Genomic DNA, 57,671 nt, shown 5'->3' on the forward strand with positions numbered 1-57,671 from the left:
CCGACTCCCAGTGCGCCTCCATCGCCGCGACCTTGATCGGTTGGTGTTCGCGCACGTTCAAACCGTGCAGGTCGCCGACGAAGACCTGCGCCGGCACGGTGATCGCGGCGAAGATCACCGCCGCTTTGAGCATGCGCTTGCCGGCTTCGACGTGCACACCGCGCAGCAGATACGACGCGGCGACGCCGCCGATCACGAAGCAGGTGGTGATGAAGGCCGCCAGCACCATGTGGGCGAGGCGGTACGGGAACGAGGGGTTGAAGACGATCGCCCACCAGCTGTCGGGTTCGAACACGCCTTCGACGATCTTGTAGCCGGCCGGCGTCTGCATCCAGCTGTTGGCCGAGATGATCCAGAACGTCGAAATCAGCGTGCCCAGCGCGACCATGCAGGTGGCGAGGAAATGCATGCGTTCCTTGACCCGGCTCCAGCCGAACAGCATCACGCCGAGGAAGGTCGCTTCGAGGAAGAACGCGGTCAGCACCTCGTAGGACAGCAGCGGGCCGAGGATGTTGCCGGCCTGTTCGCTGAGCACCGCCCAGTTGGTGCCGAACTGGAAGCTCATGACGATGCCCGAGACCACGCCCATGCCGAACGACACGGCGAAGACCTTGGTCCAGAAGAAATACAGATCGCGCCAGAGCGTGTCGCGGGTGCGCAGCCAACGCCATTCGACGAAGGCCAGCCAACTGGCCAGGCCGATGGTGAAGGCCGGGAACAGGATGTGGAACGAGATCACGAAGCCGAACTGGATACGCGACAGCAGCAGGGCGTCCACGTGTATTGCCTCCACGGCGCCATACAGTGCGCCGGCCTGTTCATCTTGCGCCGCAGCGTGGGCGCGGTAAACGCGGATTACGGCGATTTCGTCGAATCACATAAACCGCAAAGACGTGATCGCGACGTGTTGATGCGATCCGGGTACGGCGGCGCTGGCCACTGGCGACCGCGGCAAGAGCGCGTTGCCTCAAGGCCTCGATGAGATCGCGAACGCGCCTGCCGGGCCCGGGACTGCATCACGAAACCGCCCGAATCCGGCCGGCCTCGTGCGACAAAATGCGACACGCGGCCATGACGGACGCGTGGCCCCTGCGAAGGGCGATCCGCGCCGGTGCGGCGACGCGAACGGCAATCTTTGCCGGCGCGGCGACGCGCCGGGGCCGGTTTCGGCAAAGCCGGCGAGCGGGCTCGGACAAGCCGCGAGAACGGGCCCGCCACGCCGCCGCCGATTCATCGGCCGCGACCCTCGCCGGAGCCGGCGATCATAGGCCTGGGCATGACCAACGGCCGGCCCGTCGGACGCTATCCGGCTGCTACCCTGCGCGGACTTTTGTCCCAGAGCCCGCTCGATGCGCCTTTCCTTCGTCACGCTCGCCGCGCTGCCTTGCGCGCTGTTCGCCTCCGCCGCCTTCGCCCAGGCCGCCGCGCCGCTGACCCTGGCCGACACCATGGCCAACCCGGACTGGATCGGAGCCCCGGTCGAACGCGCCTGGTGGAGTTGGGACGGCCAGCGCGTGCAGTACCAGCTCAAGCGCGACGACTCGATTATCCGCGACACCTGGCAGGTCGGCGTCGCCGGCGGCACCCCGCTGCGGCTCGACGGCGCCGCGCGCAACGATCTCGACGGCGCCAATCCGGCCTACGACGCCCAGCGCACGCGCATGGCCTTCGTGCGTAACGGCGACATCTTCGTGCGCGACCTGCGCAGCGGCGCGCTGACCCAGGTCACTCGCAGCAACGACACCGAGTCGCGGCCGCAGTGGAGCCGCGACGGCAACCTGGTATTCCGCGTCGACAACCAGTGGTACCAGTGGCGTGCCGGCCAGGGCCTCAGCCAGGCCGCCCAGGTCCGTGCCGAGAACGACCCGGCCAAGGCGCCGAAAACCGACGACCTGCGCGAACGCCAGCTCGCCATGCTGCAGACCCTGCGCGAGGACCGCGCCCAGCGCGAAGCCGCGCGCGAGCAGGACGACGCCTGGCGCCGCAGCGACGGCAGCCGCGCGCCGAAGCCGACCTATCTCGGCGACGACGTCGAGATCGTCGACAGCGCGCTGTCGCCCGATGCGCGCTGGCTGCTCGTCGTCACCCAGGCCAAGAAGGGCGATGCCGGCGCCGCCGGCAAGATGCCCAAGTACGTGACCGAGTCGGGCTACGAGGAATTCGAGGAAGTGCGCACCCGAGTCGGCCGCAACGAACCGCTGCCGCAGAAGCTGTGGCTGGTCGACGTCACCAACGCCAAGGCCAGCGAACTCAAGTTCGGCGGCCTGCCCGGCATCGGCGAGGACCCGCTCGCGGCGCTGCGCAAGGCCGCCAAGAAGGACCCGCTGAAGGGCGAGCGCCCGGTCCGCATCGAGACCGACGGCGACGGCAGCGGCGTCTCGATCCGCTGGAGCGACGACGGCCGTCAGGCCGCGGTGCTGGTGCGCGCGATCGACAACAAGGACCGCTGGCTGGCCTCGGTCGACCTCGGCAAGGCCGCGCTGCAGCCCCGCCACCGCCTCAGCGATGCGGCCTGGATCGGCTGGAACTTCAACGATTTCGGCTGGCTGTCCGACACCGGCAAGGGCGACGACGACCTGTGGCTGCTGTCGGAACAGAGCGGCTACTCGCACCTGTACGTCGCCAGCGGCGGCGGCGCGCCGCGCGCGATCACCTCCGGCCGCTGGGAAGTCTCCGAGCCGGAATTGAGCGCCGACGGCAAGACCTTCTTCTTCCTGTGCAACCGCAAGTGGCCCGGCGACTACGAAGTCTGCGCGGTCGACCGCAACGGCGGCGCGGTGCGCGAAGTGACCGCGCTCGACGGCGTCGAAAACTTCATGCTCTCGCCCGACGGCCGCAAGGTGCTGGTGCGCCATTCCGACAGCTACACCCCGCCGCAGCTCGCCGTGGTCGACAGCAGCGGCGAGAACACCGTCGCCCTGACCGACACCCGCAAGCCGGGCTTCCGCGAACGCGAATGGATCCAGCCCGAGTACGTGCAGGTGCCGTCCAAGCATGGCGCCGGCACCGTCTGGGGCAAATTCTACGGGCCGAAGAATTACGAGCCGGGCAAGAAGTACCCGATCGTGATGTTCGTGCACGGCGCCGGCTACCTGCAGAACGTCAGCGCGCGCTACCCGAACTACTTCCGCGAGCAGATGTTCCACAACCTGCTGGTCCAGGAAGGCTATGTCGTGCTCGATCTCGACTACCGCGCCTCCGAAGGCTACGGCCGCGACTGGCGCACAGCGATCTACCGGCAGATGGGCCACCCGGAACTCGAGGATTATCTGGACGGCCTGGAATGGCTGGTCGCCAACAAGCAGGGCGACCGCGACCGCGCCGGCATCTACGGCGGCTCCTACGGCGGCTTCATGACCTTCATGGCCCTGTTCCGCGAACCCGGCACCTTCAAGGCCGGCGCCGCACTGCGCCCGGTCGCCGACTGGTCGCAGTACAACCACGAATACACCTCGAACATCCTCAACACCCCCGAGCTCGACCCGGAGGCCTACAAGAAGTCCTCGCCGATCGAATACGCCAGCGGCCTCAAGGATCACCTGCTGATCGCCCACGGCATGATCGACGACAACGTGTTCTTCAAGGACTCGGTGATGCTGAGCCAGCGCCTGATCGAGCTGCGCAAGGACAAGTGGGAACTCGCGCCCTACCCGATGGAGCGCCACAGCTTCGTGCGCGCCGACTCGTGGTACGACGAGTACCGCCGCATCCACGAGCTGTTCAATCGCACGTTGAAGTAGCGTGGCCGGCGCGGGTCGTCGCCACGACCCGCGCCCGCGCCGGCGGCCGCATCCGACCGTCACGGCCAATGGCCGGCTCGCAGCCTCGGGCAATCTGTCCAAGGCTCATCGCGCCCGGGCCCACTACAATGGGCCCATGAACGACTTCGACCGCGTACGCGAGTATCTCTCCGGCCTGCAGGACCGCCTGTGCGCCGCCATCGAACAAGCCGACGGCGGCGCGCGCTTCGCCGAGGACCTGTGGCAACGCGCCGAGGGCGGCGGCGGACGCACCCGCATCCTGCGCGGCGGCAAGGTCTTCGAGCAGGCCGGGATCGGCTTCTCCGACGTCTCCGGCACCACCCTGCCGCCGTCGGCGACCGCGGCGCGTCCCGAGCTCGCCGGCGCCTCGTGGCGCGCGGTCGGGGTGTCGCTGGTGTTCCACCCGCACAACCCCTATCTGCCGACCACCCACGCCAACGTGCGCCACTTCCGCGCCATGCGCGACGGCGAGACCGTGGCCTGGTGGTTCGGCGGGGGTTTCGACCTGACCCCGTTCTATCCCTTCGACGAAGACGTGCGCCACTGGCATCGCACCGCACGCGAACTGTGCGAGCCGTTCGGCGGCGACGAACGCTATCAGGCGCACAAGCGCTGGTGCGACGAGTATTTCTTTCTCAAGCACCGCAACGAGACCCGCGGCGTCGGCGGCTTGTTCTTCGACGACCTGCATGGCGACTTCGAACGCGACTTCGCCTATCAGCGCGCCGTCGGCGACGGTTTCCTCGACGCCTACCTGCCGCTGGTCGAACGCCGCAAGGACATGGCCTACGGCGAGCGCGAGCGGCAGTTCCAGCTGTATCGCCGCGGCCGCTACGTCGAATTCAACCTGGTGTTCGACCGCGGCACCTTGTTCGGCCTGCAGTCGGGCGGACGCACCGAGTCGATCCTGATGAGCCTGCCGCCGCTGGTGCGTTGGGAATACGGCTACACGCCGGAAGCCGAGAGCGACGAAGCGCGGCTGGCCGCGTATCTGGTGCCGCGCGATTGGCTTGGGAGCGAGGAGTAAGCGCAAAGGAGTGAGGAGCGAGTAAAACCGCCGCACTCTCGCCTCTACCAACTACTCACAACTGGTTACTCGTTCCTCGCTTCAAAATCGTGATGTGGCCGTTGGTCTCCAGCATCGCCACCGCGATGTCGTCGATCTGCGCGCAATCGTTCTCGCGCATCGCCTTGTCGAAATCCGCGCGGCTGACCAGTTCGCGGCGCAGCACGTCGCGGAACACGTGGCCGTCGCGCGCGAGCACCACCGGCACGCCTTCGAGCACGCGCTCGATGCGGTCGTTGCGCGAGGCGATATAGCCCACGCCCCAGTTCAACAGCATCAAGGTCGCCGCCAGGATCAGGCCGCCGCCGACCGAGGTGTCGGTGCCGAGCAAGGCGTTCTGCACGGCATTGCCGAGCAACACGATCAGCAGCATGTCGAACGAGGTGAACTGGCCCATCGTGCGTTTGCCCGACAGCCGGATCATGGCCAGCAAGACGAAATAGACGATGCAGGCGCGCACCAGGTATTGCCACCAGGGCATCGACAGATCGAAGGCGTCGGTCATGAACTCGGCTCCGGCAAGGCGAGGCCCGATTGTGGCCCGACCGGCCGTGCATCGGGCGTCATAGCCGGCGACAGGGCGCGACGGCCGGCGCGAATCCGCACTTGTTGATCATGATTCGCATTTGCATCCTGGAGACGAGGACCGCAGAATGCGCAGGCTTCGCCCGCCCGGGGTTCTCCAGCCAGCGCGAAGCCTTCCCTATCCAGCGTCCGCCTGCGCCGTTCCGGCCGCAGGCGTTTGCGCGCCTATCCGAAGGAACGCCGCCTCATGTCCGCTCCGTCTTCGCGTCTGCTGTCCGGTCTGGCCCTGTTGGCCTGCGCCCCGCTCGCCCATGCCGCCGAGAGCGGCGACGCGGCGCGCACCCTGGACTCGATCACCGTCGTCGCCGAACGCGAGCCGGGCAATTTCGATCTCGATCGCGGCGAGATCGAGCTGAGCCAAGCCTCCGACCTCAGCGACCTGTTGTCGAACGAATCCGGTGTCGCCGTCGGCGGCGGCTCGCCGGTCGCGCAGAAGATCTACGTGCGCGGCTTCGAAGACACCATGCTCAACGTCACCATCGACGGCGCACAGGAACCGGCCGAGTTGTATCACCACCAGACCCGGGTGCAGATCGAGCCGGAGTTCATCAAGTCGATCGAACTCGATGCCGGCGCCGGTGCGGCCACCAGCGGCGCCGGCGCGCTGACCGGCGCGTTGCGCGTGCGCACCCGCGACGCCTTCGACCTGCTGCGCCCCGGCCAGGACGCGGGCTTCCTGGTCAAGGCCGCGGCCGGCCTCAACGGCGGCAACAGCTACAAGGGCGTGCTGGCCGGCTACGGCCGCCTGTCCGACGGGCTCGGCGTGCTTGCCACCTACGTCTATCAGGACGGCGGCGATTACGACGACGGCCACGGCGACCGGGTCAAGCCGACCGCCTACCGGCACGAACGCGCCCAGTTCAAGCTCAGCGGCCTGTTCGATGCGCACAGCTTCGACCTGTCAGCCGAACACCTCGACGACACCGGCACGTTTTACGAACGCCCGCACATGACCAACTTCAGCGGTCGTTTCGTCCTGTCGGATCACCAGATGCGCCGCGACACGGTGTCCTACGAGCACCGTTACGACCCCGACAGCGACGCACTGAACCTGCGCCTCAACGCCTACCGCACCCGCAGCGAATACCAGAACCGCCGCAACACCACCGGCCTGCTCTACAGCGCCGGCGAACAGACCAGCACCGGCCTGGACCTGCGCAACACCGCGCTGTGGCAGTCGTTATCGCTGACCTACGGCCTGGACTACCGCAGCGACCGCCTGCATGCGCGCCAGCAGGCCACGCCGCCGCCGTTCTGGGGCCGCACCGAACAGACCGCGCGCGTGTTCGGCGCCTACGCCCAGGGCGACTGGGACGTGTCGCCGCAATGGAAGCTCTCGGCCGGTCTGCGTTACGACGATTACCGCCACAGGGGCGTGTCCGGCGTCAGCGCCGGCGCCGCCAACGACGCAGACAAGCTCAGCCCGAACCTGTCGATCGCGTGGACGCCGATCGAGCCGTTGACCTTCCGCCTGGCCTATTCGGAAGCCTTCCGCGGCGTGACCATCCGCGAAGCCTTCTTCAGCGCGCTCTACACCCACCGCGGCGATCTCGAAGGCGAACGCGCCGACAACCTCGAATTCGGCGTGTCCTGGGAGCGCAACGGTTACTTCGCCCGCGCCACCGCCTTCCGCCAGAACATCGAGCACTACATCTCGGCGGTGTATTCGGGCCAGGCCGCCTGGGGCTATTGGGAGAATATCGGCGACGCCAAGGTCGAAGGCTACGAGGCCGAGATCGGCAAGCGCTGGCAGCGCATGGGCGTGAGCGTCGGCGTGTGGCAGTCGGACAACAGCTTCGAGGACCGCCCGCTCAACGATGCGGACCTCGGCCTGGGCACCAGTATCGGCCGCACCTGGACCGCGCGCTACGACTGGCAGCCCGTGTCCGGACAGGCCGACTACGCGGTGCGCGCGCGCCTGGTCGAGGACGAACGCAACAGCATCGCCGCCGATGCGCCCGACAAGCCGGGCTACGCCGTGGTCGACCTGATGGCGAACTGGAATCTGCTCGGCGACGATCGCCTGAAACTCGGCGCGGCGGTCAACAATCTGTTCGATCGTTTTTATTACGACCACGGCACTTACGGTTATCAGGCCGGTTCGAAAAGTTATATCGGTTTCCCGTCGCCGGGTCGCGAACTGTCGTTGTCGCTGACGTATCGATTCTGAAGATGCATCGATTCCGAGGCGGCGCGCTGCATACGCATCGGTGATTAATAGCGCAGATAGCGACGACGCCCGGCGTCGCCCGCGAAACGCAGGCCTGGCCTACGTTAAGCGTGTTCAGTAAACTTTCTGTCGCGCAAATAAAAAGCCCCGCAGGCAGGGGGGGCCGGCGGGGCTGGTGGAGCGTGACCTGGGGAGGGGTCGTTCGCTCCGGGGGATCACTCCAGGGGAGGGAGAGATCAGCGACAGACGTTGCATCTGTCGCGACCTATATGACCATCCCGCACATGGATAGTTCGTGAAGATGGGAGTTAATAAATTGTTGGATTCAGGACTGATTCATTAAACCAATTCCAGCAAAATCAATGGTTTCCGCATAATCAATGCGCTTCGTCCCAATTAATTCCGACCCCGCTGTCGACGACCAACGGCACCCTCAGGCTGGCCGCCCCCGCCATCCGGCGTGAAGCCTCGCCGACCAGGGTATCGACGAAATCGGCTTCGACCTCGAATACCAGTTCGTCGTGCACCTGCAGGATCATCTTCGCGCGGGAGGCATGCGACGCCAACCAGGCGTCGATGTCGATCATCGCGCGCTTGATGATGTCGGCCGCGGTGCCCTGCATCGGCGCATTGATCGCCGCGCGTTCGGCGCCCGCGCGCAAGCCCTGGTTGGTGGCCTTGATGTTCTCCAGATACAGGCGCCGACCGAACACCGTCTCGACGTAGCCGCGATCGCGCGCATCCTGGCGGGTGCGCTCCATGAAGTCGCGCACGCCGGGATAGCGGCTGAAATACAGGGCGATGTAATCCTGCGCTTCGCCGCGGCCGATGCCGAGCTGGCGCGCCAGACCGAACGCGCTCATGCCGTACATCAGGCCGAAGTTGATCGCCTTGGCGGCGCGGCGTTCGTTGCCGCTGACCTCGTCGAGCGATTTCTTGCCGAACACTTCGGCCGCGGTCGCGCGGTGCACGTCGGCGCCGGACTCGAACGCGCGCACCAGGCCGACGTCCTCGGACAGGTGCGCCATGATGCGCAGCTCGATCTGCGAATAGTCGCAGGCGACCAGGCGCCGGCCTTCGGGCGCGACGAAGGCGCGGCGGATGCGGCGGCCGTCGTCGGTGCGGATCGGGATGTTCTGCAGGTTCGGGTCGCTCGACGCCAGGCGCCCGGTCGCGGCGCCGGCCTGGTGATAACTGGTGTGCACGCGCCCGGTGTCCGGGTTGACCATCTCCGACAGCTTGTCGGTGTAGGTGCTGCGCAGTTTCGCCAGGCCGCGGTATTCGAGGATCACACGCGGCAGCTCGTGCTGGTCGGCGATCGCTTCGAGCGCCTCTTCGTTCGTGCTCGGCTGCCCGGTCGGCGTCTTCACCAGCACCGGCAGCTTCAACTCGTCGAACAACAAGGCCTGCAACTGCTTCGGCGAATCCAGGTTGAAGGTGCGCCCGGCCAGCTCGGTGGCCTTGATCTGCGCGTCGAGCATGCGCTTGCCGAGGTCCTGCGATTGCCGGCGCAGTTCGTCGCCGTCGATCATCACGCCGTTGGCCTCGATGCGTTCGAGCACCGGCACCAGCGGCATTTCGATTTCGCGGTAGACGCGTTCGAGCTCCGGTTCGGCGGCGAGGCGCGCGCCGAGCACGCGGTGCAGACGCAGAGTCACGTCGGCGTCCTCGGCGGCATAGCGGGTGGCGTCGTCGATGGCGACCTGCGAGAACGCGATCGCCTTGGCGCCCTTGCCGGCGACGTCGGCATATTTGATGGTGTCGTAGCCGAGGTAACGCTTGGCCAGCGAATCCATGTCGTGGCGGCTGGCGGTGGCGTTGTAGACGAAGCTCTCGAGCATGGTGTCGTCGGCATAGCCGAGCAGGTCGATGCCGTGCCGGCGCAGGATGTGCAGGTCGTACTTGCCGTGCTGGCCGAGCTTGCGCCGCGCCGGATCGGTCAGCACCGGCCGCAGCGCCTCGAGCACCGCGGCGCGCTCGAGCTGGGCCGGCGCGCCGGGGTAGTCGTGGCCGAGCGGGATGTAGACCGCGCGGCCGGTTTCGGTGGCGAAGCTCAGGCCGACCAGGTTGGCGCGCATCGGGTCGAGCGAATCGGTTTCGCTGTCGAAGGCGAACTCGTCGGCCGACTGCAGGGCCGCGATCAGCGCGTCGAGCTGCGCTTGGGTGGTCACCGCCTCGTACTCGCCCTTGGCCGACAGGGCCGCGTCCGGGGTTTCCGCGCTCGCCGAGGCGCGCGCGTGGCCCGCCGCGGTCGCGCGCAAGCCGGCGCGGTCGGCGGCGAGTTCGTTGGCGGCCGCATTGGCGCCGCCTTCGAGCTCGCGCAGCGCCTGCTTGAAGCCGTAACGCGCATACAAGGTGCGCAGCGCCTCGGCATCGCGCTCGCGCAGGGCCAGCTGCTCGGGGCTGCGGTCGAGTGCGACGTCGGTCTTGATCGTGGTCAGCTGGCGGTTGAGCGGCAGACGGCCGAGCGCGGCGCGTAGGTTGTCGCCGATCTTGCCCTTGATATCGCCGGCGTGGGCGATGACGTTTTCCAGGGTGCCGTACTCGCCGAGCCACTTGGCCGCGGTCTTGGGCCCGCATTTGTCGACGCCGGGGACGTTGTCGACGCTGTCGCCCATCAGCGAGAGCAGGTCGATGATCTGGTTGGGCTGCACGCCGAACTTGGCGAACACCGCCTCGTCCGAATCCATGCGGCTGCCGCTCATGGTGTTGACCAGGGACACGCCCGGGCGCACCAGTTGGGCGAAGTCCTTGTCGCCGGTCGAGATGGTCACGTCGATGCCTGCGTTCGCGGCCTGCAGCGCCAGCGTGCCGATCACGTCGTCGGCCTCGACCCCGTCGACGCGCAGGATCGGCAGGCCCAGCGCTTCGACGATCGCGCACATCGGCAGCACCTGAGCGCGCAGGTCGTCCGGCATCGGCGGGCGGTTGGCCTTGTACTGCGGGTCGAGGTCGTCGCGGAAAGTCTTACCCGGCGCGTCGACGACGAAGGCCACGTAGTCGGGCCGTTCGTTCAAGGTCGAGCGCAGCATGTTGACCACGCCGAACAATGCGCCGGTGGGTTCGCCGGCGTCGTTGCTCAGCGGCGGCAGCGCATGGAAGGCGCGGTAGAGGTAGCTGGAACCATCGATCAGGACGAGTCTTTTCATGCCGGCGATTCTACGCTGCCCCATCGCCGGGGCTGCGACCGTGACCGCGGATGCAGCGGCTTAACGGGCGCGCAGCGTATGCTGTCGGCCTGAGACACGGAGAACCGCCATGCGCGCCCCCACCGCCTCGCCGGCCCGCAAAGCCGCCGGCCTGCTCGTCCCTTCCCTGATCGCCATCCTGCTCGCCGCCTGCGCCACGACCGGGGGCGCCAACGACGACCCGACCGCCGCCCTGCAGGGGGCCGATGTCCGCACCCGCACCGTCGAGAACGGCGACGTGATCGAGGAATACCGCATCGCCGGACAGCTGCGCGCGGTCAAGGTCACCCCCGCCCGCGGCCCGACCTATTACCTGGTCGACAACGACGGCGACGGCCGCCTCGACACCAGCAAGGGCGAAGGCACGGTCTCGCCGGTGTACTACAAGCTCTTCAGTTGGTGACCGGCTGAGGAGCGAGTGGCGAGGAGTGAGCAAAGCCTCGTCTCCATCCTCAGCGGTCCTTCCAACCTGCGCCGAGGCGTGGGGAATGCGCGCACTTCTCACTCCACACCCCTAACTTCTCACTTCTCGCCCCCCGAACTTATGGATATCCGAACCATCGTCGGAGACACCGAGCTTCGCGCCGTCTGGCCGCTGGTCTCGCAACTGCGCCCGCACTTCGACGAGGCCGGCTTCGTCGCCCAGATGCACCGCCAGATCGCCGAGGGCTGTCGCGCCACGGTGCTCTACGACGAACAGGGCGTGCCGCGCGCGTTCGCCTGTTGGCGAGTGATGGAGATGCTCGCGGTCGGGCTGCACGTCTACGTCGACGACCTGATCACCGACCAGGCCGTGCGCAGCCGCGGCTACGGCAAGGCGATGCTGGACTGGCTCAAGGCCGAGGCCAAGCGCCTGGGCTGCGCGCGCCTGCAACTGGATTCCGGCACCCACCGCCAGGACGCGCATGCGTTCTACCTGCGCGAGCGGCTGCGCATCGAGGCCTTTCATTTCGGCGTCAAGCTGGATTGAACCCAGCCTGCACGAAATATGGGGGCGGCGACGCTGCCTTTTCGACTGCGGCCCGTGAAGTTGCACAGAGGTTTAGGCGGCAACGAGGCTGCCCTGCCAACGCTGCCGCGAAATTCTGCCCCCTTTGAAGAAGGGGGCGGACGCCCGGCGCAATCCGCTTGACCGATGCGAGTCGTAGCGCGGGGGATTTGCTTGGGCGACGCTGACTGTTCGAGTCCGCGAGCGAAAGCAAATCCCCCTGCCCCCCTTTTGCAAAGGGGGGACGGCGTGGGAGATCTCGAAGGGGAATAGCATGAGGGTGGAATCTTAGCGGCCGTTTCCGGCTGAGCCTGCGGCGGTATCGGCCGCCGCTTTGTTGCGATAGCGCTCGAACCACTCCAGGGTGTTGAGCACCTGCGCCAAGGTCTCGCTCGGGCGCGCACCGATGCCGTGCGACGCCCCGGGGATGCGGATCATCGCGCTGTCGACGCGACGCAGCTTCAGCGCCGTGTAGTACTGCTCGGTCTCGGAGATCGGCGTGCGGTAGTCGTTCTCGCCGGTGATCAGCATGGTCGGGGTGACGACCTTGCCGACGTGGGCCAGCGGCGACAGCCTCCAGTACAACTCCTGCGCCTCCCACGGCCCGCTCGGGAACCAGTGCTGGGTGACGTAGGACGGCCCGTCCGAGGTCAGGGCGAAGCTGGTCCAGTTGATCACCGGCTTGGCGACCACGGCGGCGCGGAAACGGTCGGTGTGGCCGACGATCCACGCGGTCAGCACGCCGCCGCCGGAACCGCCGGTCACGAACAACTGCTGCGGGTCGACATAGCCCTTGGCGATGGTCGCATCGACCGCGCTCATCAGGTCGTCGTAGTCGTGGCTCGGATAATTCTGGTGGATGTGGTCGGCGAAGGCCTGGCCGTAGCTGGTGCTGCCGCGCGGGTTGACGTACAGCACGACGTAACCGGCGGCGGCATACAGTTGGGTTTCGACGGCGAAGCGCGGGCCGTAGTTCTGATAGGGGCCGCCGTGGATCTCCAGCAGCAGCGGATAGCGCTTGCCCGGCTGGAACTGCGGCGGCTTGACGATCCAGCCCTGCACATCGAGCCCGTCGGCCGAAGACTTCGTCCACAAGGTCTCGACCTCGCCCAGACGCTTGCGCGCCAGCGAGTCGGCATTGAGCTCGGTCAGCACGCGTGGCTTGGCGCCGCGTTCGACCACCGCCACGTCGGCCATGCGCGCGGCGGTGCCGTGGGTGTAGGCGACGCGGCCGGCGGCGACCGAGAAACTGCCGCCGGGATAGGGCCGTCCGACCGCCGTGCCGCCGACCTCGCCGGTCACCGGTTCGACCTTGCCGCCGCTCGCGGCGATCCAACCCAGGTGGCTGACACCGTCGCGGTCGTAACCGAAGTAAAGCCCGCGGCCGTTGCGGTCCCATTGCGGGCTTTCGATGTCGTAGTCGAAGCCCTCGGTCAAAGCGCGCGAAACGCCGCTGTCGAGATCGAGCACATACAGATGCGCGATCTGATAACTGCGCTTGCGGTCGTCGTAGCCGAGGTAGGCGATCTTGCGCCCGTCCGGCGACAACACCGGCGCGCGGTCGGGGCCCTTGCGGTCGGTCAGCGCGACCGCGGCGCCGGTGGCGACGTCGACGCGGTAGATCTCGCTCTCGATCGGGTGGTACTCGTAATCGTCGCGGTGATTGGACTCGACGAACAGCGAGCGGCCGTCGTGGCTCCAGGCCAGGGTCGAACCGTGCTGGAAATCGCCCTGGGTGACCTGGCGCGGCGTGCCGCCGTCGGCCGGCATCACGAACACGTGTTCGTAGCCGGGCTTGAGGTAACCGGCGCCGTCGGCGCGGTAGTTCATCTTGTCGATGAGCTTGACGTCCTCGGCCCACTCCGCGCCCTTGGGCTTGGCCGGCAACTTCGCCAGCGGCGTAGTGTCGGCGGCGACGTGCATGGTGAAGGCCAGCCAGCGCCCGTCCGGCGACCAGGTCAAACCGCTCGGGCCTTCGCTCAGGCGGCTGATCGGCGATTGCTGGCCGCTGTCCATCCAGCGCACCCAGAGCTGGGTCGAACCGTCGCGATCGGACACCCAGGCGATGCGATCGCCCGACGGCGACCACACCGCGGCGCCGTCGCTGGCCGCGCCGCTGGTCAGCGGCCGCTGCTGGCCGCTGCCGGCATCGACCAGCCACAGATTGCTGCGGCGGCGGTCCTTCATCCGGTCGAAGAACTTGCGCTGATAGACGATGCGGCGCCCGTCCGGCGACAGCGCGGGTTGATCGGCCCACTCCAGATCGAACAGATCGGTCGGTTGCAGATTGCGCGGGTCAGCGTGCAGGTCGGCGGCGGTAGCCGGCAGCGCGCCGACGGCAAGCGCGGCGGCAAGGACGAAACGCAAGGACATCGGCGGGCCCCTTTCGATAGACGAATGAACCGCAGCCTAGGCCGGCATCGCGGCCGCCTCCCAGTGTCGTTGGTCGTGTCCGCCGGGCTCTGCGTCGCAAGACCAACGGCAGGCGAGGAATCGGCGGCGAGCTGCTAGGGTGAGCGCCGTGTCCACAGGGGTGGCGACACTCAGGGAAGATGTCGATGGCTCGCGAATCCGCGCTGCGTTCGTTGTTGTCCCGTTGGTGCTCATATCGTTGGTGGCTGGCCGGCGCCTGCGCCGTCGCGTTGTGCGCCTGCGGCGAACCCGCCGCCGACGTCTCGCGACCACTCAGCTACGACCGCCTCGGCGTGCACATGAGCATCCCCGGCAACTGGAGCATGGCCGAGGACAAGCGCGTCGACGCCGTCCACTACATGATCGTGGAGAGCCCGGGCGCGGCGATGTTCGTCGCCATCGTGCAGGCCGACACGACCGCGGAACTGGAAGACTTCGCCCGCGACTTCTCCGCCGAGGCCGACAAGGCGACACCGTCGGTAATGAATGGACACAGCCGCTTCGACCGCTCTGCCTTCGCCGAGGGCACGATCCGCGAGCACTACACGCTGAGCCTGGGCGGGGTTAAAGTTCCGCACCGGCGCGAGTACCGCAAGATCACCGGCGCCCACCGCACCGCGTTCCTGATCACCCAGAGCGCCGACGAAGATCTGCCGCAGACCCAGCCCGGCTTCGACCTGCTGCTGAAATCGTTCAAGCTCGCCGACGCGCCACGCGCGGCCCCAGGCGACGCCACGCGCTGAAGCGGCGCTAGACGAAGCGATACCAGGCCGACGATCGCCGACCGGATGCCGTCGCGAGAGCACTCCCCCTGCCCCCTCTTCTAAGGGGGGAACAGTGCTGCGGAGATTGCGGTCAGCGACTGGATGCGCGCTTCGCCAGCGCGCGCGAGCCGTCGACGATGCCGCGCACGACGAACAGCATCACCGCCGGGATCAGGCAATGCAGGCCGACCCAGCCGTAGTTGAACAGCAGATTCATCCACAGGCCGGAATGGGCGTGATCGTTCGAGTAGACGATCAAGACCGGTAGCGGCGCCAGAAAGACGCACTTCGCCAGGGCCGCCGCGACCGACTTCAGACGCTCCGGCATCAGAGCCGCAGGCGCCAGACACAGTAGGCCGATGAAATCCGACACGCCCAGCCAAGTAGGCAGGAACTGCGCCCAGTCCGGTCGGATCGAGACCTTGGAGAACAGATAGATGTCGCGGAATACGAACACCGCGATCGACAGCGCCGACAGGCTCAGCAGAAATCCGACCGTGTTTCTTTTCATCGTGCACTCCATTGCTTGAGCGTTGGTTCGATGGACGGTGGCTTTGAACCGTCATCCCCGCATCCGAACTGTACGCCCTGGCCGGGGCGCAAAGACTTCGGAGTCATTCGGCGGAAAACCCTGGATCCCCGCCTTCGCGGGGATGACGATCTGAAGGAATCGCGGCGATCTTGCCTGCCGTCATCCCCGCGAAGGCGGGGATCCAGAGACTTCAGAGTAATGCCTCGGTGAAGCCCTGGGTATTCGGCTGCGCCGAAACGAAGACTCCGGGCCGGCAACTCATCGTGGGGATGCGGCCTGAGAGAGTCTCGCTTCTTTATTGGCGCGTCGAACGTTTAGCTAGAGTGGCTGCAGGTTCGCATAGGCCAACACCAGCCACTTGCTGCCGGCGTCGTCGAAGTTGACCTGCACCCGCGCATGCGTGCCGGTGCCTTCGTAGTCGGTCACCGTGCCGGTGCCGAAGTTGGCATGGCGCACCTGCGAGCCGAGCTTGACCGGCGGCGCCTCGATCGCGGCATGGCCGTAGTCGGCACGGCGCGGGCCGGCGCCGTACACCGGACGCGACACCTGCACCTTCGGCCGCACTTCGTTGAGCAGGGCCGGCGGAATCTCGCGCAGGAAGCGCGAGGGCACCCCGAACATGTCCATGCCGTGGATACGCCGGGTCTCGGCATAGCTGAGCACCAGCTTCTCGCGTGCACGGGTGATGCCGACATAGGCCAGGCGGCGCTCTTCCTCCAAGCGGCCGGACTCCTCGGTCGAACGCCCGCTCGGGAACAGGCCTTCTTCCAGGCCGCCGAGGAACACCAACGGAAACTCCAGGCCCTTGGCGCTGTGCAGGGTCATCAACTGCACGCCGTCCTCGCCGGCCTGGGCCTGGCCTTCGCCGGCCTCTAGCGCGGCGTAGCTGAGGAAAGCGATCAGCTCCGGCATCGCCGCGGCTTCGTCTTCGTCGGTGCGGGTGAAGCGCGAGGCCACCGAGACCAGTTCGTCGAGGTTGTCGGTGCGCGAATCGAGCTGGCCGCGCGATTCGTTGGCGTAGTGCTCGCGCAGACCCGAACGCTGCAGGATGTGATCGATCTTCTCCGGCAGCGGCATCTCGACCACATCGCTTTCGAGCGTGTCGATCAACAGCGCGAACCCGGCCAGGGCGTTGCGGGCGCGCGCGGCGAGCCCGTTCTCCTGCGAGATCCGCCGCGCCGCCTCCCACAGCGAGACCGCATCGGCGCGGGCGCGCTTGCGCACCTCGTCGAGGGTGCGCTCGCCGATGCCGCGGGTCGGCGTGTTGACCGCGCGCTCGAACGCCGCGTCGTCGGCGCGGTTGGCGATCATGCGCAGATAAGCCAGGGTGTCCTTGATCTCGGCGCGCTCGAAGAAACGCTGGCCGCCGTAGACCCGGTACGGCACTTGTTCGGACAGCAGGGCCTCTTCGTAGGCACGCGATTGCGCGTTGCTGCGGTAGAGCACGGCGACGTCGCCGTAGCTGCCGCCGTCGCGCACCCACTGGCGCAGGCGCTCGACCACGAAGCGCGCCTCGTCCATCTCGTTGTAGGCCGCGTACAGGTCGATCGCTTCGCCGTGGCCGGTATCGGTCCACAGCTTCTTGCCGAGGCGGTCGGGGTTGTGGGCGATGACCGCGTTGGCGGCGTCGAGGATGTTGGCGCTGGAGCGGTAATTCTGTTCCAGACGGATGGTGCTGGCGCCGGGGAAATCGCGCAGGAAGCGCTGCACGTTCTCGACCTTGGCGCCGCGCCAGCCGTAAATGGCCTGGTCGTCGTCGCCGACCACGAACACGCGGCCGGAGTCGCCGGCGAGCACCCGCACGAAGGCGTACTGGATCGCGTTGGTGTCCTGGAACTCGTCGACCAGAATCTCGCGGAAGCGGTTGCGGTAATGCGCGAGCAGCGCGGCGTTGTCGCGCAGCAGTTCGTGCGCGCGCAGCAGCAGTTCGGCGAAGTCGACCAGGCCGGCGCGTTCGCAGCGCTCCTGGTAGGCCTCGTAGCAACGCAGCATCACATCGGCCCACTCGTCGCCGGCCGGCTGGATGTTGCGCGGCCGCCGGCCTTCGTCCTTCTGGGCGTTGATCCACCACACGATCTGGCGCGGCGGGAAGCGGGTCTCGTCGAGCTCCAGCGCCTGCACCACGCGCTTGACCAAGCGCAGTTGGTCGTCGCTGTCGAGCACCTGGAAGCCTTCCGGCAGTTTGGCCTCCTGCCAATGCAGGCGCAGCAGGCGGTGGGCCAGGCCGTGGAAGGTGCCGATCCACATGCCGCGCGCGCCGTGGCGCAACTGCGCATCGACGCGGCCGCGCATTTCGCCGGCGGCCTTGTTGGTGAAGGTCACTGCGAGGATGCCGTGGGTCGGCACGCCGAAGACTTCGTTGATCCAGGCGATGCGGTGGGTCAGCACGCGGGTCTTGCCGCTGCCGGCGCCGGCGAGCACGAGGTAATGGCCGGGAGGTGCCGAAACGGCTTCGCGCTGGGCGGGATTGAGTGCGTCGAGCAAATGCGATACGTCCATGCCGGCTATTGTAGCTGCGATGGATTCGGGAACCTTCGCAGCGCATCGCGTTCCAATGCAGGCCATGGCCGCCCGCCTGCCGTCGTTGCCGACCCTGCTCGTCTGCGCCCTGCTCGCCTGTGGGGCGGGCGCGGCGCCGGCCGTTGCCCAAGACCAAGACGTTGCTCAAGACAATGAACGGGTGATCCGCGTCGGCGATACGCGCCTGCGGGTGATCGTCGAGGGCGTAGCCGACCGCGAGCGCGTCGACGAGCTTCAGCGCTGGCTCGCCGAATGCGCCGACGCCGCCCTGACCGCCTACGGCCGCCTGCCGCTGCGAGAGGCCAAAGTGCTGATCCGGCAAAGTCGCGGCACGGGTCGAGGCAGCCCCGGCCAGAGCGGCCGCCGCGGCGATCCCAGCCCGGTGCCCTGGGGCCAGACCCGGCGCGACGACGGTGTCTCGGTGCTGCTGTACGTGCGCCCGGACGCCGGCATCGACGAGCTGCGCGACGACTGGACCGCCGTGCACGAGCTCTCGCACCTGTTCCATCCTTATCTCGGCGAAGACGGCCGCTGGCTCGCCGAGGGCTTGGCGAGCTATTACCAGAACGTGTTGCGCGCACGCGCCGGCCAGCTCGACGGCGACGAGGCCTGGCGCCGGCTCGATGCCGGCTTCGCGCGCGGCCGCAACAGCGGTGCCGGCATGCCGCTCGGCGAGATCGGCTGGAGCCGCGCCAGCACCATGCGCATCTATTGGGGCGGGGCGATGTTCTGGCTCGAAGCCGACCTGGCGCTGCGGCGCGAACGCCGCCTCGACCTGGATACGGTGCTGTCGCGCTATTCGCGCTGCTGCCTGGGCAGCGACAGCGAAGCCACACCGGAGGAATTCATCGCCGAACTCGACCGGCTCGGCGGCGGCAAGGTGTTCACGGCGCTGTTCCGCCGTTATGCGGCGATGCGCGAGTTCCCGCCGACGCAGAACGCGTATCGCGCCCTCGGGCTGGACAAACAGGACGGCCGCCTGCGTTTTTCCGATCGCGCCGACGCCGTGCGGCTGCGGCGCGCGATCATGCAACCGCGCGCGGCCGCCGCGCGCTGAGCGGACGGCCGCGTCGTCGCCGGGCTCAGTGCGCGGACTTGCCCGGCTTCTGCACCGTGGTGCTCATCAGCTTGTCGGTCCAGGCGATGCCGATCGCCGAGACGATGAACAGGAAATGGATCAGCGCCTGCCACATCACGCCTTCGGAGGTCAGGTCCGAGCAACGCGCGGTCGCGTTGGCCACGCCGTTGGCGGTCGCGAGCGCGGCGGCCTGCGCGGCTGCGAAGGCTTCGGGCGTGCCGCACAAGGGCAGGCCGAGGCTGCCGGCACCGATGAAGGTCTTGAGCAGATGGATCGAGGAGATGCCGATGATCGCCATCGCCAACTTGACCTTGAGCACGCTCGCATTGACGTGGCTCAGCCATTCCGGCTGGTCGGGATGGCCTTCCAGGCGCAGGCGCGAGACGAAGGTCTCGTAGCCGCCGACGATCACCATCACCAGCAGGTTGGAGATCATCACCACGTCGATCAGGCCTAGCACGATCAGCATGATCCCCTGCTCGGTCAGCGTCGCCGCGTCGTGGACCAGGTGGATCAGTTCCTTGACGAACTGGAAGACGTACACGCCCTGGGCGACGATCAGGCCCAGGTAAAGCGGCAGCTGCAGCCAGCGCGAGCTGAAGATCAGCGCCGGCAGGGGATTGAGTCGGTTGCTCTTTGGATCGGTCATGCGAAGCCCGTAACTGAAGCGATATAGGGCCCAAGAGTAGCCGGGCGCGGATGACGCCGCCACGTCGGGCCGGCCCGAGGGTTCAGCTGCAGCGGGCGCAGGCCTGGCTGCGACTGGGCGCGGCCGGCACACGCCATTCCATCGGCAAGGCCGCCGCGGCCGCGGGGCCACGCTTACACTGCGGCCTTTCGACGCGGAGTTGCCGATGATCGACCTTTATTACTGGCCGACCCCGAACGGCCACAAGATCACCCTGTTCCTGGAAGAGGCCCAGCAGGCCGGGGCCGGGCTCGACTATGCGATCAAGCCGGTCGACATCGGCGCCGGCGACCAGTTCAAGCCCGAGTTCCTGCGCATCTCGCCGAACAACCGCATGCCGGCGATCGTCGACCATGCCCCGGCGGATGGCGGCGCGCCGATCAGCGTGTTCGAGTCCGGCGCGATCTTGCAGTATCTGGCGGCCAAGACCGGTTTGTTCCTGCCCCAGGACCTGCGCGGCCGGGTCGAAGTGGAGGAATGGCTGTTCTGGCAGGTCGGCGGCTACGGCCCCATGCTGGGCCAGAACCATCACTTCAACCGCTACGCGCCGGAAAAAGTGCCCTACGCGATCGACCGCTACCAGCGCGAGACCGAGCGCCTGTACGGCGTGCTCGACCGGCGCCTGGCCGGGCGCGAATTCGTCGCCGCCGATACACTCAGCATCGCCGATTTCGCCTGTTACCCCTGGACCCGCGAGCACGAATGGCATTACGTCGACCTGAGCCGTTATCCGAATGTGCAGCGCTGGCACGACGCGCTGTCGTCGCGGCCGGCGTTCGGGCGCGTCTACGAGATGGGCAAGGCCTACCGTGCCGACCGTACGATGACCGACGAGATGCGCCGCCATCTGTTCGGCACGCCGGCCCCCATCACCTGATGCCTCGCCGTCGAGGCCACGCTCCGGAACCATCGCCCGCATGAACAACCGCCTGCCCCGCCGCCTCGCTTTCTGCCTGCTCGCCATGTCGATCATCGCCACGCCCAGCTTCGCCCTCGCCGCCACGCCCGATGCCGCGCACAGCGTGCCGGCGCCGGGCCAGCTGACCCTGGAAGCCCTGACCGGCGATGCGCCCTTGTCGGGGCCGAGCCTGGTCAAGCCGAAGATCGCGCCCGACGGCAGCAAGGTCGGCTTCCTGCGCGGCAAGCAGCGCGACAAGAACCGCCTCGACCTGTGGGCCTACGACATCGCCAGCGGCAAGACCGAATTGCTGGTCGATTCCGACGACGTGCTGCCCGGCGCGGAAGTGCTCAGCGACGCCGAGAAGGCGCGCCGCGAACGCCAACGCATCGCCGCGCTGTCGGGCATCGTCGACTACCAGTGGTCGCCGGACGGCAAGCGCCTGCTGTTCCCGCTCGGCGGCGAGCTGTATCTGTACGACCTGGGCAAGTCGGGCAAGGCCGCGGTGCGCAAGCTCACCCACGGCGAAGGCTTCGCCACCGACCCCAAGCTGTCGCCGAAGGGCGGCTACGTCAGCTTCGTCCGTGACCGCAACCTGTGGGTGATCGACCTGGCCGACGGCAAGGCGAGCCAGCTCACCCGCGACGGCAGCGACACCATCGGCAACGGCGTCGCCGAATTCGTCGCCGACGAGGAAATGGACCGCCACACCGGTTACTGGTGGGCGCCCGACGACAGCGCCATCGCCTATGCGCGCATCGACGAATCGCCGGTGCCGGTGCAGAAGCGTTACGAGGTGTATCCCGATCGCACCGACGTGGTCGAGCAACGCTACCCGGCCGCCGGCGACGCCAACGTCGGCGTGCGCCTGCTGGTCGCCGCGATCGGAAGCCAGGCCGCGCCGCGCGAGATCGACCTCGGCAAGAACCCGGACATCTACCTGGCCCGCGTCGATTGGCGCGATGCCCAGCACCTGACCTTCCAACGCCAGTCGCGCGACCAGCACCTGCTGGAGTTGATCGAAACCGACCTCGGCGACGGCAAACAGCGCACCCTGGTCAGCGAGCGCTCCAAGACCTGGGTGCCGCTGCACAACGACCTGCGCTTCCTCAAGGACGGCCGCCTGCTGTGGAACAGTGAACGCAGCGGCTACGAGCACCTGTATCTGCTGAGCGACGACGGCAAGGCGACCGCGCTGACCTCGGGCGACTGGCCGGTCGACAGCGTGCTCGCGGTCGACGAAGACGCCGGCCAAGTCTATTTCGCCGCCGGCAAGGACTCGCCGCTCGACAGCCAGGTCTATCGCGTCGCCCTCGCCGGCGGCCCGATCGAACGCCTGTCCAAGACCGATGGCTATCACTCGGCCAGCTTCGCCCATAAGGCCAATGTCTACGTCGACGCCTGGTCGAACCCGCAGACGCCGCCGCAACTGGAGCTGTACCGCAACGACGGCACCCGTATCGCCGCGCTGATCGACAACAACCTCGACGACGCTGCGCATCCGTTCGCGCCCTACCGCGCCGCGCAGCGCCCGATCGAATACGGCACGATTCCCGCCGCCGACGGCAAGACGGCCCTGCATTACAGCCTGATCAAGCCGACCGGGTTCGACCCGGGCAAGCGCTATCCGGTGGTGGTCTACGTCTACGGTGGCCCGGCCACCCAGACGGTCAAGCGCGCCTGGTCGCCGGACTTCAACCAGTACCTGGCCCAGCGCGGCTACGTGGTGTTCTCGATCGACAACCGCGGCACGCCGCGGCGCGGCGCGGCCTTCGGCGGCGCACTGTACGGCAAGCAGGGGACCGTGGAGGTCGCCGATCAGCTCAAGGGCGTCGACTGGTTGAAGTCGCAGCCTTGGGTCGACGGCAACAAGATCGGCGTCTACGGTTGGTCGAACGGCGGCTACATGACCCTGATGCTGCTGGCCAAGGCCAGCGACCGCTACGCCTGCGGCGTCGCCGGCGCACCGGTCACCGACTGGGGCCTGTACGACACTCACTACACCGAGCGCTACATGGGCCTGCCGAAGGGCAACGTCGAAGGCTATCGCGAGGGCCGCGTGCTCGAACACATCGACGGCCTGACCTCGAAGCTGCTGCTGATCCACGGCATGGCCGACGACAACGTCTTGTTCACCAACTCGACCGTGCTGATGAGCGCCCTGCAACAACGCGGCCAGCCGTTCGAATTGATGACCTACCCGGGCGCCAAGCACGGCCTGCGCGGCCGCGACAACCTGCACCGCCTGCGCCTTACCGAAGATTTCTTCGATCGCTGCCTCAAGCCCTGAGCGCACTGACGCCCACCGAATGGATGCCCTGCCATGAATGCCTCCCGCCCCGCCGCGCCCTACCGCAAGCCCTGGGTACAGCGTCACTGGATCCTGACCCTGCTGCTGGCCTTGGGCGTGTTGTTTACGCTGAGCGTGGCGATCGGCGCATGGATGACGTATTCGGTCATGGATTCGATGAGGTACACGCCGCCCTTCATGGAGGCGATGGAGCGGGCCCGTGCGAATCCCGAGGTGAAAGCCGCGCTCGGCGAACCGCTCGAGGACAGGTTCGTGCTCGGCGCGGTCGAGCCGAAGGATCAGGGCGTGGCCAAGCTGTTCATCTTCGTGCAAGGCCCGAAGGGCAAGGGCGACGTTCAGATCGAAGCCGTCAACGAGCAGGGCGCCTGGCGCTATGAAGTGATGCGCGTGAACCTCGACGCGAACAAGACCTCGATCGATCTGCTGTGACCGCCGTGTCGAAGTGCCGCCGCCATCGCGCGGCGGCGCTTCGATGCCGAGCCCCTCGCAAGGCGCTGCATTCGAGATGCCTCGTTCAAGGCATTCGCGCGCCGCATGACCTTCGGCGCTTGGCTCCGGGGGCCGTCGCGCCGATGCTGGCCGCTTCAACCCAGTGAGCCACCTCATGAAGCCGCTCGTTCTCGCCGTCGCCCTGGCGCTGTCCGCGCCCACTCTCGCCTTCGCCGGCTCCGCCCCGCAAGGCGCAGCCAAGCCGGTCCCGGCCTCCGCGCCGCAAACCGCGGCCAAGCCGGTACCGGCCTGGGTCGCGCAGAGCAACGAATACGCCAAGATCCTGATCCAGGCGCAGGGACAATTCGCGCCCGAGCAGATGTCGTTCTTCGGCGTGCCCGGCTACGACGACAAGGTCAGCGACCTCAAGCCCGAGGTCGGCAAGCGCTTCCGCGCGGCGATGGCCGAGGCCAAGCGCGGACTGCAGGGCAAGCTCGAAGTCGAGCGCAACGCCGACGTGCGCCAGGACCTGCAGATCATGATCCAGGCCGCCGAGGACAACATCGAAGGCAGCGCGCTCAACGAGCGCCTGGTGCTGCCGTGGTTCGATGCGCCGCAAACGGTGTTCTCGGGCATGCAGGCGCTGCTGTCCGACCAGGCGCCGGCCGAGCGCCGCGCCAGCGCGCTCGCGCGCCTGAACGCCTATGTCGGCCTGGCGCCGGGCAGCGAACCGCTGACCGTGCTCGCGCGCCAGCGCTACGAGGAGCGCCTCGGCGACACGAATCTATTGCAGCCGACCAAGCTCGAAGTCGAGCAGGCGCTCGGCAACGTCGATACCTACGCCGCCGGCATCCGCAAGCTGTTCGAGAAGTACCAGATCAAAGGCGCCGAGCCGGCGCTGAAGGCGATGGAAACCCAGTTGCGCGAATACGGCCAGTGGACCCGCAGCACGGTGATGCCGAAGGCGCGCAGCGACGCGCGCCTGCCGCCCGAGTTGTACGCCTACTCGCTCAAGCAATTCGGCATCGACGTCGATCCGCAATTGCTGATCCGCCGCGCCCAGGTCGAGTTCATGGAAACGCGGGCCGCGATGGCCCAGCTCGCGCCGCTGGTGGCACAGGCCAAGGGCCTCAAGGTCGCCGACCCGCAGGACTATGTGCAGGTGATGCGCGCGCTCAAGCGCGACACCATCCCCAACGATCAGCTCGAACCGCGCTACCGCAAGGTCATCGACGCGATCGACCCGATCATCCGCAAGCAGCAGATCGTCGACGTGCCGCAGCGGCCGATGGTGATGCGCCTGGGCAGCGAGGCCGAGTCGGCGGCGCAGCCGGCGCCGCACTTCCTGCCGGCGCCGTTGGTCGGCAATACCGGTCAGCAAGGCCAGTTCGTGCTGCCGCTGTCGGTGCCGAGCCCGGACGGCAAGTCCCTGCAGTACGACGACTTCAACTACGAGTCGGTGGCCTGGACCCTGTCCGCGCATGAGGGCCGCCCGGGCCATGAGCTGCAGTTCACCGCCATGGTCGAACGCGGCATCTCGCTGGCGCGTTCGATGTTCGCCTTCAACTCGGTCAACGTCGAAGGCTGGGCGCTGTACGCCGAAGCCGAGATGGTGCCGTACGAGCCGCTCGACGGGCAGTTGATCGCGCTGCAGTTCCGCCTGCTGCGCGCAGCGCGCGCGATCCTCGACCCGATGCTCAACCTCGGCCTCACCGACCGCGCCAGCGCCGGCCGCGTGCTGTCCGAACAGGTCGGCCTGTCGGAAGCGATGACCAAGCAGGAGCTCGACCGCTACATGTTCCGCGCGCCGGGCCAGGCCGGCAGCTATTTCTACGGCTACAGCCGCATCCTGGAACTGCGCATGGAAACCGAACTGGCGCTCGGCGATCGCTTCGACCGGCTCAAGTTCAACAACTACCTGCTCGACCAGGGCCTGCTGCCGCCGGACTTGCTCGGCAAGGCGGTGCGCGAAGACTTCGTGCCGGCGCAGAAAGACAAGCGCTGAGGCGAAACCGCGTTATCCGGCGCTGCGCCGGTCGCCTTCGCAACAAACGACGAGGCCGCGGATCGCTCCGCGGCCTCGTCGTTTCAACCGGTGCTCGCCGCCGCGATTCAATACACCAGCGACCAGCTCATCGTCCGCAGCGCGAACACGTACCAGACCATCGCCACGCAGGCCGCGGCGACCGCGATCGCGCAGACGCGGCGCAGACGCTGCGGCGACGAACGCCACACCGCGCGCGCGTTGAGCACGGCGACCACCGCGGTCGCCACGCTCGCCAGCCCCAGCAACTGGGCGACGCGAACCCACGGATCGAGCGCGCCGTCGAGCATGCGCACCGACGCGTCGATGCGGGTGATGATCCACAGCCACAGCAGGGCCAGGACCAGATTGCCGATCGGGCCGAGGAAACTCAGCAGGCGCAGGCGGCGATCGCGTTCGCTCAACAGCAATCGCCGTTGGGTGTGGCGGCGCACCAAGGCCGCGACCGGCCACAGCAACACCGCCAACGCCTGCACCGCGAGCGCAAGGCACAGCAGCGGCAGCATCCAGCCCGGCGAACGCCAGCCGGGCACCGGCTGCAGCCACATCGCCGCCGGCACGTCGTCGCTGCTGACCGCGATCACCTGGTTGCCGTCGAGCTTGGCCGCGAGCAGGCTGTCGCCGCCGACCTCGCGCCACACATAGGGTTCGACTTCGCGCCAGCGCTTGGGCCGGCCGTCGGGCGTGCGGAATGCCGACACGCTCAGGGTGTCGTCGTCGTTGACCTCGATCTTGGCGCTGCCTAGCAGTCGCGCGATGGCAAGGAAGTTGCTGCTCGAAGCTCGGCTGTTCTCGTAACGGCCGACGAGTTGCTCGGCGTGCAGGCGCGCCGTCGGCAGAGTCGGCTGCTGCGCCGCGCGCACCGGGAAATAGCGCTGGATCACGCCCTTGATCAGGTCGCGATGCAGCGCGCGCCCGGCGCTGCCGGGACCGTCGGCGGACACGAACAAGCCGAGCCCGTGCGCCGGCAGCAACACCAGATTGCTCTGGAAGGCTTCGGTCGCGCCGCCGTGGCCGATCACCACCGGCCCGCGCGTGTCGCGACGGAAGAACCCCAGCGCCATCGCATCCAGGCCCGGGATCGGCCGCGACGCGGTCGCATGCAGGGTCTGCAGGCTGTGCGGTTGCAAGATCCTTACAGCGCCGGCACCGCCCTCGTCGAGCTGCGCGATCATGAAACGCGCCATGTCCAGGCCGGTCGCCGACAGGCTGCCGGCCGGCGCCGGGTTGACCAGTTCGAACGGAATCGGTGCGCCGCCTGCGCTGCTGTAGCTCTTGGCCATATCGCCGGCCAGGCCCTTCGGCAGCGGCTGGCGGAAGCTCGACTGGCGCATGCGCAGCGGCACGAGCACGTTGGCTTCGATGTAGTCGTCGAAGGGTTGCTTGCTGATGCGTTGGAGGATGTAGGCGGCGAGCGCGGCGCCGTAGTTGGAATACGCCGGCACCTTGCCTGGCGCATACACGCGCTCGGGCTGCACCTGTTTGAGATAGCGGTCGAGCGGCAGCAGGCGCGATTCGTCGGCGGCGAACAGATGCTTGGCCGATTCCTCGAAACCCGCGGTGTGGGTCATCAGTTGGCGCATCGTCGCCGGCTGGCCGGCGTAGTCGCGGATCTTGAAGTCGAGGTAGCGGTTGACGTCGGCGTCGAGGTCGAGCTTGCCCTGCTCGACCAACTGCATCGCCGCGGTCCAGACGAACAACTTGGAGATCGAACCCGGACGCACCAGGGTACGCGCGGCGTCCATCGGTTTGCGCTTTTCCACATCGGCGTAGCCATAGCCTTTCGCCAACAGCACCTGGCCGTCGCGAACCACCACCACGACCGCGCCGGCGAGTCCGCCGCGCGCGATCGCCAGCGGCACCAGGCCGTCGACGTAGGCCTCCAGATCCGGCGCGCTGAGCATCGGGATCGGTGCGGCCGCGCCGGGCTCGACCAGGATTTCGCTCAATGCTTCGTTATCGCGAACGAGCGAGGCTTCGACCGGGTAGCCGGCGGCCGCCGTCGCCTGCGCCACCGGCGCTGGGTCGACGGCATCGGCGATCGCGTCCGGCAGGGGTGTGGGCAAGGGCGCGAAGCTGGCCGGTGCGTTCGCGTTCGCTGCGGCAGCCGCGACCGGCTGCGCCGGTTTGCTTGCGACGGCCGGCTTGGCCGGCGCAGCCTTCACCGCGATGGCCGCCACATCGGTGTCGGCGGCGGCCGGCGTCTTCGCCGGCAGCTTCGAAGGCACCGGCGAAACGCGCGTAGGCAGGGCCGTGCTTGTGGGCGCAGCTTGCCCGGCGTCGATCGCGGGTGCCGCGTTCGACAGCGGCAAGGCACGGGTAGTGGCCGGAAACGCCGACGACGCGGCCGGCTTGACCGGGGCCGGCATGGGCGCCGGAGTCGGCGCGGCTTTGACCGGCTCGGCTTTTGCGGGCTCGGCTTTCGCGGGCTCGGCTTTGGCCGGCGCGGGTTTGGGCGGGGTTTGGGTCGGCTCCGGCTTGACCGCCTCGGGCTGGTCCGGTCGAGGCGAGGCGCCGGTCGCAGCCTCGGCCGGCGGCGGCGACTGCGCCCACAGGGAACCGGCCAACATCATCACCGCGACGCCGGACATCGCGATGCCGCGCATCGAACGCTTGGACTTCATCTAACCCCCGAAAGCAGCTGCACCGTCGCCGGGTATTCCGCCGGCATGCGTTGCCGGTCGCTCCAGGCGCGGACGTTCGCGGCGAGTGTACGCGTTCGGGCCCGGGGTTCATTCGCGCAGGAGCTGGAGCAAATCCCCCTACCCCCTTCAAAGGGGGATCGTCTGGGGAGTCGCGCGCTTGAACGGGAGGGTCGCTCGGACGGTTGAAGGAGGAGGCGCTCGGCCGCGAGATTCGTCGGTCGGCGCGCCAACGCCGCCATCGATGATGTGCAGGTCTTGCGAGTGCCGGAAACCGCGACGGTGGTCGCGCCCGAATCCGCCCGGCATGGCCGATTCGGCGGCCGCTTACCGCAGCGGCGGCAACGGCCCGGGCCTGCTTCGACCGGCTGCCGGATTCCGGGATCGTTTTTCCGAATCGGCAAATTACTTTCAATAAGTAAACAACGGTTGGCTTTCGCGGCTTGGCAAGGCCCGGGGGGCCGCCTAGAGTCGTCCGTGACCCCTCTCGGCCGCCTTCATGCCCGCCAAGCGCAGCCAGAACGTAACCACGGCCGCACCCGCGGTCCCGAATCCCGGGATCGCGCTGCGGATGCTGCGTCGTCAGCGGGGCTGGACCCTGGCCGAGATCGGCGCGCGCACCGGCCTGCCGATTTCGACCTTGTCGAAGATCGAGAACGGCAAGATGTCGTTGAGTTTCGACAAGCTCACGCGCATCGCCCAGGGCCTGGAAGTCGACATCGGCGAGTTGTTCTCGTCGCCGCCGGCGGGCGTCAACGAAAACTTCAGCGGACGCCGCAGCATCACCCGCGCCGGCGAGGGCTATGCGATCCGCACCGAGCACTACCACCACTTCTATCCGGCCTCGGAACTGCTCAACAAGCGCCTGGTGCCGATCATCGCCGAGGTCCACGCGCGTTCGCTGGAAGAGTTCGGCGACCTGATCCGCCACACCGGCGAAGAGTTCGCCCTGGTCCTGGAAGGCACGATCGAACTGCACAGCGAGCTGTATGCGCCGGCGCGCCTGGACGTCGGCGATTCGATCTATTTCGACAGCGCGATGGGCCATGCCTACATCGCCGCATCGGCGAGTCCGTGCCGCGTGCTCGCCGTGTGTTCGGGCAACGAAGCGCATTTGCGCGAAGCGCTGTCGCGCAAGATCGCGTCCGAGCCGATCCGCGTGTCCGCTGCGCGGCCGCCTAAAATCCGGCGCAGCGCCAGCCTCTGAGCGCTGCGGATAGGGCATGGCCCCGGCGGCGAACGCTCGCGCGCAAGGGCCTTTCGTCCAGGCAACTGCGGATAACGGTCACATGGGCCGCAAACGCCGGTCACGACGTCGGATTTTCGCATTGCGAAACTGCCCGGCCCACCCCGCCCGGACCAAGCGGGCCCGGACGAAGCCGGCCCGGACCCAACCCGCTCGAAGCCGGCGCGCCGGATGCGCGCGGCCCGGTCGCTTCAGCTGACGCGAGCGAGCATGCGCCGGTTGCCGGTCAGCCGCGCCCAGCGCGCGCCGATGTCGCTCATGCACACGTAGGCCGCTTCGCCGGCCAGGCGCCACAGCATGCGCGGGCTCAGGTTCAGGCGCGGCTCGGCGGCGCACAGCTCCCAGTCGTAACCGAGCTGGCGCGCGAACAAGGCGCAACGCGCGAGGTGGTAGCGGCTGCTCAGCAGGGTGACGCGCGAGCGCATGCCCTCGCCGAGCATCGCCCGAGCATTGCGCAGGTTCTGCAAGGTGTCGCGCGATTCCGATTCCAGTTGCATCGGCGCATCCGAAGCGAAGCCGCGCGCGAGCAAGCCGTGACGCGCGAGCTCGGCTTCGCTGGGTTCGTTGGCGGCGCCGCCGCCGAGCAACACGACGTTGCGCGGCGGACGTTCGCGCCACAGCGACACCGCGCGATCCAGGCGCGCCTCGAAGTCCTGGTCCAGCCGCCCACCCGGCGCATGCTTGCCGAACAACAACACGCATTCGCCGCGTTCGGGCTGGCAGGGCGCATTGCGCGCGACCCGCAGCACGTGCACGAAATAACCGACATAGACCAGCCCGGCGCTGAGCACGCACGCGGCCGAGGCGACCACGGCCACATGCAGCACGTCGCGATCGCCCAACAGGGACAGGCGGTGGCCGAGGCGATTGGACATGGAAGCGGGCGCGACCTGCATGGGAAGGAAAACGGGGACGGCGGTACGACAGCGGTATGAGGGCGCAGCGCGGCGAGCGCAAGCACGACGCCGCGGCACAGCCTCCGGCGCAGACGTATTCGATCGCCCGCGCATGAAGCATTCAGCCTCGCAGCGCCTGCGGCCGCCGCCCTGGCCCGTGCGGCCCGGCCCCGGCGGTGCCCGAGCGCCCCTCGCTATACTGCGGGCGTTCCCCACCGCGCGATTCTACCGACTACGTGACGTCCCCACCTTTACCGATGCCGCCGCTGGCGATCCGCGCCTACACCGCGACCACCGCGCTCGGCCGCGGCCTGGACGCCCAGGCGAGCGCCTTGCGCGAACGGCGCAGCGGCCTGCGGCGCAACGATTTCGCCCCGCTCGCCGCCGGCGAGGCGCCGCTGGATTGCTGGATCGGCCGCGTCGACGGGCTCGAACAGGCCGCCCTGCCGGCCGAGCTGAGCCAGTGGGAGTGCCGCAACAACCGCCTGGCCTGGCTGAGCCTGCAGCACGACGGCGTGCGCGCGGCGCTGGACGCGGTGGTCGCGCGCTATGGCGCCGAGCGGGTCGCGGTGATCCTCGGCACTTCGACCTCGAGCATCGGCGCGACCGAAGAGGCCTATAGCCGCCTGCGCAACGACGGACGCGAATTCCCCGAAGACCTGGCCCGGCCGACCCTGCATACGCCGCACTCGCTCGGCGCCTTCGTCGCCGCCGCGACCGGCCTGCGCGGCCCCTGCGTGACCGTCGCCACCGCCTGCTCGTCGAGCGCCAAGGTGTTCGCCCAGGCCGCCCGCCTGATCGCCGCGGGCGTCGCCGACGCGGCCCTGGTCGGCGGCGTCGACACCCTGTGCGGCAGCGTGTTGTTCGGCTTCAACTCGCTGCAACTGGTCTCCAACGCACCCTGCCGCCCCTTCGATGCCGAACGCATCGGGCTGTCGCTCGGCGAAGCCGGCGGATACGCCGTGCTCGAACGCCTCGACGCCGGCGAACGCGCCGCACTGGAACTGCGCGGCTACGGCGAATCCAGCGATGCCCACCACATGTCCTCGCCGCATCCCGAAGGCCTGGGCGCGCGCCTGGCGATGGGCGATGCGATGACCCGCGCCGGCATCGACGCGGCCGAGGTCGGTTATCTGAACCTGCACGGCACCGCCACCCCGGCCAACGACAAGATCGAGGCGCTGGCGATCGCCGCGCTGTTCCCCGCCACCCTGCACGCCTCCTCGACCAAGGGCTGGACCGGGCATACGCTCGGCGCCGCCGGCATCGTCGAGTCGGCGTTCGCCTTGCTCGCACTCGAACGCGAGCATCTGCCGGGCACGCTCAACAGCGTGCTGCCCGACCCGGCCAACGGCCCGCAGATCCGCTTCGATTCGGCCGACACCCGGATCCGTTATGCCATGAACAATTCCTTCGGCTTCGGCGGCAACAACTGCTCGCTGGTGTTCGCGCGCCCATGACCGCCTCCGACTTCGCCCAACCGGCGACACGCTCGCCGGTGCTCACCGCCGTCGTCGAAAGCGTCGGCTACTGGAGCCGCGGCCTGCCCTCGTGGGAAGCCGCGCGCGCCTACGCCGTGCACGGCGATCTCCCCGCCGACGCGCCGTCGCGGCCGTCGCCGCAATTGCTGGCGCCGAACGAACGCCGGCGCGCACCGGAAACGGTGGCGGTGGCGCTCGAAGTCGCACTCGCCGCCTGTCAGGCCGCGAAGCGCGATCCGGCCGGCCTGCCGTCGGTGTTCGTGTCCTGCCACGGCGACATGGCGATCACCGACTACATGTGCGCCACCCTGGCCAGCGAACCGCGCACGATCTCGCCGACCCGCTTCCACAATTCGGTGCACAACGCCGCCGCCGGCTACTGGACCATCGGCGCCGGCGCGATGCAGCCGGCGACCGCGCTGAGCGCGCTCGACGCCAGCTTCGCCCAGGGCCTGATCGAAGCGCTGGCCCAGATCGCCGCCGGCGACGAGGCGGTGCTGCTGGTCGGCTACGACGGTGCCGCGACCGGCCCGCTGCAGACGATGTGGGGCAGCGACGGCCTGCTCGGTGCGGCGCTGGTGCTCGCGCGCGCGCCGGCCGATCGCCGCGCGACCGGCCCGCTGTTGCGCGCCTGGCTCGGCGACGAGCCGCCGTCGCCGCTCGAAGGCAAGCTGTCTCGCCGCGAAACCGGCAACGCCAGCGCCGCGATGCTGCCCTTGTTCGACGCCTTGGCCTCGGGCCATGATCGGCTCGCATTACCGGCCGGTGGCGGCCGAACCCTGCGGGTGGAGCTCGTCCATGACTGAAAGACCCGTTTCGCCAGGACGCGACGGCCAGACGCCAGGTAAGGCAACCGCGCACAGGACCCGTCCGCTGCGCCTGGATCGCGATAACGTCGCGGTGATCATTCCGGCGCTCAACGAGGCGCTGCGCATCCGCGGCGTGGTCGAAGGCGCGCTGGCCCAGTGCGCGCACGTGATCGTCATCGACGACGGCTCCGACGACGGCACCGCCGAACGCATCGCCGACCTGCCGGTGACCTTGCTGCGCCATGCGCAACGCCAGGGCAAGGGCGCCAGCCTGCGCGACGGCTTCGCCGAAGCCCTGCGCCGCGGTTTTCTCGCCGTGCTGACCATGGACGGCGACGGCCAGCACGCCGCCGAAGACATCCCGCGCCTGATCGACAGCGCCAACCGCCATCCCGGCCACATCGTGATCGGCGCGCGCCTGCGCAAACGCGCCTCGCAGCCGACCTATCGGCGCCTTGCGAACAACTTCGGTGACTGGGGCGTGGCCTGGGGCACCGGCTACCAGATCGCCGACAGCCAGAGCGGCCAGCGCCTGTACCCGGCCGCGGTGATCGCCCTGGGCGACGTGCCCGGCGAAGATTTCGTGTTCGAGGCGCAGATCCTGATGTCGGCGGCGCAGCAACTGGGCACGCGCTGCGTCTCGGTGCCGATCGAATCGCGCTACCAGAACGAAGACTCGCAGGAAGAATTCCGCGCCAGCCATTTCAAGCCCTTGCGCGATTTCACCCGCATCACCAGCCACATCGTCGGCCAATGCCTGCGCCGCGGCGGCATCCCCGCGGTCTATCGCAGCATCCGCGCCAACCCGCCGTTGATCGACGACCCGAGCGGCGAGTTTTCCGGCGAGGCCGCGCACAAGGCGCAGACGCATACGCGTTGATGTTGCGCTGATGCGGCAACGCCTTCGCAGGCACCGGGCGAAGCTTCGATGCCTCAGCCCCGACAATCCAGGGTAGGAGCGGCGCAAGCCGCGACCGCGTTCGGGCAGATCGCGGCGGTGGCGGGCTCACTGAGTGACCGAGCCGCGTCGCCCACCCGATGTCATCCCCGCGAAGGCGGGGATCCAGAGACCTCAAGCGTTCTCGCCCGAATGGCCCTGGATCCCCGCCTTCGCGGGGATGACGATTGCTGGCTGTCTTAGTCCCGGCTGCAGGGCGCGCTAAAGCTGACTTGCGCGATCTGAGAGATCTCGGCCGGCGCAGGTTTGTCGAGTAATCGAGCCGAGTCGTCTACCCGAACGTTATTCCCGCGAAGGCGGGGAGACGACTGGAGGCGCGGTGAGAACGCCTCGCGCCGCCCTCAGTTGCGCGGCGGATCGAGTGGCCGCGCCTGCGGGCCCGGGTCGTTCATCGGCGGCGGATTCAGCACGTAGATCGCCACGCCGCGCGCGAACTTCTGTCGAGGGCTGATGCTGACCCCCACGCCGCCACCACTGTAGTGGCGCCCGCCGAAACTGCCGCCGCCGGCACCGACGCTGACGCCGCTGCCGCCGTAACCGTCCTGGGTGCCCTGGAACAACACGCCGTTGGCGCCGAGCTTGGCCGCTTCGGCGCGCAGCTTGCCGACCACCGAATCCATCTTGTTCTGCTCGCCGTAGGTGAACGCGCCGCTGTTGCTTTCGAGCAGGGCGATCTCTTCGTAGCGGCTCGGCGGCGGCGCGAAATACACCCGCACCTGCGACACCGGTACCGGCGGGCGCGGCCGCCCGGTGATCACGTGGGAACTGGCGCAGGCCGACAGGGCGAGCGCGAACAAAGCGATGAACAGGGTGCGCGACATCGGAGGTCTCCCGTACGGCCTTCGCGGCGGATCGGCTCATGCTACGCCCGCCGGCCCTGCATCGGGTGAGCGCCCGGTGAGCGGTCGCCGGCCGGCGACGACCGGGCCGCGACGCTGCCGGGCCGTACTCGACCGCGCCGGAACGAGCCTCGCATCGGCGAGCGCGCCGCCGCCCGAACCGCCGCCCGGGTAAATCTTGTCCGCATCCGGACGCCTGTCACCCACGTTCCGCTGCGAGCGTGATCTGATGCGCGCGCGAGCCCGGGCGCCCCTCATCGGCCCAGCGATCGTCGACGGCCAGCCCCTTGCGCCAGCCGCCCTCAACATCGAGCGCCGCCCGCTTACCGACGGCGTACGGCGCCTTGGTCCGCACTCATCGATATCCCACGCGTCTCAATGGAGTGAACCATGCGTATCAGGAATGCATTGCTGCTGTCCCTGCTGGCCTGCGCGCCGGCCACCGCAGCGATCTACGCGCCGCCCCCGGCCTACTACCCGCTGTACCAGACCTACAACCCGACCATCACCGATTACTTCTACACGCTCAATTACTACGAGGCCTACGGCGCCGCCGGCTATCAGGGACCGAGCGTGTTCACCTACGTCGAGAAGACCCCGCAGCCGTCCACCGTTGCGCTCAGGCGCTACTGGAAGGGACCGCCGCAGAACGACCACATTTATCTGACCGACCAGTTCCCGGAAGAGATCAGCTACGTCCTCAACAACGGCTTCGTCTACGAAGGCATCGAGGGCTATATCTACACCCAGCAAGTGCCCGGCTCGCTGCCGGTGCATCGGCTCAACTACAACTACGGCAACGGCGATCTGATGCACAAATACGTGACCAGCGAGGCCGAACGCCAGGCGCTGGTGCAGCAGGGCTGGGGCTACGATCGCGTGCAGGGTTACGTCCCGTCGCAGAGCGCGCTGTTGCAACCCAACGGCACCGTTCTCAGCGGCTATCCCGCCCTGCCAGGCGGCGCCGTCGTGGCGCGGCGCTGCGATCCGGTCAGCACACCGAACTTCTGTTCCAACCCGCAGCATCCGGGCCGCGAACCGCACTACCGCAACAACTTCTATGGTTATCGCGGCGTATCCAGCACGGTCAAGCCGGCCGGCAGCAACGTGCAGAAAATCCAGTTCGACGTGTGGTCGCCGGACTTCTTCATCGGCTCCGACGAGCACATCGTCATCGGCGTGCACGGCGGGCTCACCGTCGGCACCGATCAGATCACTCTCGAAGGTCTCGGCATCACCCTGGGGCAGTCGCAGATGTGCGGCGACGGCGTGTCGCAGGTCGAAGGCTTCTGGCTCGCGCCGGGCACGCCCGCGGGCTACGGCGGTTTCCTGGCGTCGACCTGTCCGGCCCGCACGGCCGATCCGAACGGCAAATACTTCGCGCCGATCCCGATGGAGAACCATCATCCGTATCGCGTGGTGATCAAGGTCTCCGACGCGGGCACGATCCAGTACTCGGTGCTCGACGGCTACACCCTGGCCTCGATCCAGGGCCAGACCTTCAACGCCGTCAACCAGTATCCCGGCGGCATCGGCGGCTTTCCGAACAAGACCGGTTACTACATCGCACCGTCGACCACCTCCAACCGCGACTACACCTTGTACCTCAGCAACCTCAGCGTGAGCTGGCAGAACGGGTTCTGATCGCAGCGTTTCGATCGCAATCCGGGTTCGGATCGCAAGCGGTCCGAACCACCGGCACGCTTCAGCCCATGCCGCCATTAATCCCGATCACCTGGCCGTTGATGTAGCCGGCCGCATCCGAACACAGGAACGCGACCAACGCGGCGACTTCATCGGCGCGGCCGGCACGGCCGGCCGGGACCATCTGCTTGATCGCCTCCGCAGTGAACGTGCCGTCGGCCATGCGCCCTTCGATGACACCGGGCGCGACCACGTTGACGGTGATGCCGCGGCTGGCCATTTCGCGCGCCAGCGATTTGGAGGCGCCGTGCAGCGCCGCCTTGGCCGCGGCGTAGTTGGTCTGGCCGCGGTTGCCGAGCACCGCCGCCACCGAAGACACGTTGACGATGCGCCCCCAGCGCGTGCGCGCCATCGGCAATAACAGCGGTTGGGTGACGTGGAAGAAGCCGTGCAGCGACACGTCGATCACCCGCTTCCACTGCGCCAGGCTCATGCCGGCCATCGGCGCGTCGTCGTGGATGCCGGCGTTGTTGATCACGCCCTGGATCGGCCCGGCTTCGAGCAGGCCTTCCAGCGCGGTGCGCGCCGCCTGGTCGTCGGCGACGTCGAAGGCGATCGCCGAGGCCTGGCCGCCGGCCTCCTCGATCTGCGCGACCACTGCCTGGGCGCGTTCGAGGTTGTGGTTGGCGTGCACGATCACCTGCCAACCGGCCGCCGCCAGTGCGAGACAGATCGCCTGGCCGAGGTCGCCGCTGCCGCCGGTGACGAGGGCGCGGCGCGGCGAAGGGTGCGAGATGGACATGCGGACGACTCCGAGCGGCAAAGCCCGATTGTCCCCGCCCCGCCGCCGTGGCGAAAGCCACGCGGCGGAGCGGGGAGTCGCCGCTCCTGGCCAGCCGGTCTGTGGCACGGCTTCCGGCTCAGGTCGAAACGCGGAAACCGTCCGGGTACGGCGGGTCGCCCTCGCGGCCGTGCAGGTTGTCGATCTGCACCAGGCTGTGCTCGATCGCCTGCCCCTGCCCGTCGCAACGCAGGCGTTGCTCGCCGCGCCAGACCGCCCAGGCGCGCTCGTCGCCGTCCTCGTCCTCGCCGTCGACGGCAACCACCCACCATTCCAGGGTGCGCTGCGCATCCGGCGCCAACCGCATCGTCGCTAGCGCGTCGAAATCGAGTTCGATCCGGCCTTCGTCGGTAGCGGTGCCGAGCCATTGCGCGAAGATCGCCGAACGCCCGCCGGCGATGCGGAACATATCGACCCAGGTATCGGCCGGCATGTCTTCGTCGTAGGGCCGGTCGCAACGTTCGAGCCAGTGCAGGCGCGCGCCTTCGCGGCGGCCGAGAGCGATGCGCAGGCGCAAGCGATGGCCGATGCGGCCCTCGTCGATGGCGCGATGCGGGCCAAGGTCCTCGAAATGGAACTGCAGCGACATGCGCGACGCTCCCGGGCGCGATGCGGCACGGCCGCCGCATCTGCACTAGGAAACGCCGGCGCCGGCAGGGTGTGAATGCAGACGGCGCGATGCGCCGCAGCGCAGATTCGGTAGCGCGGACTCAGTGGAGCGGATTCAATGGCGCGGACTCAGTCCGGCCGCGCCATCACCGCGGCACGCCCCTGCGCGATCGGCACGCCGGCGTGGTGCAGCTCGAACTCGTACTGCCAGCTCTGGCCGGTGTCGATCAGCTTGTGCGCGCGGCCTTCGATCGCGCCGGGCAGGTCGTCGAAACGCGCCAGGTGCAACTGCACGCCGCGCAGCGCCACCAGCACGCCGGGCTTGGCCACGCCGCCGTCACGGCGCGCGAGCAAACCGCCGTGCACGGCCATGGTCTGTGCGCCGTATTCGCACAGATGCACAGCGTGCAGGCGCCCGTCGCGACGCAGCGGATGGGCGGGGTCGCGATGCCCGTTCGTGCGCAGCACGATGCGCTCCTCGTCCCATTCGACGACTTCTTGCCACAGGCACATCAGGCCCTGGTGCGGGATCAGCGCGGCGATGGCCTCACGCGTGCGCATCGCCGGCCTCCATCGCCGCCGGTTCGCGCACGATCAACAAGGCCAGCACGAAGTTGAAAACGACGCCGAGCGCGACCGTGCTGCCGATCGCGCGCAACACCGGAATCGACGACAGGCCCAGCAACGCGAACACCAGCAGCGTGGTCAGGCTGCACACGATCACCGCGTGCAGGGTGCGCAGCTGTTCGGCGCGGTCGTCGCCGGCATGATCGAAGAACAGCGCGTAATCCAGGCCCAGGCCGGCGGCGAGGATCAGCGAGACCAGATGGAACAGGTTGAGTTCGATGCCCAGGCCGCGCAGCACCGCCAGGATCAGCAGGCTGCTCAAGGCCATCGGCGCCAACACGCGCAGCACCCGCCGCGGCGAGCGCAGGGCCACCCATACCGCCGCCGCGAGCAGCACGCCGGCCAGGCCCAAGGCCATCAGCACGCGGCCGCGGTAGTCGGCGACCAGCGATTCGGAAGCCTGCTTGAGATCGAGCAACTGGCCGCCGTGACGGCGCACCACGCTCGCGACTGCGGCCGGATCGTTGAGCCCGGTCAGCGACACCAGCGCGGTAGCATGGTCGCCGCGTTGCAGCAGCAGGCCCTCGACGCTGACCGCGAGCGGCGTGCCGGCGAGGTCGCGCGGGGTCAGCGGCGGCGCTTGCCGTGCGCGTTCGACGTCGGCGAGGAAATCGGCGAAGGCATCGCTGCGGAACGGCGTCGCCGCGACGGCGGTGTCGAGCGCCGTGCGCAGGCTCGCCGCATCGGGCAGGCGCTGCTGACGTTCGCGCTGGGTCTTCGCGCTCGGCAGATACCGCGCGGCGAGGTCGTAGCCGGCGATCGCGCCGCGCCGGCGCAGCGCCGGCAGCTCGGTCAACAAGGCTTCCGAGGACTGCAAAGCGGCCTCGGCATCGCGGCCCTCGATGGCGATGACGTAGCGCACGTCGGGCGCGCCGAGTTCGTCGCGCAACTGCGCGTCGCGGGCGAGCGCGGCCGGCGGCACCGGGGTCAGCTTGGCCAGGTCGTTCTGCCAGAACGCGCCCGGCACGAACAGGATCACCGCCAGCGCCAGCGCGGCGATCAGCGACACGCCGGCCACGCCGAGGCGCGGCCAGCGCGCCAGCCGCGTCCACAGCCGCGCCAGCGCCGGCGAGCCGGCGGCGTCGCGCGGCGCCGGATCGATCAGCGCCGGCAGCACGAAACGCGTGGCGAGCGCCGCGGTGGCGAGGCCGACGATGGTGAACACCGCGAGTTGCTGCAGGCCGTCGACGCCGGAGACGAAGAAGGTCAGGTAGGCGATGCAGGTCGAGGTCACGCCGGTGCCGAGCGTCGGCCACAGGCTGCGCGCGCTCGCCCACGGCGACAGGCCGGGGCGTTGATGACTGAACAAATGGATCGGATAGTCCTGGACCACGCCGATCAAAGTGAAACCGAAGGCGACGGTGATGCCGTGCACGCCGTCGAAGAGTGCGGCGACTGCACCGAGCCCGGCCAGGCCCGCGGTCGCCAGCGGCAGGCCGCCGAGCAGCGGCGCCTTCCAACTGCGGTAGGCCAGCCACAGCAACAGTACGAACACCAGGCTGTCGATGGTGCCGATCAGGCTCGCTTCGCGTTGGGTGCGGCCACCGATTTCGACCGAGAACGCACCCGGGCCGCTGATCGTCAGCCGCGCCGGGCTGGCGCCGCGCGCTTGCGCGAACGCGGCCTGGATCGCATCGAGCGCGCCTTGCTGGCCGGTCGGGTCGAAGCCGGCCGCGCGCGTCTCGATCGCCAGCAAGGCCTGCTTGCCGGCGCGGTCGAACCACACGCCGTGCTCGGTCTGCGGCGCCTGCGCCGGCTGCCAGGCCTCGGCCAGGCGCAGCATCTCCAGGGTGGGATCGCTCGGCAGCAGCGGCTCGATCAGCTCGCCGGCCGGCGAGCCGAGGTCCTGCACGCGGCTGTCGAGTTGCTCGCGCAAATAGGCGCTGTCGAGCGGCTGTTCGTCGAAGCTCGGCGTCAGCAGATAGCGGTACGGACGCAGGCGTTCCGGCACCGCCTCCAGCCCCTGCCCGGCGCCGTTGGCGACCAGCTTGAACTGCGGCTGCGCCGTCAGGCGTTCGTGCATCGCCGCCGATTGCGCGGCGAGAGTGGCCGGCTCATCGCCTTCGATCGCCAACAACAACAGACGCGAGCCCGGGCCTTCGCCGAGTTCGTCGATCAGCAGTTTCTGCGCCGGCGTCTGCGCGCTCGGCATGAAGCGGCGCAGATCGCCGCTGAGCTGCAGGCGGCTGCCGATCGCCCAGCCGGCGACCGCGAGCAGGGCCAGCCACAGCAGGGCGAGGGCGAGACGGCGCGCGGGCGTCATCAACGCGCCGCGCCGTGGCCGCGGCACAGCGCCGCCAACTGGCTCGCGTCGGCGACGCCGGCGGCGGCGCGCGCGGCGCTGGCCAACAAGGTGCGCTGTTGCTCGTTGCCGCGCGCCGGCCGGGTCTCGATGCAACGCAGCTCATCGTCGCGGCCGAGCAGGACGATCTCGCGCACGCGTGCGGCCAGACTGGCGTCCTTGGGGACCAGGCTGATCGTCCACTGCCGGCGCGTGCCCTCGGCGACCAGCCGGTAATGCTGTTCGAGCAAGGCGCGGTCGCCGCCGAGCAAGGCGCCGAAGCTGGCCTGCAAGGCGACCAGCTCGGGGGCGCGCGCCAGCGAGAAACGCTTGGGCGGCTTGCCGGGGCGGACGATGGCGACCTCGCCCTGACCGGGCTTGGCGCCGGTGCGGATGGTGGTGGTCTCGGCGTAGGGCGCGCGCACCTCGCGCACCAGGGTGGTCGCGTCGGGACGACGGTACTCGCCGGACAGGCGCAACGGCGCCTTGAGCAGGGCCGAGCCGCGCACTTCGACGAAGTCGGTGCGGGCCGGGACCGGCTGCGCCAGGCGCGGCAGGATCCAGTCGGGATCGGCCGCGACCGCGGCTTCGGCGGCCGATGCCCCGGCCGGCACGCCCTGGGCGGCGGCCTCAGTAACCGGAGCGGCGCGCAGCGACCCGGCGCCGAGCATCAGCGCCAGGGTCCACGTGCAAGGCTTGATCAGCGTCATCGGCATGCCAGAAATCGTAGAAGTTGAACCAGTTGTAGGGGGCGCTGCGGGCTTGGGCCTGCAGGCGCTCGGCGTAACGCTGGACCAGTGCGGCAAGGATCGCCGGGCGGTTATGCCGCTCGATCGCCACACCCTCGCTGAACGTCTCGAACACCAGGTCGTAGCGCGCCCCCCCACGGTACAGGCCGAAGGCCAGCACCACCGGCACTTTCAGTGCCGCCGCGATCAGCCACGGCGCGCTCGGGAACTCGGCCGGCGCGCCGAGGAAGGAGGCGGTGGTATGCGGCTCGTGCGGCGCGGCGCGGTCGACCAGCAAGGCGACGATCGCGCCTTCGTCGGTGGCCTGCTTGATCGCGAACACGATCGAGGGGCCGTCCTGGCCGGCATCGATGACGGTGCGCGCGATCTGCGGATCCAGCGCGTCGAGCATCTCGGTCAGGGCCGGGTTGTGGCCGCGGTCGAACACCACCCGCAGCTTCAGGCCGGGCCGACTGCGCGACAGCACCCGCAAGGCCTCGAAGCTGCCCAGGTGCGAACCGAACAGCAACAGGCCTTGGCCGCGGTCGAGATAGGGTTCGAGCTTGTCCAGGCCGTCTACGCGCACGTCGAACGGCGCCATGCGCCCGCTGAGCATGTACAGGCGGTCGAGGATGGTCGCGGCGAAGGTGTGGATGTGGCGGGCGATGTCGAGCAAGCGCGGCGGACGGTCGAGCACCCGCGCCAGATAGTCGCGCGAGGCGCGCCGCTCCGGGCCGCGCACGATCAGGAAGTAGGCGACGATCGGATACAGGGTCAGGCGCGCGATCGAGCGCCCGCCGCGACGGGCGATGAAGCCGATCAGGCGGAAGGCGAGGCGGCCGCCGCCTTCGGGGCGTTGCTTCCAGTGCTCGCCGCTCATGCCGAAGCCTCGGCGATGGGCAGATCGGCGACGACTTCGCCGCTGGCGAGCAGGTCGTCGCCGCGGCGCACGCGAAAGCGCCAACGCGACGCGCCCAGCGCGTCCAGTTCGACCTGCGCCGATTGCTCCGGCAACAAGGGCTGCAAGAACTTCACTTGCGGCAGACGCAATCCGCTCAGCGGCCCGTGCGCGGCTTCGACCGCGGCGATCACCTGCTCCAGCAGGACCACGCCGGGCACCAGCGGGCGCCCCGGGAAATGGCCGGGCAAGCAGGGATGATCGGACGGGATCGAGAACGGCATACGGGCGGGCGGCGGGGTCGGCGGCTGCGGCAAGGGTCACAGGATAAAGCACGCGCATTCAGCGGGGCGTCGAAATGCGACGGCGGCCCTTGAATTACTGGAATTCGCAGTGTGCGACGGTGCCCAAACGCAGCGCCTGCGCGGTATCGGCCAACGGCTCCGTTCAGGAGAACAGCTCGCGCCAGAAGCCCGGGCCGAGCTTGGCCATGCGGTGCATGAAGTCGAAGAAGCCGCTCTCCGGGCGCACCGGGAAACGGCGCTGCCGCACCAGGTATTCGCCGGCGAACATGCCGCCGACGATGCCGTAGTTGATCAGGTTGGCGAACCAGGACCATTGCTCCTGGCTGATCGCGACCGGCGGCACCTGTCCCAGGCGCGCCAGCACGCCGTCGGGCACGGCGATCATCGCCAGGGCGCCGTTGACCAGCGCCAGCACCGTCAGCACCACCGCCCACAGCGCGGTCAGGCGGCGGGTATAGCGATACAGCTCGGGCGACAAGGCCGACACCGGGCCTTCGTGCAGGGCCGCGACGATGCGCGTGATCAGGGCCTCGCGCGGCGCGCGCAGGCTGCGTCCGAACCACCACGCCAGCCAGCCGTTGAACAGCATCGGCGGCGCCAGCAACAACATCTGCGCGTAGGGGGTGAAGGCCGACGCGGCCAGGGCCGCGAGCAGGACCACGGTCGCCGCCCAGGCACGCCAACGCAGGCCCAGCAGGCCGTCGATGGTCACGAACACGACCAGATCGGCCAGGGCCAGCGCCGCCAACGCGCCGCCGCCGTCGTGGCTGGCCCAATGCGCCAGCACCGGGTAGGCGATCGCCAGCAACAGGCGCGCGAGGGCGCTGGACGAAGGAGGGTTCACGTCGGCTCCGGGAACGGGCGCATGCACTGGCGGTTCGACACCGCGCCGGCCGGCGGCGTTCAGGCGGCCCGCTGCTGCTCGATATGCGCCGACAGCGCACGCAGCGAAGCGAAGATGCGGCGGTTCTCGTCGCTGTCGGAGCGCAGTTGGAAGCCGTAGCGCTTGGTGATCGCCAGGGCGAGTTCCAGTGCGTCGATCGAATCCAGGCCGAGGCCTTCGTTGAACAGCGCCGCTTCCGGATCGATCTGCTCCGGTGCCACGTCTTCCAGGTTCAGGCTCTCGACCAGCAGCTGCGCCAGTTCGCGTTCGGCGGGGCTTTGTTCAGACATCGGGCGATCCGGTCACGGTGGGACAAGGGGCGCAACGATCCGCCATCGGCGCCGCAGGCGCAACCGCCGGGTGCGGCGAGCCCGCTGTTCGGCCCCACCCGGCAGCCGCTTCGGCCTGCGGCGGACCTGCGTTATCAGGCACTTGAGGCGTTGTGCGGAAGCGGCGCGACGACGCCGGCGCCCCGCCGCCGCTGCGCAGCGGGCCGAGGCGGCAGGCTATCATTTGCGCATGAATCCGCCCGACTCCGCGCCCGACGCGGCCGCACCGACGGCCACCGCTGCTTCCAGCACGGCCAGCCCCTCCCACGCCGCACAGACCATCGACACCGATGTCCTGGTGATCGGCGGCGGCCCGGCCGGCACCACCGCGGCGACCCTGCTCGCCCGCAAGGGCTGGAAGGTGTTGCTGCTGGAAAAAGGCAGCCACCCGCGCTTCCACATCGGCGAGTCGCTGCTGCCGATGAACCTGGCCATCCTCGAACGCCTCGGCGTGCTCGAACAGGTGCGCGCGATCGGCATCCACAAGCCCGGCGCCGAGTTCCCGATCGACGCCGAGCGCTACAACACCTTCCGCTTCGAGCGCGCGCTCAACCCGGTCTACGGCTACGCCTTCCAGGTCAAGCGCGAGGAATTCGACGAACTGCTGTTCCGCCACGCCCAGGCCAACGGCGTCGACGCCCGCGAACGGGTCAAGGTCGAGAAGATCGAGTTCGGCGCCGACGGCCGCCCGGCGATGGTTCACGCCCGCGGCGACGACGGCCGCGAGCTGCGGGTGCGCCCGCGCTACCTCGTCGACGGCAGCGGCCGCGACACCTTCCTCGGCGGCCAGCTCAAACTCAAGCAGAAGAATCAGCTGCACCAGTCGGCGGCGATCTTCAGCCACTTCACCGGCGTGCAGCGCCGCGACGGCGAGGACGCCGGCAACATCACCGTGCAGCGTTTCGCCCACGGCTGGATGTGGCTGATCCCGCTGCAGCGCGACGTCATGAGCGTCGGCGCGGTGTGTTTCCCCGAATACCTCAAGCAACGCCGCGGCGACAGCGAAGGCTTCCTGATGCAGACGCTGGAGTCCGAGCCGTCGGTATGGCGGCGCATGCAGGGCGCACAGCGCTGCGGCGACGTCCATGTGACCGGCAACTATTCCTACACCTGCTCGCGCATGACCGGCCCGGGCTGGGTCATGGTCGGCGACGCCTACGCCTTCGTCGATCCGGTGTTCTCCTCCGGCGTCTACCTCGGCATGAACAGCGGCGAACAAGCCGCCTCGGTGGTCGACGGCGCCCTGCGCGAGCCGGCGCGCGAGACCGAACTGCAGGCGGCGATGGTCAAACGCCTCAAGCGCGGCCTGCGTCATTTCCAATGGTTCATCTATCGCTTCACCACGCCGGTGATGCGCGAGCTGTTCAACGCCCCGCGCAACTATTGGCAGATCGAGCAAGCGGTGATCTCGATGCTGGCCGGCGACGTGTTCGACAACCGCGAGGTGCTGCGCCGCCTGCGCGTGTTCCGCTTCGTCTATGCGATGACGGCGCTGCGCATGGCGCCGCAGGCGCTGCGCGGCTGGTGGCGGCGCAAGCGCCAGGTCGGCGTCGATTTCCGCGGCGACACCCTGCAACGGGGCAATCCGTGAGCGCGGCCGAAGCCATGTTGGCGATGCCGCCGCAACTGCAGGTCGACTACGTCGCGGCCACGCCGGCCGAGTTACTCGCCCAGGACGACACCCTGGCGGTATTCGGCTTCGGCGCGCAGGCGCCGCAGCACGACGACCCGCGTTATCTGCGCGTGGCCCTGGAACCGTTCGGCGACCGGCGCCTGGAGCGCTGGCGCGGCCGCGGCCCGGTGATCAAGGGCCGCGACGGCGACCTGGCCTGGTCGGAAGACGGCGCGCTGCAGTTCGGCGTGATCGAATTCGACGAGCCCGAACCGCTGCCGGGCGAAGCCACCAACGGCGAGATCGCGCGCGCCGCCGAATACCTGTACCGCAAGTTGCTCGCCTTCACGCAAGCGCGCGGCTATCCGCATTTGTTGCGGATCTGGAACTACCTCGACGGCATCACCCTCGGCCACGGCGACGAAGAGCGCTACCGCGTGTTCTGCGTCGGCCGCGCCAAGGGCCTGGGCGATTTCGACATCGCGCGCCTGCCGGCGGCGACCGCGATCGGCCGCGTCGACGGCGCGCGCCGCTTGCAGGTGTATTGGCTGGCCTCGCGCACGCCCGGCACGCCGCTGGAAAACCCGCGCCAGGTCAGCGCCTATCGCTACCCGCGCCAGTACGGCCCGCAGCCGCCGAGCTTCGCCCGCGCCATGCTGCCGCCGCAGCCGGCGGCGATGCCGCTGCTGTTGTCGGGCACCGCGGCGGTGGTCGGGCACGAGTCCAAGCATGCCGATTCGGTGCTGGCCCAGCTCGAGGAAACCCTGGCCAACTTCGACAGCCTGCTCGGCGTCGCCCGCCAGCGCCAGCCGCAGCTGTCGAGCGCGTTCGGCGGCGGCTCCTGCCTGAAGGTGTACGTGCGCGACGTCGAGGAGATCGACAACGTCGCCGCCGCGCTCGACCGCCGCTTCGGCGATCGGGTGCCGCGCATCCTGCTGCACGCGGCGATCTGCCGCTACGAACTGCGCGTGGAGATCGACGGCTCGCACGGCTGACGCGCCGCCGTGCAAGCGCCGTCGGGCTCGTTCACGGCATGGCCACCTCGATGCAGCGGCGCCTCAGGGCGCCGTTTGCGCCTGAATTCGCGCCGACGCCCATCGGTCCCGGCCACCTGTGGCACTTGAAATCGCCCCGCCAGACGCTACGTTGCGCATGTGGCCAAACGGGCCGACTGCGGAGTACGACACGATGGGATTGATCAGCCTGCTCTGGGGCATCGTCGCGCTGCTGTGGATGATCCTCGCCCTGATCCCGCTGCTGGGCTGGGGCAACTGGTTCCTGATCCCGTTCGCCGCGGTCGGCGCGATCATCGCCGCGATCGGAGTGCTGTTCACCAGCTCGGAAAAGAACGGCCGCGCCAAGACCGGCCTGCTGCTCAACGCCATCGTGATCGTGGTCGGCGTGGTCCGCCTGGGCATCGGCGGCGGCATCGTCTGAGCGCAACCGCCTGAGCGGAGGCTTCATTCGAGAGCGATCGCCTGAGCGGCGACCGCATTCGAATCCGTTCGCTGAGCCGCGACCGCGCCGCTCAGCCCGATACGGCGATGCAGCGGCGCGATCGTCGCGCCCGATCCTGCGCTATCGATGCTCCGGGCCGAAATCCGGTTCGGACGGTTCGTGAGCGCGAAGCTCGGGCTCAGGCCTGGTCGAGCGCGGTTTTCGGACGCGCGGCGAGCAAGGCCTGCGTGTGCGCGTGTTGCGGCGCGCGCAGCACCTGCGCGGTCGGCCCGGTCTCGACGATGCGGCCGGCTTCGAGCACGGCGATGCGTTCGGCCACCGCCGCCGCCGCGGCGAGGTCGTGAGTCACGAACAACAAGGCCAGGCCGCGTTCGCGCTTGAGCCGCGCGAGCAGAGCCAAAATCGCCGCGCGGTGATGCGCGTCCAGGGCCGACACCGCTTCGTCGCAGACCAACAGGTCGGGATCGGTCGCCAGTGCGCGCGCGATCGCGATGCGCTGGCGCTGGCCGCCGGAGAACTGGTGCGGATAGCGATCCAGCATGGCCTCGTCCAGCCCGACCGCCTGCATCAATGCGGCGGCATGACGGCGACGCGCGGCGGCATCGCCGCGAGCGTGGATGCGCAAGGGTTCGGCCACGATCTCGCCGATGCGCAGGCGCGGATCGAGCGAGGCGTAGGGGTCCTGGAACACCACCCCGGTGCGTGCGCGCAAGCGGCGCAAGGCGCGCGCGTCGAGACCGCCGAGATCGGTGCCGTCGATCGACACCTGGCCCTGCGCGCCGCGCAACAGGCGCAGCAACACGCGGCCGAGCGTGCTCTTGCCGCTGCCGCTCTCGCCGACCAGGGCCAGGCCCTCGCCGCGGCGCAGCTCGATGTCGACACCGTCGAGCGCGCTGTGCGCGGCGCGCGGATAGCGCATGCGCAGGCCTTCGCCGCGCAGCAACACCGGCTCCTCCGACGCACGCTCCGGTAAAGCCTCGATGCGGTCGGCGGCGAGCAGTTCGCGCGTATAGGCCTGGGTCGGCGCGGCGAACACCGCGGCGGTGTCGCCGCGTTCGACCACCGCACCGCGCTGCAGCACCAGCAATTGCTGCGCGTAGGCGCCGACCAGCGGCAAGTCGTGACTGATCAGCAACAACGCCAGGCGATCCTCGCGACGCAGGCGGTCGAGCAGGTCGAGGATGTCGCGGGCGATGCGCGCATCCAAGGCCGAGGTCGGTTCGTCGGCGATCAACACCCGCGGCTGGGTCGCCAAGGCCAAAGCGATCGCGATGCGCTGGCGCTGGCCGCCGGAAAACTGGTGCGGATAGCGCCGCAGCGCGTTCGCCGGGTCCGGCAATTGCACGCGCTCGAACAAGGCCAGCGCACGTTCGCGCGCGGCCGCCGCCGACAAGCCGCAGACCGCGCGCAGGGTTTCGTCGAGTTGCGCACCGACGCGACGCAGCGGATGCAGGGCCGCAAGCGGGTCCTGCGGCACCCAGGCCAGGCTGCGGCCGCGCAGGCGCGCGTGCGCGGCGCCGCCGAGGGCGATGCTTTCGCCGTCGACCTGCAGGCGCCCTTCGCCGCGCAGCTCCGGCGGCAGCAGGCCGAGCAGCGCAAGCGCGGTCAGGCTCTTGCCGCTGCCGCTTTCGCCGACCACGCCGAGGCATTCGCCGGCGTGCAGTTGCAGATCGAGCGGCCCGAGCAAGCCGTGCGCGCGCGTCGCCACCGTCAGCGCCTGCAAACGCAACAACGCGCTCATGCGGCCGCCGCCCCGACCTTGGCGCCGCCGTCGCGGGCATCGCCGCGCACGTCGAGCCAATCGCGCAGGCCGTCGCCGAGAAACTGGAACGCCGCCAGGGTCGCGACCAGGAACCCGGCCGGGAACAACAAGGTCCACGGTGCGCTGTCGAGCTCCTGCACGCCTTCGGCGAGCAGGCCGCCCCAACTCGACGAGGGCTCGTCGATCGACAGGCCGAGGAAGCCGAGGAAGCTTTCGACCAGGATCGCCTGCGGCAAAATCAAACCGAGATACACGAACGCCAGCGGCAACAGATTCGGCAGCACATGCCAGCGCAGGCGCTGGCCGAAACTCGCCCCGGCCGCTTGCGCGGCGAGCACGAACGGCGCCTCGCGCAGGCGCGCGGCCTCGGCGCGCATCACCCGCGCCAGGTCGATCCAGACATACCCGCCGATCGCCGCGAGCAGCAGCAACAGCGAGCGCTCGAACAAGGTCAGCAACAAGATCACCACCAGCAGGAACGGCAGCGCCGAGAACACATCGAGCACCCGCAGCATCGCGCGCTCGACGCGGCCGCCGGCGAGCCCGGCGATGGCGCCGTAGCCCAGGCCGATGACCAGAGCGACCACGCTGGCGAGCAAGCCGATGCCGAGCGAGAGGCGGCCGCCGGCCAGCGTGCGCGCGAACACGTCGCGGCCGATCGCGTCGGTGCCGAACCAGTGCCCGGCCGTGCCCGGCCGCACCGACAGCGCGTCCCAGTCGGGCAGGATCGGCCCGTAGCGACCCAGCGCCGGCGCCAGCCAGCAGGCGGCGGCGAGCGCGGCGAGCACCAGCAAGCAGGTGCGGGCGAGCGGCGGAAGCGAGGCGAGAGAACGCATGGGCGCTCATCCTAACGGCTTCGTGGGCGAACGGGGCCGGCGAGAGCGGCGGTGTGCCTGTTCCTTATCGAGCTGATCCCTCTCTCCTTTGGAGACGGGATTAGGGGGATTTGCCTTTAGCTCTGTTCCCCCTCGCGGCCCCCACATAGCCCCAGGTCATAAGCAGATGAGGCAATACCTTTTCCCCTGGGCCACCGGTCGCGGCCACATTCCCTACATGGTGAATGGGAAATGCTGACGATGAAGGCCAAGTACGCACTGCGCGCGATGTGCGCGCTGGCGCGTGCCGACGGCGGCCGGCTCCGGGGCGGACGGCTGCAGGCGCGCACGATCGCCGAACACAGCCGCGCACCCGGCAAGTTCCTCGAGACCATCCTGGTCGATCTGCGCCAGGCCGGTTTCATCGACAGCCGGCGCGGCCAGAAAGGCGGCCACGCCCTGGCCCGCCCGGCCGACCAGATCATGATCGGCGACCTGATCCGCGCCATCGACGGGCCGCTCGCGCCGGTGCGTTGCGCCAGCGTCAGCGCCTACCAGCCCTGCTCCGACTGTCCCGACCCCGACGCCTGCAGTCTGCGTTCGCTGATGCGCGAGGCGCGCGACGCGATCTCCGACGTACTCGACCGGCGCAGCCTGCACGAGCTGGCCCTGGCGCCCGGTTCGAGCCTGGCCGCGCTGGCCGGAGACGGCCCGTGAGCCGGCATGTGCCGGGCGAGCGCGGCGCCGGCCGCCGGGTCCGTACGTCGGCCGAACCGCGCCGGCACGATCAGCGCCCGCACGATCAGCGCCAGCCCGAACGCGCCGCCGCGCGCCGGGCCGATGGCGACCCGGACCGGCCGGCACCGACCGTCGAACCCGAGATCAACATCGTCAACCTCAGCGACAGCGAGTACCAGTTGCTGACCGCGGTGCGCGAACTCGGCCAGGGCCAGATCGAAGTCGTCGTGCACAGCTCGCGCATCGTCCAGATCACCCGCAGCCAACGCCTGCCGGTGGCGCCGACACGGGCCCCGCGTCCGTGAGCCGCACGCGCTGTCGACGCCGCTAATCCATCTCCGCCGCCGTCGCCGCGGCCGCTCGACCTCCACCCACCCGCTATCGGCCCGATCGATGGGCCCGCCGACTGTCCAGACACCGCTGAAGGAGCACGACATGCAAACCCGGGTTCGACTTGCGAACGCAACGCCTACCGCGACCCCTTGGCTGTGGGGCGCGCTGGCGTGTGCGCTCGCCTTGCCGGCCCAGGCGCAAACCGCTCCGCCCACGGTCGAAGAGCTGGCCCAGCGTCTGCGCGAGATCGAACGACGCCTGGGCGGCGGCGAGGCCGTCGCCGGCGCCGCCGCCGACAGCGGCAACCTGAGCGATCTCGATCAACGCCTGCGGGTGATCGAACGCCGCCTGGAACTGCAAGCCGAGGAAAGCGCGGCCAAGGCCGCGAGCACGCCGACGGTGACGCTCAGCGCGAGCAAGGGGCTGGCGGTGAAATCGCCGCCGCCGGGCGACGTCGAACTGAAGTTCAAGGCGCTGGTCCAGGCCGATGGCCGCTTCTTCATCGGCGACGACACGGTGCCGCAGAACGACACGTTTCTGTTCCGCCGGATCATGCCGACCATCGAAGGCAGTTGGGGTTCGCTGGTCGGCTTCCGCCTGACCCCGGAATTCGCCGGCGACAGCGCGACCATCGCCGACGCTTACCTGGATCTGAAGTTCGACCCGCGCGCGACCGTGCGCATCGGCAAGTTCAAGAGCCCGGTCGGGCTGGAACGCCTGCAGTCCAGCGGTTCGACCGCCTTGATCGAACTCGGCCTGGCTTCGGAACTCACGCCCAACCGCGACCTCGGCGTGCAGTTGCAAGGCGAGTTCGCGCAGTCGACGGTGTCGTACGCGCTCGGCGTCTACAACGGCGCGGTCGACGGCCGCGACAGCCCGACGGTGAACCCCGACAACGACTTCGAGCTCGCCGGACGCCTGTTCTTCGAGCCGTGGAAGAACGACAGCAACGCACTCTCCGGCCTGGGCTTCGGCCTCGCCGGCAGCCGCGGCGACAAGCAGGGCAGCGGCAACAACTTCCTGCCGCGCTACCGCACCCCGGGGCAGACGCAGTTCTTCAACTACCGCGGCACCGCGCTGGCCGACGGCGCGCACACGCGTTGGTCGCCGCAGGCCTGGTACTACCGCAACGCCTTCAGCGTGCTCGGCGAATACGTGAGCTCCAGCCAGGAAGTGCGCATCGGCGCGGTCGCCGACGAACTCGACCATCGCGCCTGGCAAGTCACCACCGGCTACGTGCTGACCGGCGAGGACGCCGGCTACAAGGGCGTGACCCGGCCTAACCATCCGTTTACGGTCGGTGGTGCAGGCTGGGGCGCGTTCGAACTGGTCGCACGCTACGGGCGCCTGGAGATCGACGACGCCGCTTTCCCGCGCTTCGCCGATCGCAACGCCGTCGCCGCCGCGGCGCGTTCGTGGGGCCTGGGTTTGAACTGGTACCTGACCGGCAATCTCAAGCTCATCGCCAACTACACCCAGACCGAATTCGATGGCGGTGCCGCTGCGGGCCGCGACCGCGAAGACGAAAAAGCCTTCTTCACCCGTGCCCAGCTCGCGTTCTGACGCCGGCGATCGCAAGACCCCGGTTTCGAATTCCCATATCCCGTTCGCCCCCAGTTCGCCCCACGCACAGGACTTACCGATGAAAACCACCCTCCGCCTGATGTTGCTCGGCCTGGCCCTCTCCGCCGCCTGCGCGTCGGCCAAAGACGTCGAATTGCTCAACGTGTCCTACGATCCCACCCGCGAGTTCTACGCCGAGGTCAACCAGGTCTTCGCCGCGCAGTGGAAACAGCAGACCGGCGAGACCCTCAACCTGCGCGCCTCGCACGGCGGCTCGGGCAAGCAGGCGCGCTCGGTCGTCGATGGCCTCGAAGCCGACGTGGTGACCCTGGCGCTGGCCGGCGACATCGACACCATCGCCAACGCCAAGCAGTTGCCGGCCAATTGGCAGACGCGCCTGCCGCACCAGAGCTCGCCTTACACCTCGACCATCGTGTTCCTGGTGCGCAAGGGCAACCCGAAGCGCATCAAGGACTGGGGCGACCTGACCCAGGCCGGCCTCGGCGTGATCACCCCGAACCCGAAGACCTCCGGCGGTGCGCGCTGGAATTACCTGGCCGCCTGGGCCTGGGCCTCGACCAAATATCGCGATGGCGACAAAGTCGTCGACTACCTCACCCAGTTGTTCAAGAACGTACCCGTGCTCGACACCGGCGCGCGCGGCTCGACCACGACCTTCGTCGACCGCGGCATCGGCGACGTATTGCTGGCCTGGGAGAACGAGGCCTTGTTGACCTTGGAGCAGCCGGCCAACCGCGGCAAGTACGAAATCGTCGTGCCGAGCCTGAGCATCAAGGCCGAACCGCCGGTGGCCTGGGTCGACAAGAACGTCGACAAGCACGGCACCCGCAAGCAGGCCGAGGCCTATCTGCGCTTCCTGTACACCCCCGAAGGCCAACGCCTCGCCGCCAAGCACGGCTACCGCCCGGCCGAGCCCGACAAGGTGTCGGCCGCCGACCTCGCCAAGTTCCCGGCGGTGAAGCAGGTCACCATCGACAGCGCGTTCGGCGGTTGGAAGAAAGCCCAGGCCGCGCATTTCTCCGACGGCGGCTTCTTCGACAAGATCTATCTGCCGAAGTAACCCGTACCGACGGGACATGGCTTGCCTTCGCAAAGGGCAAGCGGCCGGCCTCGCGCATCGCGACGCCGACACGAGCCGCGACACCGAACGGTGCCGCGGCTCTTTCATTTGTGCGACCCATGAACGCACTGGACCGACTGCGCGGCAGCCCGTCGGCTGACGTCGCGCCTGCATCCGAGACTGGGGCGGTGCGCGCATCGTTCGCGTGTCCGCGATCACGAGAGCAGCGATCGCGTGCGAATGCGAGACCGGCCCTGGCCGCGCGAGGCCGGCTCTGAAGCAGCGTTTCTGCGATTGCCGACGCGATGCGCCGGGCACTTCCGTGTCGGACTCGAAGCATGGAGTCCCGCGGCCATCACAGTTATCCGTTTACGCGCGGATAGGGACATGGACGCGTCAACGACGCGTTGCATACTCGCGCCGCATCGCAACGAGCCTGTGCGGCCGGTCGCGTTATGGCAAGCCGCTCCGTCATCGTTTCGTTATCCACGCTGCGCATGCGACGAGCAGGGGCGTCCGCATCGCGGCTTGCGATACCTGCCGCGGCTCGGTGCTCGCCGCTCCGATCGCGGCACGCGACTTCATCGCTCGCCTATCGCCGCATCGGCCGCCCTGCGCATGCCGAGCGCTGCGCGGGCTCTCATCCTGGAACCGCTCCATGCGCAACGCCCAGATTGAAGACCTGCTGCCGCTGTCGCCGTTGCAGCACGGCTTCCTGTTCCACGCCCTCTACGACCACGAGGTGCAGGACAGCTATGTCGTGCAGATGGTGTTCGCGCTCGATGGAGTGCTCGATGCGGCAGCGTTGCAAGCGGCGGCGCAAGCGCTGTTGCGGCGCCATGCCAGCCTGCGCGCGGCCTTCGTGCACCACAAGATCAAGGAGCCGGTGCAGGTCATCCAGCGCGAGGTCGAGCTGCCGTGGCGCGAGATCGATATCAGTGGTTTGCCTGCGGATGAGCGTGCCGATGCGCTGGCCCAGACGATCGCCGACGACCAACAGCAACGCTTCGAACTGACCCGTGCCCCGCTGCTGCGCTTCGTGCTGGTGCGCGAGTCGGCAACGCGGCATTACCTGGTGTTCACCAGCCATCACATCCTGCTCGACGGCTGGTCTTCGCCGATCCTGCTGCAAGAGTTGTTCGCGCTGTACCGCAACGGCGCCGACGCGCAGGCGCTGCCGCGGGTCACGCCCTACCGCGACTACATGCGTTGGCTGACCTCGCGCGATGCGGCCGCGGCGCGCAGCGCCTGGCGCGACGCCTTCGCCGGCTTCGAGGAACCGAGCCGGATCGCAGCGGCCACGACCGCAGCGGCGGTGCCCGACACCTTGCGTATCGACCTGCCCGATGCGCTGGTGCAATCGCTGACCCGGCTTACGCGCGGCCTCGGCGTGACCCTCAACACCATCGTGCAGGCGGCGTGGGGGCTGTTGCTCGGCCGCCTGACTCATCGCCGCGACGTCGCCTTCGGCACCACGGTTTCGGGCCGCCCGCCGGAGCTGGCCGGCGTCGAGCAGATGGTCGGTTTGTTCATCAACACTTTGCCACTGCGCTTGCAATGGCGGCCGGACGAATCGGTGCGCGACCTGCTACTGCGTCTGCAGACCGAGCAATCGGCGCTGCTCGATCACCAGCACCTTGGCCTGACTGAGATTCAGCGCCTGGCCGGTCACGGCGAACTGTTCGACACCCTGGTGGTGTTCGAGAACTTCCCGGTCGGCGACGGCGACGAGGCCGCGCCCGATGCGCTGCGCATCGCCCTGCACAGCCACCACGGCGGCGACACCTCGCACTACCCGGTCGGCCTGGCGCTGATTCCCGGCCACCCGTATCAACTCAAGCTGAGCTACCGGCCGGATCTGTTCACGCGTGACGAGGTGCTGCGCCTGGGCGGCCGTTATCAGCGTCTGCTGGAGGCCTTCGTCGCCGATGCCGGGCAACCGGTCGGCCGCATCGAACTGCTCGATGCCGCCGAAACCGCGCAGGTGCTGCGCGACTGGAATGCGACCGAACACGCGGTGCCAGCACAAACCCTGGCCGAGTTGTTGAGCGCGCAAGCGGCGCGCACACCCGATGCGGTCGCCGTCGTGTTCGAAGGGCAGACGCTGAGCTACGCCGAACTCGACGCGCGCGCCAACCGCCTCGCCCATCGCCTGATCGCCGACGGCATCGGCCCGGAGGATCTGGTCGGCGTGGCCTTGCCGCGTTCGTTGGAACTGGTCGTCGCCCTGTGCGCGGTGCTCAGGAGCGGCGCGGCCTACCTTCCGCTCGACACCGATTACCCGAGCGACCGCCTCGCCCACATGATCGCCGACGCGGCACCGGTGCGGATCCTGACGCGTGGCGACGTCGTCGAACGGCTGCCCGCGCGTGAGGGTTTGTGGCTGCTCGACGATGCAGGGCTTGTTGCGGAATTGAGCGACTGTGCCGACGCCGCACCCACCGACACTGATCGCACGCGTCCGCTGCAGCTCGATCACCCGGCCTACGTGATCTACACCTCCGGCTCGACCGGCACGCCGAAAGGCGCGGTGATTCCGCACCGCGGCATCGTCAACCGTCTGGCCTGGATGCAGGGCGAGTACGGCCTGCAGGCCGACGACGCGGTGCTGCACAAGACCCCGACCAGCTTCGACGTGTCGGTGTGGGAGCTGTTCTGGCCGCTGCTGCACGGCGCCCGCCTGGTGGTCGCGCGCCCCGACGGCCATCGCGACCCGGCCTATCTGGCGTCGCTGATCCAGCGCGAACAGGTCACCACCGTGCACTTCGTCGCCTCGATGCTGGAGATGTTCGTGCAGGAGCCGGGCGCGGCCGCCTGCACCAGCCTGCGCCGCATCGTCTGCGGCGGCGAAGCGCTGTCGGCCGATCTGCATCGCCGCGTCGCCGCGCACATCGGCCGGCCGCTGCATCACTCCTACGGCCCGACCGAAGTCTCGATCGGCGTCACCGCCTGGCCCTGCCGCGAGATCGAAGACGGGCCGATTCCGATCGGCGGGCCGATCTGGAACACGCGCTTGTACGTGCTCGACAACGCGCTGCGGCCGGTGCCGGCCGGGGTCACCGGCGAGCTGTATATCGCCGGCCCCGGGCTGGCGCACGGTTACCTGCGCCGCGCCGCGCTCAGCGCCGAGCGTTTCGTCGCCGATCCCTTCGTTGCCGGCGAACGCATGTACCGCTCCGGCGACTTGGCCAGTTGGCGCGAGGACGGGGTCATCGTTCACCGCGGTCGCGTCGATCACCAGGTCAAGCTGCGCGGCTTCCGCATCGAACTCGGCGAGATCGAAGCCGAGCTCGCCCGCGCCGGCTACCCGCGCAACAGCGCGATCGTGCGCGAGGACCGGCCGGGGCAGAAGCAGATCGTCGCCTATGTGGTCGCCGATACCACGAAACAGAACGAGATCGACCGCGACGCGCTGCGCGAGACCCTGGCCGCGCGCCTGCCCGAGTACATGGTCCCGGCCGCGATCGTCGTCCTCGACGCCTTGCCGCAGTTGCCCAACGGCAAGCTCGACCGCAAAGCGCTGCCGGCGCCGGACTTCGTCCCGGCCAGCCTGCGCGCCCCGCGCACTCCGCGCGAACAAACCCTGTGCGCGCTGTTCGCCGAAGTGCTCGGCCTGTCGGACGAGCACGCCGCCCAGCTCGGCATCGACGACAGCTTCTTCGTCCTCGGCGGCCATTCGCTGCTGGCGATCCGCTTGATCAGCCGCATCCGCGCCGAACTCGACGTCGAGCTGTCGATCCGCAGCCTGTTCGAGACCCCGACCGTCGCCGGCCTGGCGACCGCACTCGATCCGAACCAGAGCCGTCGCCTGGCCCTGCGGCCGATGCCGCGGCCCGAGACTTTGCCACTGTCGTTCGCGCAACGCCGGTTGTGGTTCCTGCACCAGTTCGAAGGCCCCAGCGCGACCTACAACATGCCGCTGGCGCTGCGCCTGGACGGCGAGTTGAACGTGGACGCGCTGCGCGCCGCGCTCGCCGACCTGTGCGCGCGCCACGAAAGCCTGCGCACGGTGTTCCCCGCTGGCGAGGTGCCGAGCCAACAAGTACTCGAACGTGCGGCCCCCACTTTGGATGTCGTCGACAGCGACGAACCCACCCTGGCCGATACGCTCTCGCACGCCGCCGCATACGCCTTCGACCTGCGCCATGAGATCCCGCTGCGCGCGACCCTGGTCCGGCTCGGCCCGCAACAACACGCGCTGCTGCTCTTGCTGCATCACATCGCCGGCGACGGCGCCTCGCTGGCGCCGCTCGCGCGCGACTTGGCCGAGGCCTATGCCGCCCGTCTCGACGGCAACGCACCGATCCGCGCCCCGCTGCCGGTGCAATACGCCGACTACACCCTCTGGCAACAACACCTATTGGGCGATGACGCCGATCCCGACAGCCTGATCGCGGCCCAGATCGCTTACTGGCGCGACGCCCTGGCCGGCCTGCCCGAGCAGATCGAACTGCCGAGCGACCGCCCGCGGCCGCCGCGCGCCAGCTATCGCGGCGGCCAGTGCGGCTTCGCCCTCGACGCCGACACCCACGCACGCCTGCGCGCCATCGCCCGACGCCACCACGCGACCTTGTTCATGGTCCTGCAGGCCGCGCTGGCCGCGACCCTGACCCGGCTCGGCGCCGGCACCGACCTCGCCATCGGCACACCGGTCGCCGGCCGCCAGGACGCCACCCTGCACGAACTGGTCGGGCTGTTCCTCAACACTTTGGTATTGCGCACCGACACGAGCGGCAACCCACGCTTCAGCGAATTGCTGGCGCGGGTACGCGCGACCGACCTGGCCGCCTTCGAGCACCAGGACCTGCCATTCGAGCAACTGGTCGACACGCTGAAACCCGAGCGCTCCTTGAGCCACC

General features: G+C 68.9%; 46 protein-coding genes (2 of these 46 only partly in view). 25 read left to right on the forward strand and 21 right to left on the reverse strand.

The features are described 5' to 3' along the window. Positions 1-778, reverse strand: the 5' portion of a protein-coding gene (locus tag ACTJJK_RS09545) for a cytochrome ubiquinol oxidase subunit I (protein ID WP_223621346.1). 623 nt of this gene lie to the left of the window's left edge; 778 of the gene's 1,401 nt are visible here — the first part of the coding sequence; its start codon is at positions 776-778; its stop codon lies off the left edge, out of view. A gap of 571 nt (positions 779-1,349) precedes the next feature. Here ACTJJK_RS09545 and ACTJJK_RS09550 point away from each other — a divergent pair. Both ACTJJK_RS09550 and hemF read left to right on the forward strand, forming a co-directional pair. After that, positions 1,350-3,740: a prolyl oligopeptidase family serine peptidase gene (locus tag ACTJJK_RS09550; protein ID WP_440730058.1), complete on the forward strand. Its 2,391-nt coding sequence runs from the start codon at positions 1,350-1,352 to the stop codon at positions 3,738-3,740. Positions 3,741-3,876: 136 nt separating this feature from the next. Further along, on the forward strand, positions 3,877-4,788 hold the full coding sequence (gene hemF / locus ACTJJK_RS09555; RefSeq protein WP_440730059.1) for an oxygen-dependent coproporphyrinogen oxidase: 912 nt from the start codon (positions 3,877-3,879) through the stop codon (positions 4,786-4,788). Positions 4,789-4,843: 55 nt separating this feature from the next. Here the strand turns inward: hemF and ACTJJK_RS09560 are convergent, their stop codons facing one another. After that, complete coding sequence (locus ACTJJK_RS09560; protein ID WP_031371234.1) at positions 4,844-5,332, reverse strand: DUF421 domain-containing protein; 489 nt, start codon at positions 5,330-5,332, stop codon at positions 4,844-4,846. Between the two features lie 267 nt (positions 5,333-5,599). Between ACTJJK_RS09560 and ACTJJK_RS09565 the strand changes: the two genes are divergently transcribed. After that, positions 5,600-7,582, forward strand: a complete 1,983-nt coding sequence (locus tag ACTJJK_RS09565) for a TonB-dependent receptor domain-containing protein (protein ID WP_440730060.1) — start codon at positions 5,600-5,602, stop codon at positions 7,580-7,582. Between the two features lie 377 nt (positions 7,583-7,959). Here ACTJJK_RS09565 and polA read toward each other — a convergent pair whose 3' ends face one another. Further along, positions 7,960-10,731: a DNA polymerase I gene (polA, locus tag ACTJJK_RS09570; RefSeq protein WP_440730061.1), complete on the reverse strand. Its 2,772-nt coding sequence runs from the start codon at positions 10,729-10,731 to the stop codon at positions 7,960-7,962. Positions 10,732-10,840: 109 nt separating this feature from the next. Here polA and ACTJJK_RS09575 point away from each other — a divergent pair, with 109 nt between their 5' ends. Together ACTJJK_RS09575 and ACTJJK_RS09580 are read left to right on the forward strand one after the other, a co-directional pair. Next, positions 10,841-11,173 carry a DUF2782 domain-containing protein gene (locus ACTJJK_RS09575; RefSeq protein ID WP_440730062.1) on the forward strand — a complete coding sequence of 111 codons (333 nt, stop codon included), beginning with the start codon at positions 10,841-10,843 and terminating at the stop codon, positions 11,171-11,173. A 141-nt stretch (positions 11,174-11,314) separates the two neighbouring features. Continuing rightward, positions 11,315-11,740, forward strand: coding sequence for a GNAT family N-acetyltransferase (locus ACTJJK_RS09580; RefSeq protein ID WP_440730063.1), 426 nt, complete (start codon positions 11,315-11,317; stop codon positions 11,738-11,740). Between the two features lie 306 nt (positions 11,741-12,046). On the opposite strand, the gene ACTJJK_RS09585 is transcribed toward ACTJJK_RS09580, so the two are convergent. Further along, a complete protein-coding gene (locus ACTJJK_RS09585) occupies positions 12,047-14,131 on the reverse strand; it encodes a prolyl oligopeptidase family serine peptidase (protein ID WP_440730064.1) in 2,085 nt (694 codons plus the stop codon). A gap of 185 nt (positions 14,132-14,316) precedes the next feature. Between ACTJJK_RS09585 and ACTJJK_RS09590 the strand changes: the two genes are divergently transcribed. Beyond that, entirely contained in the window at positions 14,317-14,913 is a 597-nt protein-coding gene (locus ACTJJK_RS09590; protein WP_440730065.1) for a hypothetical protein, read from the forward strand. 112 nt (positions 14,914-15,025) lie between these two features. On the opposite strand, the gene ACTJJK_RS09595 is transcribed toward ACTJJK_RS09590, so the two are convergent. Further along, positions 15,026-15,445: a hypothetical protein gene (locus ACTJJK_RS09595; RefSeq protein WP_440730066.1), complete on the reverse strand. Its 420-nt coding sequence runs from the start codon at positions 15,443-15,445 to the stop codon at positions 15,026-15,028. A gap of 339 nt (positions 15,446-15,784) precedes the next feature. Further along, complete coding sequence (gene uvrD / locus ACTJJK_RS09600) at positions 15,785-17,965, reverse strand: DNA helicase II (RefSeq protein WP_440730067.1); 2,181 nt, start codon at positions 17,963-17,965, stop codon at positions 15,785-15,787. A gap of 64 nt (positions 17,966-18,029) precedes the next feature. Between uvrD and ACTJJK_RS09605 the strand changes: the two genes are divergently transcribed. After that, the gene (locus ACTJJK_RS09605) at positions 18,030-19,043 is read left to right on the forward strand and encodes a hypothetical protein (RefSeq protein WP_440730068.1); all 1,014 of its coding nucleotides are present in this window, start codon (positions 18,030-18,032) and stop codon (positions 19,041-19,043) included. Between the two features lie 25 nt (positions 19,044-19,068). Here the strand turns inward: ACTJJK_RS09605 and ACTJJK_RS09610 are convergent, their stop codons facing one another. After that, positions 19,069-19,713: a TIGR00645 family protein gene (locus ACTJJK_RS09610; RefSeq protein WP_031371243.1), complete on the reverse strand. Its 645-nt coding sequence runs from the start codon at positions 19,711-19,713 to the stop codon at positions 19,069-19,071. 205 nt (positions 19,714-19,918) lie between these two features. On the opposite strand from ACTJJK_RS09610, the gene ACTJJK_RS09615 reads away from it, so the two are divergent. The 4 genes from ACTJJK_RS09615 (at position 19,919) to ACTJJK_RS09630 (ending at position 25,395) form a co-directional block, all read left to right on the forward strand. Then, positions 19,919-20,629, forward strand: a complete 711-nt coding sequence (locus ACTJJK_RS09615) for a glutathione binding-like protein (protein WP_031371244.1) — start codon at positions 19,919-19,921, stop codon at positions 20,627-20,629. An 85-nt stretch (positions 20,630-20,714) separates the two neighbouring features. Beyond that, positions 20,715-22,940 (forward strand): S9 family peptidase, encoded by a 2,226-nt coding sequence (locus tag ACTJJK_RS09620; RefSeq protein ID WP_440730085.1) that lies wholly within the window; start codon positions 20,715-20,717, stop codon positions 22,938-22,940. A gap of 33 nt (positions 22,941-22,973) precedes the next feature. Continuing rightward, entirely contained in the window at positions 22,974-23,390 is a 417-nt protein-coding gene (locus ACTJJK_RS09625; RefSeq protein ID WP_031371246.1) for a cytochrome c oxidase assembly factor Coa1 family protein, read from the forward strand. A 175-nt stretch (positions 23,391-23,565) separates the two neighbouring features. Then, positions 23,566-25,395 (forward strand): DUF885 domain-containing protein, encoded by a 1,830-nt coding sequence (locus ACTJJK_RS09630; RefSeq protein ID WP_440730069.1) that lies wholly within the window; start codon positions 23,566-23,568, stop codon positions 25,393-25,395. 107 nt (positions 25,396-25,502) lie between these two features. On the opposite strand, the gene ACTJJK_RS09635 is transcribed toward ACTJJK_RS09630, so the two are convergent. After that, complete coding sequence (locus tag ACTJJK_RS09635) at positions 25,503-27,500, reverse strand: serine hydrolase domain-containing protein (protein ID WP_440730070.1); 1,998 nt, start codon at positions 27,498-27,500, stop codon at positions 25,503-25,505. Here ACTJJK_RS09635 and ACTJJK_RS09640 point away from each other — a divergent pair. Together ACTJJK_RS09640 and ACTJJK_RS09645 are read left to right on the forward strand one after the other, a co-directional pair. Next, entirely contained in the window at positions 27,493-28,062 is a 570-nt protein-coding gene (locus ACTJJK_RS09640) for a hypothetical protein (RefSeq protein WP_440730071.1), read from the forward strand. The two genes, ACTJJK_RS09635 and ACTJJK_RS09640, sit on opposite strands and share 8 nt — an antisense overlap. Before the next feature lie 513 nt (positions 28,063-28,575). Next, complete coding sequence (locus tag ACTJJK_RS09645) at positions 28,576-29,283, forward strand: helix-turn-helix domain-containing protein (protein ID WP_081930678.1); 708 nt, start codon at positions 28,576-28,578, stop codon at positions 29,281-29,283. A 230-nt stretch (positions 29,284-29,513) separates the two neighbouring features. Here ACTJJK_RS09645 and ACTJJK_RS09650 read toward each other — a convergent pair whose 3' ends face one another. Next, positions 29,514-30,197, reverse strand: a complete 684-nt coding sequence (locus ACTJJK_RS09650) for a YdcF family protein (RefSeq protein ID WP_036148235.1) — start codon at positions 30,195-30,197, stop codon at positions 29,514-29,516. Between the two features lie 278 nt (positions 30,198-30,475). Between ACTJJK_RS09650 and ACTJJK_RS09655 the strand changes: the two genes are divergently transcribed. From ACTJJK_RS09655 to ACTJJK_RS09665, 3 genes are read left to right on the forward strand one after another with little or no spacing between them, the layout of a single operon-like run. Continuing rightward, positions 30,476-31,678 carry a beta-ketoacyl-[acyl-carrier-protein] synthase family protein gene (locus tag ACTJJK_RS09655; RefSeq protein WP_223621372.1) on the forward strand — a complete coding sequence of 401 codons (1,203 nt, stop codon included), beginning with the start codon at positions 30,476-30,478 and terminating at the stop codon, positions 31,676-31,678. A gap of 38 nt (positions 31,679-31,716) precedes the next feature. Then, a complete protein-coding gene (locus tag ACTJJK_RS09660; RefSeq protein WP_440730086.1) occupies positions 31,717-32,505 on the forward strand; it encodes a beta-ketoacyl synthase chain length factor in 789 nt (262 codons plus the stop codon). Continuing rightward, complete coding sequence (locus tag ACTJJK_RS09665) at positions 32,498-33,388, forward strand: glycosyltransferase family 2 protein (RefSeq protein ID WP_440730072.1); 891 nt, start codon at positions 32,498-32,500, stop codon at positions 33,386-33,388. Before ACTJJK_RS09660 ends, ACTJJK_RS09665 begins: the two co-directional genes overlap by 8 nt. Before the next feature lie 419 nt (positions 33,389-33,807). On the opposite strand, the gene ACTJJK_RS09670 is transcribed toward ACTJJK_RS09665, so the two are convergent. Then, on the reverse strand, positions 33,808-34,287 hold the full coding sequence (locus ACTJJK_RS09670; protein WP_440730073.1) for a hypothetical protein: 480 nt from the start codon (positions 34,285-34,287) through the stop codon (positions 33,808-33,810). A gap of 408 nt (positions 34,288-34,695) precedes the next feature. Between ACTJJK_RS09670 and ACTJJK_RS09675 the strand changes: the two genes are divergently transcribed. Next, the gene (locus ACTJJK_RS09675) at positions 34,696-35,949 is read left to right on the forward strand and encodes a hypothetical protein (RefSeq protein ID WP_440730074.1); all 1,254 of its coding nucleotides are present in this window, start codon (positions 34,696-34,698) and stop codon (positions 35,947-35,949) included. Positions 35,950-36,010: 61 nt separating this feature from the next. Here the strand turns inward: ACTJJK_RS09675 and fabG are convergent, their stop codons facing one another. The 9 genes from fabG to ACTJJK_RS09720 all read right to left on the reverse strand — a co-directional run bounded on the left by fabG (position 36,011) and on the right by ACTJJK_RS09720 (position 43,411). Next, a complete protein-coding gene (gene fabG, locus ACTJJK_RS09680) occupies positions 36,011-36,751 on the reverse strand; it encodes a 3-oxoacyl-ACP reductase FabG (protein WP_440730075.1) in 741 nt (246 codons plus the stop codon). Positions 36,752-36,869: 118 nt separating this feature from the next. Then, positions 36,870-37,379 (reverse strand): hypothetical protein, encoded by a 510-nt coding sequence (locus tag ACTJJK_RS09685; protein ID WP_223621361.1) that lies wholly within the window; start codon positions 37,377-37,379, stop codon positions 36,870-36,872. 149 nt (positions 37,380-37,528) lie between these two features. Next, positions 37,529-37,960, reverse strand: a complete 432-nt coding sequence (locus ACTJJK_RS09690; RefSeq protein ID WP_031371259.1) for a phosphotransferase — start codon at positions 37,958-37,960, stop codon at positions 37,529-37,531. After that, a complete protein-coding gene (locus ACTJJK_RS09695; RefSeq protein ID WP_440730076.1) occupies positions 37,947-40,289 on the reverse strand; it encodes an MMPL family transporter in 2,343 nt (780 codons plus the stop codon). The genes ACTJJK_RS09690 and ACTJJK_RS09695 overlap by 14 nt, the downstream gene beginning before the upstream one ends. After that, entirely contained in the window at positions 40,289-41,023 is a 735-nt protein-coding gene (locus tag ACTJJK_RS09700; RefSeq protein WP_440730077.1) for a LolA-related protein, read from the reverse strand. The genes ACTJJK_RS09695 and ACTJJK_RS09700 overlap by 1 nt, the downstream gene beginning before the upstream one ends. Beyond that, positions 40,938-41,915, reverse strand: coding sequence for an LpxL/LpxP family acyltransferase (locus ACTJJK_RS09705; protein ID WP_031371262.1), 978 nt, complete (start codon positions 41,913-41,915; stop codon positions 40,938-40,940). The genes ACTJJK_RS09700 and ACTJJK_RS09705 overlap by 86 nt, the downstream gene beginning before the upstream one ends. Then, the gene (locus ACTJJK_RS09710) at positions 41,912-42,217 is read right to left on the reverse strand and encodes a hypothetical protein (protein ID WP_440730078.1); all 306 of its coding nucleotides are present in this window, start codon (positions 42,215-42,217) and stop codon (positions 41,912-41,914) included. Before ACTJJK_RS09710 ends, ACTJJK_RS09705 begins: the two co-directional genes overlap by 4 nt. A 163-nt stretch (positions 42,218-42,380) precedes the next feature. Beyond that, positions 42,381-43,082 carry a ketosynthase gene (locus ACTJJK_RS09715; RefSeq protein WP_223621362.1) on the reverse strand — a complete coding sequence of 234 codons (702 nt, stop codon included), beginning with the start codon at positions 43,080-43,082 and terminating at the stop codon, positions 42,381-42,383. Positions 43,083-43,141: 59 nt separating this feature from the next. Next, positions 43,142-43,411, reverse strand: a complete 270-nt coding sequence (locus tag ACTJJK_RS09720) for a phosphopantetheine-binding protein (RefSeq protein ID WP_031371265.1) — start codon at positions 43,409-43,411, stop codon at positions 43,142-43,144. A gap of 229 nt (positions 43,412-43,640) precedes the next feature. On the opposite strand from ACTJJK_RS09720, the gene ACTJJK_RS09725 reads away from it, so the two are divergent. The 3 genes from ACTJJK_RS09725 (at position 43,641) to ACTJJK_RS09735 (ending at position 46,499) form a co-directional block, all read left to right on the forward strand. Then, positions 43,641-45,041, forward strand: a complete 1,401-nt coding sequence (locus tag ACTJJK_RS09725) for an NAD(P)/FAD-dependent oxidoreductase (RefSeq protein ID WP_223621363.1) — start codon at positions 43,641-43,643, stop codon at positions 45,039-45,041. Positions 45,042-45,055: 14 nt separating this feature from the next. After that, complete coding sequence (locus ACTJJK_RS09730) at positions 45,056-46,057, forward strand: pteridine-dependent deoxygenase (protein ID WP_440730087.1); 1,002 nt, start codon at positions 45,056-45,058, stop codon at positions 46,055-46,057. A 193-nt stretch (positions 46,058-46,250) separates the two neighbouring features. Then, the gene (locus ACTJJK_RS09735) at positions 46,251-46,499 is read left to right on the forward strand and encodes a hypothetical protein (RefSeq protein WP_031371268.1); all 249 of its coding nucleotides are present in this window, start codon (positions 46,251-46,253) and stop codon (positions 46,497-46,499) included. A gap of 199 nt (positions 46,500-46,698) precedes the next feature. On the opposite strand, the gene ACTJJK_RS09740 is transcribed toward ACTJJK_RS09735, so the two are convergent. Next, complete coding sequence (locus tag ACTJJK_RS09740; RefSeq protein WP_440730079.1) at positions 46,699-48,261, reverse strand: dipeptide ABC transporter ATP-binding protein; 1,563 nt, start codon at positions 48,259-48,261, stop codon at positions 46,699-46,701. After that, a complete protein-coding gene (locus ACTJJK_RS09745) occupies positions 48,258-49,118 on the reverse strand; it encodes an ABC transporter permease (protein WP_440730080.1) in 861 nt (286 codons plus the stop codon). The genes ACTJJK_RS09740 and ACTJJK_RS09745 overlap by 4 nt, the downstream gene beginning before the upstream one ends. A 231-nt stretch (positions 49,119-49,349) precedes the next feature. On the opposite strand from ACTJJK_RS09745, the gene ACTJJK_RS09750 reads away from it, so the two are divergent. From ACTJJK_RS09750 to ACTJJK_RS09770, 5 genes are all read left to right on the forward strand, one after another. Further along, complete coding sequence (locus ACTJJK_RS09750) at positions 49,350-49,814, forward strand: RrF2 family transcriptional regulator (RefSeq protein ID WP_031371271.1); 465 nt, start codon at positions 49,350-49,352, stop codon at positions 49,812-49,814. Then, positions 49,811-50,140 carry a hypothetical protein gene (locus ACTJJK_RS09755; protein WP_440730081.1) on the forward strand — a complete coding sequence of 110 codons (330 nt, stop codon included), beginning with the start codon at positions 49,811-49,813 and terminating at the stop codon, positions 50,138-50,140. The genes ACTJJK_RS09750 and ACTJJK_RS09755 overlap by 4 nt, the downstream gene beginning before the upstream one ends. A 130-nt stretch (positions 50,141-50,270) precedes the next feature. Continuing rightward, entirely contained in the window at positions 50,271-51,731 is a 1,461-nt protein-coding gene (locus ACTJJK_RS09760) for an OprO/OprP family phosphate-selective porin (protein WP_440730082.1), read from the forward strand. Between the two features lie 79 nt (positions 51,732-51,810). Then, the gene (locus tag ACTJJK_RS09765) at positions 51,811-52,812 is read left to right on the forward strand and encodes a sulfate ABC transporter substrate-binding protein (protein ID WP_440730083.1); all 1,002 of its coding nucleotides are present in this window, start codon (positions 51,811-51,813) and stop codon (positions 52,810-52,812) included. Between the two features lie 658 nt (positions 52,813-53,470). Beyond that, the coding region annotated (locus tag ACTJJK_RS09770; RefSeq protein ID WP_440730084.1) for an amino acid adenylation domain-containing protein crosses the window boundary (this coding region is incomplete at its 3' end): on the forward strand, positions 53,471-57,671 show 4,201 of its 5,177 nt. Its footprint extends 976 nt past the window's final position.

The organism is Lysobacter sp. 22409, from assembly GCF_052045105.1.
Taxonomy (GTDB): domain Bacteria; phylum Pseudomonadota; class Gammaproteobacteria; order Xanthomonadales; family Xanthomonadaceae; genus Lysobacter; species Lysobacter antibioticus_B.

Bases quoted from the DNA above. Each gene is read 5' to 3' on its own strand.
- ACTJJK_RS09670 (WP_440730073.1), bottom strand. From the start codon at position 34,287: ATGTCGCGCACCCTGTTCATCGCTTTGTTCGCGCTCGCCCTGTCGGCC.
- ACTJJK_RS09575 (WP_440730062.1), top strand. From the start codon at position 10,841: ATGCGCGCCCCCACCGCCTCGCCGGCCCGCAAAGCCGCCGGCCTGCTC.
- ACTJJK_RS09610 (WP_031371243.1), bottom strand. From the start codon at position 19,713: ATGACCGATCCAAAGAGCAACCGACTCAATCCCCTGCCGGCGCTGATC.
- ACTJJK_RS09595 (WP_440730066.1), bottom strand. From the start codon at position 15,445: ATGAAAAGAAACACGGTCGGATTTCTGCTGAGCCTGTCGGCGCTGTCG.
- ACTJJK_RS09740 (WP_440730079.1), bottom strand. From the start codon at position 48,261: ATGAGCGCGTTGTTGCGTTTGCAGGCGCTGACGGTGGCGACGCGCGCG.
- ACTJJK_RS09590 (WP_440730065.1), top strand. From the start codon at position 14,317: ATGGCTCGCGAATCCGCGCTGCGTTCGTTGTTGTCCCGTTGGTGCTCA.
- ACTJJK_RS09735 (WP_031371268.1), top strand. From the start codon at position 46,251: ATGGGATTGATCAGCCTGCTCTGGGGCATCGTCGCGCTGCTGTGGATG.
- ACTJJK_RS09645 (WP_081930678.1), top strand. From the start codon at position 28,576: ATGCCCGCCAAGCGCAGCCAGAACGTAACCACGGCCGCACCCGCGGTC.
- ACTJJK_RS09695 (WP_440730076.1), bottom strand. From the start codon at position 40,289: ATGACGCCCGCGCGCCGTCTCGCCCTCGCCCTGCTGTGGCTGGCCCTG.
- ACTJJK_RS09585 (WP_440730064.1), bottom strand. From the start codon at position 14,131: ATGTCCTTGCGTTTCGTCCTTGCCGCCGCGCTTGCCGTCGGCGCGCTG.
- ACTJJK_RS09675 (WP_440730074.1), top strand. From the start codon at position 34,696: ATGCGTATCAGGAATGCATTGCTGCTGTCCCTGCTGGCCTGCGCGCCG.
- ACTJJK_RS09625 (WP_031371246.1), top strand. From the start codon at position 22,974: ATGAATGCCTCCCGCCCCGCCGCGCCCTACCGCAAGCCCTGGGTACAG.
- ACTJJK_RS09630 (WP_440730069.1), top strand. From the start codon at position 23,566: ATGAAGCCGCTCGTTCTCGCCGTCGCCCTGGCGCTGTCCGCGCCCACT.
- ACTJJK_RS09685 (WP_223621361.1), bottom strand. From the start codon at position 37,379: ATGTCGCTGCAGTTCCATTTCGAGGACCTTGGCCCGCATCGCGCCATC.
- ACTJJK_RS09620 (WP_440730085.1), top strand. From the start codon at position 20,715: ATGTCGATCATCGCCACGCCCAGCTTCGCCCTCGCCGCCACGCCCGAT.
- ACTJJK_RS09745 (WP_440730080.1), bottom strand. From the start codon at position 49,118: ATGCGTTCTCTCGCCTCGCTTCCGCCGCTCGCCCGCACCTGCTTGCTG.
- ACTJJK_RS09550 (WP_440730058.1), top strand. From the start codon at position 1,350: ATGCGCCTTTCCTTCGTCACGCTCGCCGCGCTGCCTTGCGCGCTGTTC.
- ACTJJK_RS09655 (WP_223621372.1), top strand. From the start codon at position 30,476: ATGCCGCCGCTGGCGATCCGCGCCTACACCGCGACCACCGCGCTCGGC.
- ACTJJK_RS09690 (WP_031371259.1), bottom strand. From the start codon at position 37,960: ATGCGCACGCGTGAGGCCATCGCCGCGCTGATCCCGCACCAGGGCCTG.
- ACTJJK_RS09750 (WP_031371271.1), top strand. From the start codon at position 49,350: ATGCTGACGATGAAGGCCAAGTACGCACTGCGCGCGATGTGCGCGCTG.
- ACTJJK_RS09560 (WP_031371234.1), bottom strand. From the start codon at position 5,332: ATGACCGACGCCTTCGATCTGTCGATGCCCTGGTGGCAATACCTGGTG.
- uvrD (WP_440730067.1), bottom strand. From the start codon at position 17,965: ATGGACGTATCGCATTTGCTCGACGCACTCAATCCCGCCCAGCGCGAA.
- fabG (WP_440730075.1), bottom strand. From the start codon at position 36,751: ATGTCCATCTCGCACCCTTCGCCGCGCCGCGCCCTCGTCACCGGCGGC.
- ACTJJK_RS09700 (WP_440730077.1), bottom strand. From the start codon at position 41,023: ATGCCGATGACGCTGATCAAGCCTTGCACGTGGACCCTGGCGCTGATG.
- hemF (WP_440730059.1), top strand. From the start codon at position 3,877: ATGAACGACTTCGACCGCGTACGCGAGTATCTCTCCGGCCTGCAGGAC.
- ACTJJK_RS09760 (WP_440730082.1), top strand. From the start codon at position 50,271: ATGCAAACCCGGGTTCGACTTGCGAACGCAACGCCTACCGCGACCCCT.
- ACTJJK_RS09765 (WP_440730083.1), top strand. From the start codon at position 51,811: ATGAAAACCACCCTCCGCCTGATGTTGCTCGGCCTGGCCCTCTCCGCC.
- ACTJJK_RS09730 (WP_440730087.1), top strand. From the start codon at position 45,056: ATGTTGGCGATGCCGCCGCAACTGCAGGTCGACTACGTCGCGGCCACG.
- ACTJJK_RS09605 (WP_440730068.1), top strand. From the start codon at position 18,030: ATGGCCGCCCGCCTGCCGTCGTTGCCGACCCTGCTCGTCTGCGCCCTG.
- ACTJJK_RS09650 (WP_036148235.1), bottom strand. From the start codon at position 30,197: ATGTCCAATCGCCTCGGCCACCGCCTGTCCCTGTTGGGCGATCGCGAC.
- ACTJJK_RS09725 (WP_223621363.1), top strand. From the start codon at position 43,641: ATGAATCCGCCCGACTCCGCGCCCGACGCGGCCGCACCGACGGCCACC.
- ACTJJK_RS09705 (WP_031371262.1), bottom strand. From the start codon at position 41,915: ATGAGCGGCGAGCACTGGAAGCAACGCCCCGAAGGCGGCGGCCGCCTC.
- ACTJJK_RS09665 (WP_440730072.1), top strand. From the start codon at position 32,498: ATGACTGAAAGACCCGTTTCGCCAGGACGCGACGGCCAGACGCCAGGT.
- ACTJJK_RS09720 (WP_031371265.1), bottom strand. From the start codon at position 43,411: ATGTCTGAACAAAGCCCCGCCGAACGCGAACTGGCGCAGCTGCTGGTC.
- polA (WP_440730061.1), bottom strand. From the start codon at position 10,731: ATGAAAAGACTCGTCCTGATCGATGGTTCCAGCTACCTCTACCGCGCC.
- ACTJJK_RS09565 (WP_440730060.1), top strand. From the start codon at position 5,600: ATGTCCGCTCCGTCTTCGCGTCTGCTGTCCGGTCTGGCCCTGTTGGCC.
- ACTJJK_RS09710 (WP_440730078.1), bottom strand. From the start codon at position 42,217: ATGCCGTTCTCGATCCCGTCCGATCATCCCTGCTTGCCCGGCCATTTC.
- ACTJJK_RS09615 (WP_031371244.1), top strand. From the start codon at position 19,919: ATGATCGACCTTTATTACTGGCCGACCCCGAACGGCCACAAGATCACC.
- ACTJJK_RS09580 (WP_440730063.1), top strand. From the start codon at position 11,315: ATGGATATCCGAACCATCGTCGGAGACACCGAGCTTCGCGCCGTCTGG.